Genomic DNA, 56,875 nt, shown 5'->3' with positions numbered 1-56,875 from the left:
TGAATATTCCCGTCACCGGGGGTAAAAGTAAGTCGGTACAAATCGAAGTCCGCAAAAAACGCACATACGTGAAAGGCGACGCAGAGTCTGAGCAAGCTCAGGCAGAAGCGGAAGCCGAGGCGCAGCGTGAAGCGGAAGAGCAGGCGCGTCGCGAGGCGGAAGAACAAGCCCGTCGCGAAGCTGAACAGAAAGCGCAACGTGAAGCCGAAGATAAAGCCAAGCGCGAAGCCGCTGACAAGGCCAAACGTGAAGCAGCGGAAAAAGAGAAAGTGACTAATCAACCTACCGACGTAGCAGCTAAGGCTGCGCAGTCTGATAAAGCCCGTCGTGAAGCTGAAGCTGCCGAACTGAAACGTAAAGCGGAAGAAGAAGCGCGTCGTAAGCTGGAAGAAGACGCCCGCCGCGTGGCAGAAGAAGCCCGCCGCCTGGCAGAAGAAAAATCAGCCGAATGGGAAAAACCTGAGGAAGAGGACAAAGGCGACTATCACGTCACGACCTCAACTCACGCCCGTCAGGCAGAAGATGAGAACGATCGCCAGGTTGAAGCAGGCCGCGCACGTGCTCGCACCACTAAAGCTGCACGTCCGGTGAAGAAAGGCAACAAGCATTCTGAAGCTAAAACCGATCGTGAAGAAGCGCGCGCTCAGGTTCGTGGCGGCAAAGGTGGTAAACACCGCAAGCCAAGCACCCTGCAGCAAGGCTTCAACAAACCCGCTCAGGCTGTTAACCGCGATGTTGTCATCGGTGAAACCATCACCGTTGCTGAACTGGCCAATAAAATGGCGATCAAAGGTTCACTGGTCATCAAAGCTATGATGAAAATGGGCGCAATGGCGACCATTAACCAGGTTATCGATCAGGAAACGGCTCAGTTAGTCGCGGAAGAAATGGGTCACAAAGTGATCCTGCGCCGTGAGAACGAGCTGGAAGAAGCGGTAATGGACGATCGTGATACCGATGCTGCGCAGGAAAGTCGTGCGCCGGTTGTGACCATCATGGGTCACGTTGACCACGGTAAAACCTCGCTGCTTGACTACATTCGTTCTACGAAAGTCGCGTCAGGCGAAGCGGGTGGTATTACCCAGCATATCGGTGCATATCACGTTGAAACCGATAACGGCATGATCACCTTCCTCGACACCCCTGGTCACGCCGCGTTTACCGCAATGCGTGCACGTGGTGCGCAGGCAACGGATATCGTAATCCTCGTGGTTGCGGCTGATGACGGCGTGATGCCACAGACCATCGAAGCGATCCAGCATGCGAAAGCAGCCGGTGTGCCAGTGGTTGTTGCAGTCAACAAAGTTGATAAGCCTGATTCTGATCCAGACCGCGTTAAGAACGAACTGACCCAATACGGTATTATTCCGGAAGAGTGGGGCGGCGAGAACATGTTCGTTAACGTATCAGCGAAAGCCGGTACCGGTATTGACGATCTGTTGAACGCGATTCTGCTGCAGGCCGAAGTGCTGGAACTGTCCGCTATCCGTGAAGGTATGGCGAGCGGCGTGGTGATTGAATCGTTCCTCGATAAAGGTCGTGGTCCGGTTGCAACCGTGCTGGTACGTGAAGGTACGCTGAACAAAGGCGATATCGTGCTGTGTGGCTTTGAATACGGCCGTGTACGTGCGATGCGTGATGAACTGGGTCGTGAAGTCCTGGAAGCGGGTCCATCCATTCCAGTTGAAATCCTCGGTCTGTCCGGTGTGCCGGCAGCGGGTGATGAAGCGACCGTAGTTCGTGATGAGAAGAAAGCGCGTGAAGTTGCACTGTATCGTCAGGGCAAATTCCGTGAAGTTAAGCTGGCGCGTCAGCAGAAGTCGAAGTTGGAGAACATGTTCGCCAACATGACCGAAGGCGAAGTGTCCGAGCTGAACATCGTGCTGAAATCTGACGTACAAGGTTCTGTGGAAGCGATCTCCGATTCCCTGCTGAAACTCTCTACCGACGAAGTGAAGGTGCGGATTATCGGTTCGGGTGTAGGTGGTATCACCGAAACCGACGCGACGCTGGCTGCAGCATCCAACGCGATCATCCTTGGCTTCAACGTACGTGCTGATGCTTCTGCTCGCCGCGTAATTGAAGCTGAGAGCGTCGATCTGCGTTACTACTCCGTGATCTATAATCTGATCGACGAAGTGAAAGCAGCGATGAGCGGTATGTTGGCACCAGAGTACAAACAGCAGATTATCGGTCTGGCTGCTGTACGTGACGTGTTCAAATCACCGAAATTTGGCGCTATCGCGGGCTGTATGGTCACCGAAGGCAACATCAAGCGTCACAACCCAATCCGTGTACTGCGTGACAACGTGGTTATCTATGAAGGCGAACTGGAATCACTGCGTCGTTTCAAAGATGACGTCAACGAAGTTCGTAACGGCATGGAATGTGGTATCGGTGTGAAGAACTACAACGACGTTCGCGTTGGCGATATGATCGAAGTCTTCGAAGTGATTGAAATTAAACGCACCATCGATTGATCATCATTTGATGTGTTGCAATTTGGGAGGCCTCTGGCCTCCCGAATTATTTGGGAGAAAGAATAATGGCAAAAGAATTTGGCCGCCCACAGCGCGTTTCTCAGGAGTTGCAGAAAGAGATTGCAATCATCCTGCAGCGCGAAATTAAAGATCCGCGTCTTGGAATGATGGTGACAGTTTCGGGTGTTGAAGTCTCCCGCGATCTGGCTTATGCCAAGGTGTTTGTGACCTTTTTAAATGACAAAGACGAAGAAGCGGTGCAAAACGGGCTGAAGGCGCTGAAAGAAGCCTCTGGTTATATTCGCACGCTGGTAGGCAAAGCGATGCGTTTACGTATCGTGCCGGAACTGACCTTCTTCTACGACAATTCGCTGATTGAAGGCATGCGCATGTCGAACCTGGTCAGCAATGTTATCAAGAGTGATGTTGAGCGTCGTGGCGATAGCCCGGCGGAAGATGACAAGGAGGACTAATGAGTCGTCCTCGTCGTCGCGGTCGCGACGTCCACGGTGTGTTTCTGCTGGATAAGCATCAAGGCGCATCCTCCAATGATGTACTGCAGAAAGTAAAACGCCTGTTTAATGCGAATAAAGCGGGCCACACCGGCGCGCTTGATCCGCTGGCAACCGGCATGTTGCCGGTATGCCTCGGTGAAGCCACCAAGTTTTCGCAGTATCTGCTCGATTCTGACAAGCGCTATCGTGTCATCGCTCGTCTTGGTGAACGTACCGATACGTCAGATGCCGACGGTAATATTGTTGAAACGCGTGCAATTACGTTTAATCAGGCTGAGCTGGATGCAGCGCTGGAGTATTTTCGCGGTGACACCCTGCAGGTGCCGACCATGTTTTCCGCGCTGAAGTATCAGGGACGTAAGTTGTATGAATACGCGCGCGAAGGCATTACCGTGCCGCGTGAAGCACGTCCGATCAAAGTGTTCGAACTGCAGTTTATTCGCTGGGAAGGGGATGAGCTGGAGCTAGAGATTCATGTCTCTAAAGGCACTTACATCCGTACCATCATTGACGATCTCGGTGAGAAGCTTGGTTGTGGTGCGCATGTGATCATGCTGCGTCGTTTGCAGGTGGCACGTTATCCCATTGAAAGAATGGTGACGCTGGAGCAGCTGCAGGAAGTGGCCGCCACCGTCAACATGGCGGTACCGCCGGATTACAGCGCGCTTGACGCGTTATTGCTACCAATGGATAGCCCGGCTGAAGAGTTCCCAATTGTGAATCTCTTGCCTGCTGTGGCGACCTATTTCAAGCAAGGAATGCCGGTTCAGGTGGCAGATGCGCCGGAACAAGGCTTGGTGCGCGTGACCGAAGGTGATGAGCACAAATTCATTGGTATGGCCGAAATTGCTGATGACGGGCGCGTGGCGCCGCGTCGTCTGGTGGTAGAATTTCCTGCATAATCAAGCGACTCAAATCTGACGTAACGGCGCATTTGCGTTGCTATCAGGCGAAGAGTAGAATGGCGCGGCTTTAAAAGCGGGCTGCTGAATTAGAGATCGGCACCCATACATTCATTTATTACTGGAGTTTATTATGTCTCTAAGCGTAGAAGCTAAAGCAGAGATCGTTGCTAAATACGGTCGTGGTACCAACGACAGCGGTTCAACTGAAGTTCAGGTTGCTCTGCTGACTGCTCAGATCAATCACCTGCAGGGTCACTTCTCTGAGCACAAGAAAGATCACCACAGCCGTCGCGGTCTGCTGCGCATGGTATCTCAGCGTCGTAAGCTGCTGGACTACCTGAAGCGTAAAGACGTTGCACGTTACACCGGTCTGATCGAAAGCCTGGGTCTGCGTCGCTAAGTCTGAAGAATCTGATCAAGGGTGTAGCGCATCCAGTATGCAAAAAAACGCATCTGACGATCAGATTTGTGCGAGTTTCGCGAAAAGGGGGCCTTGATGGCCCCTTTTTTCGAGCAATCCGCAGCAATCCGGACCAAACTCATGTATTGTTGCAGAGAGCGATCTTTGCTTGCAGAGGTTCGCGCGGCTAATGAGAGGCTTTACCGCAAGGGCGGTTAAGGTTGTCATTAGTCGCGAGGATGCAACTAAAGATCGGTAATCCCCGGCGCGCCATAATAGGCTGCGCCCCCGAATTTAAGGACTTAAATTTTGCTGAACCCGATCGTACGCAAATTCCAATATGGTCAGCATACCGTCACGCTGGAAACCGGCATGATGGCGCGCCAGGCTACCGCAGCAGTAATGGTGAGCATGGATGACACGGCTGTATTCGTTACCGTTGTTGGCCAGAAAAAAACGAAACCAGGTCAGGATTTCTTCCCGCTGACGGTTAACTATCAGGAGCGTACTTACGCTGCTGGTCGTATCCCGGGTAGTTTCTTCCGTCGTGAAGGCCGTCCAAGCGAAGGCGAAACCCTGATCTCACGTCTGATTGACCGCCCAGTTCGTCCGCTCTTCCCGGAAGGCTTCATCAACGAAGTGCAGGTCATTGCGACCGTTGTTTCTGTAAATCCACAAGTTAACCCGGACATCGTGGCGATGATCGGTGCTTCTGCAGCGTTAGCGCTGTCTGGGCTGCCGTTCAATGGTCCAATCGGTGCTGCTCGCGTGGGTTATATCAACGATCAGTACGTTCTGAACCCAACTGCCGATGAGATCAATGAATCTCGTTTGAACCTGGTGGTTGCCGGTACACAGAATGCGGTGCTGATGGTTGAATCTGAAGCAGACATCCTGACTGAAGAGCAGATGCTGGGTGCCGTGGTCTATGGCCACGATCAGCAGCAGATCGTAATCGAAAACATCAATGCGCTGGTTGCTGAAGCCGGTAAGCCACGTTGGGATTGGCAGCCATTGCCAACTAACGATGCATTGATCGCACGCGTTACTGCATTGGCAGAAGCAGGCATCAGCGATGCTTACCGCATCACCGACAAGCAAGAGCGTTACACGCAGGTTGGCGCAGTTAAAGACGCGACCATCGCCGCTCTGCAGGCTGAAGACGAAACCCTGGATGCAGGCGACATCGCTGACATCGTGCATGACCTCGAGAAAAGCGTTGTGCGTAGCCGTATTATCCGTGGCGAACCGCGTATCGATGGTCGTGAAAAAGATATGATTCGCGGCCTCGACGTGCGTACTGGCGTACTGCCGCGCACGCACGGTTCTTCACTGTTCACCCGTGGTGAAACGCAGGCGCTGGTTACCGCAACGCTGGGTACCGCGCGTGACGCGCAGAATCTGGATGAGTTGATGGGCGAGCGTACTGATAGCTTCCTGTTCCACTACAATTTCCCTCCGTACTGCGTGGGCGAAACCGGTATGGTTGGCTCACCGAAGCGTCGTGAGATTGGTCACGGCCGTCTGGCGAAGCGTGGCGTGCTGGCAGTAATGCCTAAGCAAGCTGATTTCCCATACACTGTACGTGTGGTGTCAGAAATCACCGAATCAAACGGTTCTTCTTCAATGGCTTCTGTGTGTGGTGCTTCTCTGGCACTGATGGACGCAGGTGTACCGATCAAAGCAGCCGTAGCCGGTATTGCTATGGGTCTGGTTAAAGAAGCTGACAACTTTGTGGTTCTGTCTGACATCCTGGGTGACGAAGATCACCTCGGCGACATGGACTTCAAAGTTGCGGGTAGCCGCGAGGGTATCACCGCGCTGCAGATGGATATCAAAATCGAAGGTATCACCCGCGAAATCATGCAGGTTGCTCTGAACCAGGCGAAGGGTGCACGTCTGCATATCCTGAGCGTGATGGAACAGGCAATCAGCACGCCGCGTCAGGAAATCTCTGAGTTCGCGCCGCGCATTTACACCATCAAAATCAGTTCAGACAAGATCAAAGATGTTATCGGTAAAGGCGGCTCGGTTATCCGTGCGCTGACCGAAGAAACCGGTACTACCATCGAAATCGAAGATGATGGCACCGTGAAGATCGCTGCAACTGATAGCCTGAAAGCCAAAGAAGCCATTCGTCGCATCGAAGAGATCACTGCTGAGATCGAAGTTGGCCGCGTTTACTCTGGCAAAGTGACACGTATCGTTGATTTCGGTGCATTCGTGGCCATCGGCGGCGGTAAAGAAGGTTTGGTTCATATTTCTCAGATCGCCGATAAGCGCGTTGAAAAAGTGACCGACTACCTGCAGATGGGCCAGGAAGTTCCAGTGAAAGTCATGGAAGTGGACCGTCAGGGCCGTGTACGGCTGAGCATCAAAGAAGCGACAGAGCAGAAACCAGCGGAAGAAGTTGCCACCGCTGCCACTGATGCATCTGACGCCGAGTAAGCGTTTACCGATTGGCCTCTCCCTGCTCTGCGGGGAGAGGTATTTAGATCATCGCGAGGGCGGGAATCCTTGTGCACAGCAGGAGGATGACAGGATGGTTGTCCCAATGTTTGTATTCGGGAGTGGGAAATGAAGCCTTTTTTGCGCTGGTGTTTTGTTGCGACAGCTATCACGCTGGCAGGATGCAGCAACTCCAATTGGCGTAAGAACGAAGTTCTGGCAGTACCTTTGCAGCCCACACTGCAGCAAGAAGTCATTCTTGCGCGCATGGAACAAATTCTTGCCAGTCGTGCCCTTACCGATGATGAACGCGCACAGCTGTTATATGAGCGCGGAGTGTTGTATGATAGTTTGGGTCTGAGGGCATTAGCGCGGAACGATTTTTCGCAAGCGCTGTCTATAAGACCAGATATGCCTGAGGTATTTAACTATCTCGGTATATACTTAACGCAGGCAGGCAATTTTGATGCTGCCTATGAAGCGTTTGATTCTGTACTTGAGCTTGATCCAACTTACAACTATGCGCATTTAAACCGTGGTATCGCCCTCTATTACGGCGGTCGATACAAGTTAGCGCAAGATGATCTGCTGGCGTTTTATCAAGACGATCCTAACGATCCTTTCCGCAGCCTTTGGCTCTATCTCGTTGAAAGCGATATGGATGCCGACAAGGCGAAAGTTACGCTGAGACAGCGTCATGACAAAGCGGTCCGGGACCAATGGGGATGGAATATTGTCGAGTTCTACCTTGGCGACATCAGTGAAAAAACATTGATGGAACGTCTCAAGGCGGACGCAACGGATAACACCTCGCTCGCTGAACATCTCAGTGAAACCAACTTCTATTTAGGTAAGTACTACCTAAGTCTGGGGGAGAAGGACGACGCGAAAGCGTTGTTCAAACTGGCGGTGGCCAACAACGTAAACAACTTTGTTGAACACCGATACGCATTGTTGGAACTGGCGCAACTCGGCCAGACACAAGACGATTTATCAGAATCTGACCAGCAATAGCTGACGAACTTTTATTGCCTGAATACCTGTAAAGTCATCATCTTCAGAGATGAGGGCTTTTCTGTTCGTCAAAACTTCTAATTTGAGCCGGTTCACACTTTTTGATGAAAATGACTGAAAGTTTTCACGACGAGTTATGTAGACTGGCCGCCGCAATCTAAGAGGCACGTGTACTACATGACTGATATTCAAACCACTTTTGCTGACCTTGGCCTGAACGCCGACATCCTCGAATCACTGAACGGAATGGGCTACGTTAAGCCTTCTCCAATCCAGGCTGAGTGTATTCCTCACCTGCTGGCTGGCCGTGATGTGTTGGGTATGGCGCAGACCGGTAGTGGTAAAACCGCGGCATTCTCATTGCCGCTGCTAAATAACATTGATCCTACTGTTAAAGCACCGCAAATTTTGGTGCTGGCACCGACCCGCGAATTAGCGGTACAGGTTGCTGAAGCCGTCACAGAATTCTCTAAACACATGCGTGGCATTAACGTTGTTGCCCTGTACGGCGGCCAACGTTATGACGTGCAGCTGCGCGCACTGCGTCAGGGACCACAAGTGGTAGTGGGTACCCCTGGTCGTTTGCTGGATCACCTGAAGCGTGGCACGTTAGATCTGTCTAACCTGCGCGGTCTGGTGCTGGACGAAGCTGATGAAATGCTGCGTATGGGCTTCATCGAAGACGTTGAAACCATCATGGCGCAGATTCCAGACGGTCATCAGACCGCGCTGTTCTCAGCAACCATGCCAGAAGCGATCCGTCGTATCACCAAACGCTTCATGAAAGATCCGCAGGAAGTGCGTATCCAGTCAAGCCTGACTACGCGCCCAGACATTTCTCAGTCTTACTGGACCGCATATGGCCGTAAAACTGACGCGCTGGTTCGCTTCCTGGAAGCTGAAGATTTCGATGCAGCCATCATCTTCGTACGTACTAAAAATGCCACGCTGGAAGTGGCCGAAGCGCTTGAGCGCAGCGGTTATAACAGCGCAGCACTGAACGGTGACATGAACCAGGCACTGCGTGAGCAGACGCTGGAGCGTCTGAAAGATGGTCGTCTCGACATTCTGATCGCTACCGACGTAGCCGCACGTGGTCTGGACGTGGAACGCATCAGCCTGGTGGTAAACTTTGACATCCCAATGGATGCTGAATCTTACGTTCACCGTATTGGTCGTACTGGCCGTGCTGGTCGTGCTGGTCGCGCACTGCTGTTCGTTGAGAACCGCGAGCGTCGTCTGCTGCGCAACATTGAACGCACCATGAAGCTGACCATTCCAGAAGTTGAGCTGCCTAACGCAGAGCTGCTGGGTGAGCGTCGTCTGGCTAAGTTCGCGGCTAAAGTACAGCAGCAGCTGGAAAGCAGCGATCTGGACATGTATCGCGCACTGCTGAGCAAAATGCAGCCGGGTGAAGATCTGGATATCGAAACACTGGCCGCAGCACTGCTGAAAATGGCTCAGGGCGAACGTCCACTGATTCTGCCACCAGAAGCACCGCGTCCAGCACGTCGTGAATTCAGCGATCGTCCTGACCGTGGTGATCGCCGCGATTCACGTGATTCTCGTGGTCCACGCGAAAGCCGTGACAGCCGCGATGGTGACCGTCCTCGTCGTGAACGTCGTGACGTTGGCGAAATGCAGCTGTACCGCATTGAAGTGGGCCGTGATGATGGTGTTGAAGTGCGTCACATTGTTGGCGCGATCGCTAACGAAGGCGACATCAGCAGCCGTTACATCGGCAACATCAAGTTGTTCGGTACCCATTCAACCATCGAGCTGCCGAAAGGTATGCCGGGCGAAGTGCTGCAGCACTTCACTCGTACGCGTATTCTGAACAAACCGATGAATATGCAGTTGATGGGTGATGCACCGGTGCATGAGCGTAGCGAACGTCGTCCTGCCGGCGGCGAACGTCGCGGTAACGGTGCTCCGCGTGATGGCGCACCACGTGGCGAAGGCGCTCCACGTCGCTTCTCCGATCGTCGTGAAGGCGGCCGCGAAGGCGGACGCTTCAGCCGTGAAGGTGGTCGTGGCCCACGTCGTGAAGAGGGTGCAGCCGCTGCACCACGTCGTCGTGACGCATAAGCGATAAACGCTTAAAGTAAAAAGGGACGCGAATGCGTCCCTTTTTTTATGCATGTGGAAAGTAAGTTTTACACGCCGCCAGCAATCAGCACGCGTTCACCACTCACGTAAGCTGATTCTTCTGAAGCCAGAAATAGCGCCACCTGTGCCACATCTTCTGGTAAACCAAAGCGCCCAAGCGGTGTGGCGGCAATTAACTGCGCCTTCAACTCCGGGTGCATCTTTTTAGCGGCCAGCAAACCTTCGGTCAAAATGATGCCGGGCGCTAACGCATTGACGCGGATATTGCGCGGCCCCAGTTCTCGAGCCAGGCCTTGTGTCAGCGTGTCAATCGCACCCTTCGTTGCCGCCCACAGCACTGAACCGGGCGTGCTGCGCTGGCTGTTGAGCGCGCTAAGGTTGATGATGGATCCGCCGCGCGCCGGAAAGTGATGTGCCGCCTGTTGGCATACCAGCAGAGTGCCAAGCAGATTCACATTGAGCTGCTGCTGCATCTCGCCAACGCTGAGATCGGCAAAATCACCATGGTGGAAAATACCGGCATTGTTCACCACAATATCTGGCGCGCCAAACTGCTCAATGCTGCTAGCAAACAAGCGCTGCACATCGGCCTGGCGTGAGATATCAGCCTGAACGGCGATGGCATCGCTTCCCAGCGCCTGGATGTCTGTCACCACATCCGCCGCGCCAACTTCGTCCTGAAGATAATTCACTACTACCCGAGCACCGGCCGCCGCGAAAGTCATGGCGATGGCGGCACCAATGCCTTTCGAAGCGCCCGTCACCAGCGCAATTTTGCCTTCAAGTGTTTTCATCGTGTCTCTCCACCTGAGATTTCGGGGAAGATAAAGCATGCGCTTTCCTTACAATCTGGCGGTAGCGCAATCCTGCAAGCTTTTTGCACGATCCTGCAAATCTACTGCTCAAGGACTAGGCGAAGCTGATGCAAAAAGCGAGAATACTCGCTCAGTGAATTCTCATGGTGGAGCGCGCATCGCATGATTCATCAGGAACAGTGGCAGCAGCTGGTAGCGAAAATTGCTCACCACGCGCCGGAAGATGGTCGACATAATAGCCCGATCGATTTTCTCTCGTTTGGCCGCAGTTCAAAACCCACCAGTCTGGCGCACATCGCCACCTGGGCAAGTTTTGCGCTGGTAGCGCAAGGGCAAAAAGCGCTGCGCATGGGCGACGATGTCATGCATTACGGACCGGGCGATTTATTACTGGTGACGCTCGATATGCCGGTGCAATCCTGCGTGGTGATGGCAACGCCAGAAAAACCCAATCTGGGCGTTGGCATTACCATCAACGAAGCGCGTCTGATGCGTTATCTGGAGCACTTTCCACACCATCATGTTGGCACCAATTCAATAAGCGAGCGCGGTATTACCGTGCATAAAGTCGCGCCGCCGTTGGTGGATGCGGTAATGCGTTTGATTGAGTTATTGGATCAGCCGCAGGACATCACCGCGCTGGCGCCATTAATTGAGCAGGAGATTTTTTATCGTCTGCTTACCGGGCCAGAAGGCCCGCGCATTCTCAATATGGCGTTGACGGAGCGACCCGGCAACAAAGTGGCCCGCGCCGCGCGCTGGCTGCGCGAGAACTTTCATCAGCCGCTGAAAATGGACCAGCTGGCAAGCAGCGTAGGGATGAGTATCTCTTCGCTGCATCATCACTTTAAGGCGGTGACGGCGATGACGCCGATGCAGTATCAAAAGCAGCTGCGTCTGAACGAGGCACGTCGCTTGATGCTGATTGAGAAGCTGGATGCCGGAACGGCGGGCTATCGGGTAGGTTATCAGAGCGCATCGCAGTTCAGTCGCGAGTACAGCCGCTTTCACGGCCAGTCGCCAGCGCGAGATGTGCGCATGATTGCGGTGGGGCCAGAAGGTTTTTACCCACCGCAATAACAGTTACAGCGTGCGTGCAGCTTCCATCGCCAGTGCGAATGAACGCAGACGCGCCTGCGTATCGAAAATCTGGCCATTGACCATGATCTCATCCGCCTGAGTTTCGCGCATCAGCGCCGCGAGGCCATTTCGTACTTTATCGCTGTCACCGACAATCGACATACTCAACGCTTGCTGCACGCCATATTGTTCAGAGGGCGACCACAGATTATCCATGTTCTCCACGGGAGCCGGTAGCGGACCCGGTTTTCCACGGCGTAAATTAATAAACTGCTGCTGCATTGACGTGAAGAGGAAGCGCGCATCACGCTCGCTATCGGCGGCGACCACGTTGACGCACACCATGGCATACGGCTTAGCTAAACGCGCGGAAGGTTTAAATTTCTCGCGATAAAGATGCAATGCCTGGAACAACAGGTCCGGCGCAAAGTGTGAAGCAAAGGCGAAAGGCAGGCCGAGCTGTGCGGCTAACTGTGCGCTGTACAAGCTAGAACCGAGCAGCCATACGGGAATTTTTAGCCCTAATCCTGGCACCGGTTGTACCGGCGGATGTTCGCCTTCTTCGGCGTCAAACCAGCGAATCAGCTCTGATACATCTTCCGGGAAACTATCGGCTTGTGCGCTGGAGAGATGGCGACGCAATGCCAACATGGTGCGCTGGTCCGATCCGGGGGCGCGGCCCAATCCGAGATCGATACGGCCAGGATAGAGAGATTCAAGGGTACCAAACTGTTCGGCAATCACCAGCGGCGCATGGTTTGGCAGCATAATACCGCCTGAGCCAAGACGAAGCGTGTTGGTATTTGCGGCTAAATAACCAATTAATACGGAGGTTGCAGCGCTGGCAATCCCGGTCATGTTGTGATGTTCAGCCAGCCAGTAGCGGTGAAAACCAAGGGCTTCAGATTGACGAGCCAGCGCCAGTGAATTGTGGAACGCGTCGCGCGCTGCGGAACCTTGCGGAATCGGAGCCAAATCCAATACGGACAGGCGAACAGTTTTTTTCTCAGACATGGGTACTCCAGATAAGGATGGCGCAGGTGTTTAATCTTACCTGCACCAGTGAGTATTACTCATCGATACCCATATTAAAACTGCTAATAACAGCACGAATATAGCCGGAATGTGCCTTTACCTGCCGCCTTCCAGTTCCATACCGGCCAGACGACGCCAATAACCGTTACTGTCACTGCCTCGCGCCATCATCAGCGGTGCCTGTCCGGCTTCATTCGCACGGAAGCGATCCACTTCACCTAGCGTACTTTCGCCCTGTGGCGACAGACGTACGATGTCGACCCAGTTATGCATGCCCGTTAAATCATTGCCGAGGTTGTAGCAGTAACCGCTCATCGTCTGAATGCCGTTCAGCACAAACACCTGCTGGCCTTCCTGCGATAGTACGCGGCGGCCGGTGGGATGGTTAATGCAGCAGGTTTGGCAATCATCTTTAGCGCGATTCTCGGCGCGCGCGGTGAAGCAGCGTGCCGACAGCGCCAGCGGCAAATGGCCGTAGCCGAGGACTTCCACCTCAAACTTATCGCGTACGCCAGCAGCGTCGCACTGTTGCAGCAGCTGAATTAGCCAGTCGCGTGACATTTCCACAGGAATACACCAGCGCGTCATCCCTTCTTTCAGTAACAGCTGCAGCGTTTGCGCGTTGTACACATTGAGCGTGGGACCGGCGACAAACGGTAATTGGCGTTCCGCCGCCATGTTCACGGTTCCCATGTCATTGGCTTCAAGCAGGAACTCACCGTTTTCGACATAGCGCCGCAGCTCTTTCACCTCTGAAGGCGACTGCAGCAGGGCCAGCGTGCTCAACACCACCTGCTTGCCGTGCTGCGCCAGCATGCGCGCCATCTCCATCCATTGGTTGAATGAGGTAGCGCGCCGCTTGCTGCAAACGGCTTCACCGAGATAAACGATTTCGGCGCTGCTTGCGGCGGCACGTTGATAAAAGGTTTCCAGGGTTGCGGTTGGCCAGTACCACAGCACCGGCCCGATAGCGTATTTCATGCGATCTCCTTATTGCCAGTCGCGGTGATAAGCACCCAGCGTGGTTTGGCTACCTTCGGACAATTCGCCGAGTGCCTGCATCCACGGCTCCTGCACCACATAGTGCTCCGGCGATGCCATACAGCGATCGATGGCCTGGCGCCATACTTTAGCCACCTGCGCCACATACGCCGGGCTGCGCTGACGGCCTTCAATTTTCACCGAGGCAATGTTGGCGCGCAGCAGTTCAGGCAGCAGCGATAGCGTGTTCAGGCTGGTAGGCTCTTCCAGCACGTGATAGCGCTGGTTATCCACTTCGTAACGGCCTTTACACAGCGTGGGATATCCCGCGCTTTCGTTGGGCGCGTAACGATCAATCAACACTTCATTAAGGCGGGATTCCATCCCCTTCGGCGTTTGCTGCCAGCGTACAAATTTCGCTGGGGAGCAAGCTCCTGCGCTATTCGGCGACTCACCGGTCAGCCAGGATGAGAGGTAGCAGCGGCCTTCAGCCATGATGCACAGGCTGCCAAAGGCGAACACTTCGAGCGGTACCGGCGTCTCGCGCGCCAGCTGTTTCACCTGATGCATCGACAGCACGCGCGGCAGCACCACGCGGCTAAGCTGAAAATGGCGATGATAAAAATGAATGGCTTGCAGATTGGTGGCGGAGGCCTGCACGGAAAGATGGCGTTCGACCTGCGGATAATGTTTTGCTGCATATTCAAGCGTAGCGATATCGGCCAAAATCAGCGCGTCTGCTCCGTTCTGGGCGGCAACGTCAATCGCCGTCTGCCAGCGATTCATGCCATCGGGATGCGCAAACGTGTTGATCGCCACGTGCAGTTTTCGGCGATGCTGGTGCAGATAGCGTGCAGCCTCGGCCAGTTTCTTATCGGTAAAATTGAGGCCAGCAAAGTGGCGGGCATTGGTATCGTCTTTCAGGCCGACATACACCGCGTCAGCACCATGCTCCACCGCCGATTTCAGCGCAGGCAAATTCCCCGCTGGACACAGCAGTTCCATACATTTTCCTCCCCGGATTCTTAAGCCGAAGAGTGTAGATAACTGCCTTCACGATAATGTTGATTTAAGGCAGTGAAAGCGCCATTGATGATCGGGAGTGAAGCATTTTCGACCAGTTGTGAAACGATTTACTTGATCTCAGTGGAGGCGAAGCCTGGCGATTGTGGCAAAATAGATGAAATTTTCTGAAGGGAATGTCGATGATGTTTGCGCGCTTACGTGGTTTGATTGTTGAAAAAGGACCAGAATTCCTAGCCTTACCGGTTTCTATCACTCCGTTCCCGTTGAAAAAAGCCATTCTGCAACAACTCTTAAACTGGCAATTTCGTCATGCTTTGTCCGAAGGTGAGTTAGACTTTCTGGAAGGGCGCTTTCTGGGAATCGAGATTGCGGATGTCAATCTACGCTGGATCACCACCCTGCAAGCAGGGCGCCTGACCGTTTCGCGCGACACCGAAGCTGATGTCTGGTTTCGCGGCGAAGCCAACGATCTGTTGCTGGTAGCAGCACGCAAAGCGGATCCCGATATGTTGTTCTTTCAACGCCGGTTGGTGATTGAAGGTGACACGGAGCTGGGTCTGGAGGTGAAGAACCTAATGGATGCCATTGAACTGGATGCCATGCCCACGCCTTTACGCACGGGGTTGCAGCAGCTGGCTGCTTTTATTGAAGCAGGAATGAAACAGGACGCGAAGGCCGCTGAGGCGCGCGCGGGGATCTCATGTTAATTCGTACTGAAATTGGCGTTGATGCCGCAGGCATCGATAGCCTGTTAAGGCGCAGTTTTGCTACCGCGGCCGAAGCGGAATTAATTCAACAACTGCGCGAAGATGGTTTGCTTACTCTCGGCGTAGTCGCCACGGATGATGAAGGTCAGGTGCTGGGTTATGCCGCTTTTAGCCCGGTGACCTTGCAAGGTGAAGACCGTAACTGGGTCGCTTTGGCCCCGCTCGCCGTGGATGAATCGGTGCGCGGGCAAGGGCTGGCTAAAAAACTGGTGTACGAAGGATTGGATTCACTCAACGAGTTCAGCTACAGCGCTGTGGTGGTGCTGGGCGATCCTGAGTTCTACAATCCGCTCGGTTTTGAGCCCGCTGCGCGTCATGGCTTGCACTGTCGTTGGTTAGGCAGCGAAGCCGCCTTTCAGGTGTACAAACTGGCAGACGACGCGTTTGTCGGCGTGGAAGGGTTGATCGAATTCGCGCTGCCGTTTAATCGTCTCGACTAAACCAGGCCATCAGGCAGGGCGGCTGCTGCGCAACCAGCTGCAGTTTCTGTGCGCGGCTTAGCTGCTTAACCTGATATTCCAGGCGCGAAGCCGCAGCCCTGTCACCCGCATCACAGTGAAAAACCAGCGTCAGCGGACCTTTGCCACGCAGCGAGCGTGCTCCGCGCCCCTGCTGATGTTGCTGCAAACGGCGATTAACGTCAGTGGTAATGCCGGTATAAAGCATGCCAGCGGCAGTTTGTAGCAGATAAAGCTGCCAGCGCTGTTCCATAATACTCATCTCAAAAAATAGCTGGCAGGCAGTGTAGCGCGCTTCAGTCCTCACTGCTATTTGCCATACGGAGTCGCACTTTGTCTGACCTTTCCCATCTGATTCGCTATGTGAAGAAGCAGCACGTGCTCTCGCTTTGTGCGACTAGCGGCGACGAGAGTTGGTGTGCTAACTGTTTTTACGTGTTTGATGAAACGAGCATGGCGTTCTGGCTGATGACTGAGCTGGAAACCCGTCATGGCCAGTTAATGCAGATGAATCCACGTATTGCGGGCACCATTAATGGCCAGCCGAAAAGTGTGCTGTTGATTAAAGGCGTGCAGTATCGTGGTCAGATTACGCAGCTGAGTGGAGAACGGGAGGCGATAGCGCGCCGTGCCTATCAAAAGCGTTTTCCGGTGGCGAAAAAAGTCACTGCACCGCTGTGGGAGATCACGCTCGACGAAGTGAAGATGACCGACAATGCGCTGGGATTCGGTAAGAAGATCATATGGACAAGGTCGTAGGGGCGCCATTTATGGCGACCCCAATGCAAAAGAAGAGTTTAAGCAGCGTTCAAAATGCGCAGCGATTCGCGATTAAACGCGGGCAGATCCTCTGGCGTGCGGCTGGTGACGAGCTTGTCGTCATCCACCACCACTTCTTTATCATAAAAATCCGCACCGGCATTGCGCAGATCAATGGCGATAGCTTTTACACAGGTCATTTTGCGGCCACGTACGCCGTTGGCACTGATCAGCAGCTGCGGGCCATGACAAATGGCAAAGATCGGTTTGCCGCTGGCCACAAACTCTTTGGTGAAGTTGACAAAACGATCGTCGCCGCGTAGGGCGTCGGGCGAGTGTCCACCTGGCAGCAGCAGTGCATCGAATTCTGCCGCGCTGACATCATCGATGTCTTTATCGATTTTGACCTCGGCTTTGCCCTGTTTACCTTTGACGATTTTACCGGCTTGCATCTCAATGGTGACCACTTCGTGTCCGGCCTTGGTGTAAGCCTCCGCCGGTGAGGTAAACTCTGAGTCTTCAAATTCATCGGTAATCAGTACCGCTATTTTCTTGCTCATCTTTTTCCTCCTTGCTGATTCCGAACGGGTGTTCGTTACATAACTCACCCACAAGCCTGGTCGCCATGGCGAAAAATGCAAGCCAGCCGGTTGAACGCAACCGAGGTAAATTTCCGAGATGGATCAAGTTTGCACCGTTTGAATATGGCAGATTCGAAAGACCTGCATAACAATGCGGTCTCTTCAGCGCGTCTCCCGGCGCGGTAATCGTTATTCAGTTGAATACGGAATCTGTTATGACTCAATGTATCCCCTCAGCATCGGCAGCACGCTTTGCCTGGTGGAAACCGCTGCTGTTTCTGGCCGTGGTGGTCATCGGCCTATGGTATGTCAAATGGCAGCCCTATTACGGTAAAGCTTTTACTGCCGCTGAAACCCACTCGATCGGTAAATCGATCCTGGCCAATGCGGCTGACTCGCCGTGGCGCGCGGCGCTCGATTACGCCATGGTCTATTTTCTTGCGGTATGGAAAGCGGCAGTGCTGGGTGTGATTCTGGGCTCGCTGGTGCAGGTGCTGGTTCCGCGCAGCTGGCTGATGCGTTTGATGGGCGACTCGCGCTTCGGCTCTACGCTGGTCGGCACCGGTCTGGGCTTGCCGGGGATGATGTGCAGCTGCTGTGCGGCACCGGTGACCGCTGGCTTGCGTCAGTCGCAGGTTTCGAGCGGCGCGGCGATGGCGTTTTGGCTGGCGAATCCGTTACTCAACCCGGCAACGCTGATTTTTATGGGCTTTGTGCTCGGCTGGAACGTTGCGGCCATTCGGCTGGTGGCGGGTCTGATCATGGTGTTGGGTATCGCCTGGCTGGTGCAACGCAGCGTGCCCGATCACGCCGTTGCTGCGCCCGTCACGGTTACTCCCGATGAACAATCGTTTCTGACACGCTGGCTGCGGGTGATGTGGCGCTTGTTCTACAACACGATTCCGCTGTATATCGTCGCGGTGTTGTTGCTCGGAGCTGCACGAGTTTGGCTGTTTCCGCATGCTAATGGTGCGGTGGGCAATACGCTGATCTGGGTGATGTTAATGGCGATTGCGGGCTGCCTGTTTGTGATTCCCACCGCCGCAGAAATCCCGATTGTGCAGACTATGATGTTGGCGGGCATGGGAATTGCGCCTGCGCTGGCGTTGTTAGTGACGCTGCCCGCCGTCAGTGTGCCGTCTTTATTGATGTTGCATCGGGCATTTCCCGCCCGTGCGTTGTGGATCGCGCTAATCGGCGTGGCCTGCAGCGGGATGCTGCTCGGCGTGCTCGGTTTGTGGCTGGCGTAGCCACCATATTTTCTGATTGCGGCTGCCGCGCCACAGCAGCCGCGCATCTTTCTCTGCCTCAATAAAACGTCCGTCGATCAGCACGTCAATCTCATCCAGCACTTCGCGCTGCGCATCGCTAAGCTCTGCCATTTCGTAACCGGTCCACAGCCAGATATCCTTATCCGGACATTCACGCCGCACGCGCTTCACCAGGCGGCGAATGTGCGGCACGTTATGCGGATGCAGCGGATCGCCACCGCTCAGTGACAATCCCTGGCGTGGAATCCGCCGATCGTTAAGATCGGCAATCAGCTGCTCTTCCAGCTCCAGCGTAAAGGTCACGCCAGAATCCACTCGCCAGGTGCTCTGGTTATAGCAGCCGCGACACTGATGCTCGCAGCCCGCCACAAACAGCGTGCAGCGGGTGCCGGGTCCATTAACAATATCGACGGGATAGTAGCGGTGGATGTGCATCATCCCAGTTGTCCTGTCTCCAGATGTTTGACGCGGCGCTGTACCTCTTCCTGCTTACCGGCATTAAATGGACGCGCGTCCGGACTGCCGAGATAGCCGCACACGCGACGCGTCACCGAAACGCGCGCCGGGTCGTGATTACCGCAGCATGGGCAGGTAAAACCTTTGCTGGTACAGCTGAACTCGCCGCTAAAGCCACATTCGTAGCACTCATCAATCGGCGTGTTGGTGCCGTAATAGGGCACGCGGTGATAGCTGTAGTCCCACACGTCTTCCAGCGCTTTGAGATTGTGCTGGATGTTGGGATATTCGCCGTAACAGATGAAACCGCCGTTGGCGATGGCCGGATAGGGTGCTTCAAAGTCGATCTTATCGTAAGGATTGACCTTTTTCTCGACGTCGAGATGGAAGCTATTGGTGTAATACCCTTTATCGGTCACGCCGGCGACTACGCCAAACTCGGCGGCATCGAGACGGCAGAAGCGATCGCACAAATTCTCGCTCGGCGTGCTGTACAAACTGAAGCCGTAACCAGTTTCGGCTTTCCAGGCATCCACCGCGTTGCGCAGATGCGTCACAATCGCCACGCCTTTTTCACGCAGATAATCCGCATCATAAGGATGTACTTCGTTACCGCTCAGCGCGTTCAGCGTTTCGTGCAGACCAATATAGCCAAGGGAAATGGATGCGCGACCGTTGCGGAAAATGGCGCCGACTTCGTCATCGGCTTTCAGCCGCACGCCGCAGGCGCCTTCCATATAGAGAATGGGCGCTACGCGCGCTTTGGTTTTTTCCAGCCGGGCAATGCGCGTCATTAATGCACGTTTCGCTAGCGCCAAACGTTCATCCAGCAGTAGCCAGAACTGCGCGTCATTACCTTTCGCCTCCAGCGCGATACGTGGCAGGTTCAGGCTGATCACCCCAATATTGTTGCGGCCTTCATGAATTTGTTCGCCGTTCTCCTCGTAAACGCCCAGGAAGCTACGGCAGCCCATCGGCGTTTTAAATGAGCCGGTGACCTCCACCACTTTCTCGTAGTTAAGGATGTCGGGGTACATGCGCTTGCTGGCGCACTCCAGCGCCAGTTGCTTGATATCATAATTAAAATCCCCCTTGCTGCGATTAACGCCTTCGCGAATAGCAAACACCAGTTTCGGGAACACGGCGGTTTTGTGATTTTTGCCCAGCCCGGCGATGCGGTTACGCAGGATCGACTGTTGAATCAGGCGTGCTGCCCAATCTGTGCCGAGACCGAAGCCGAAGGTGACAAAGGGCGTCTGGCCGTTGGCGGTGTGCAGCGTATTCACTTCGTATTCCAGCGACTGAAACGCGTCATAGCACTCTTTCTCGGTACGAGCCCGAGCGTAGGCTTCGGCATCAGCAATTTGCCACTCCTGCGCGACCGCGCGGTGTTTTTCCAGACTGAGAGTGACGAACGGTGCCAGCACTTCATCAATGCGGTTGATGGTGGTACCGCCATAAATATGGCTGGCAACCTGGGCAATAATCTGCGCGGTGACCGCCGTGGCGGTAGCGATCGATTTGGGCGGCTCGATTTCGGCATTACCCATTTTGAAACCGTTGGTCAGCATGCCGTGCAGATCGATCAGCATGCAGTTAAACATCGGGAAGAAGGGGGAGTAGTCGAGATCGTGATAGTGAATTTCCCCGCGCTCGTGCGCCAATACCACATCGCGCGGCAGTAGTTGCTGCTGCGCATAGTGTTTAGCAACGATCCCTGCCAGCAGATCGCGCTGCGTTGGGATCACTTTGCTGTCTTTGTTAGCATTTTCATTGAGCAAAGCGGCGTTAGTTTGTTCAACCAGCCCACGGATAGCGTGATGCAGTTTGCCACGCTGCTCGCGTGCCAGGTCACGATCGTGACGGTATTCGATATAAGCGCGCGCCAATTGCGGCCAGCGGCCACTCATCAACGTCTCTTCTACTGCGCACTGAATATCGCGTATATCCACTTCCGCGTACGCAGCAAGCTGCTGGCTCACCTGTTTAGCAACCTGTTCGCACCATGCCGTATCGTCGATCTGTGCTGCACGCGCGGCAGCCTGCACTGCCGCTTCAATTCGCTGCGCATCAAACGGCACTCTGCAACCGTCACGCTTAATCACCACCGTCGCCATCTTCTCTCCGTAGAACTACATATTGATGTTTTAAGGAGTTTAACCGCTATATGTGGTGCTTAAGGGAGAATTAATCACCTACTGTTTGACCTACAGCAAAGAAGCCACAACGAAGATTGAAAGCCGCGCAATCGTTAACCCCGCTAAAATGAAAAAGTTTTAACCCGTCCAGATTTCAGCCTGCTATCACTTGCTTTGCAACGCGAAACAGGTTTAATGAGCCTTTTGCCCATTTTGGTCCGTCGTTTCATTTACAAGGATGCCTACATGCTGTTGCAAAGAACGTTGCTTGCCTGTTGTTTATCCATGACTTTTTCAACTTTCGCCGCCCCCGCAGGCGATCTCCCCTTAATGCCATGGCCGCAGAGCGTTGAGCAGCCCAGCACTGGCGGCGCCTATGCGTTGACACCGCAATTTACGCTACATATTACGGGCGATCATCTGGAGGGAACCGAAGCGCGCTGGCGCGCGCGCATTGCACGGCAAACTGGCTGGCCGCTGTTGCCCGACAGCGCCTCCAGCGATCACCCCAGCATCCAGGTGCAAATTGCCCAGGCGGTTGATCCCCTTCCACAGCCGGACAGCGACGAAAGCTATCATCTCGTGGTCAACAGCGCAGGCGTATTATTAAAAGCCAATACGCGGTTTGGTGCGATGCGCGGCATGGAAACGGTGCTGCAGCTGATCGAAAACACCGAAAGCGGGACGCAAATTCCTTACGTTACCATTGACGACAAACCGCGTTTTCCATGGCGCGGTGTACTGATTGATTCGGCACGTCACTTCCTGCCGATTGAAACCGTGAAGCGGCAAATCGATGGCATCGCGGCCGCGCGCATGAATGTGTTTCACTGGCACTTAACCGACGATCAAGGTTGGCGCTTTGCCTCCAGCCACTATCCACAGCTGCAGGAGAAAGCCAGCGACGGCTTGTACTATACGCAGCAGCAGATGCGCGATGTGGTGCGCTATGCCACGCAGCGCGGCGTGCGCGTGGTGCCGGAAATCGATCTGCCCGGCCATGCGTCGGCGATTGCGGTGGCGATGCCTGAACTGATGAGCGCGCCGGGGCCGTATCAAATGGAGCGTGGTTGGGGCGTGTTTAAGCCGCTGCTCGATCCCAGCAACGAAGCGGTGTTCCGCTTTATCGACACCTTGATGGGCGAAGTGACGGCGATCTTCCCGGATCCCTATGTGCACATTGGCGGCGATGAGGTTGATCCCACACAGTGGAATGATTCGACGCGCATTCAGCAATTTATGCGCGATCGCGGCCTGAAGGATACGCATGCGCTGCAGGCCTGGTTTAACCAGCGCGTCGAGAAAATCCTCGAAGCGCACCAGCGCCGCATGATTGGGTGGGATGAGGTTTACCATCCGGATCTGCCGAAAAGCATTCTGATTCAATCGTGGCAAGGCCAGGACGCACTTGGCACCGTGGCGCAAAATGACTTCCGCGGCATTCTCTCCACCGGCTTCTATCTCGACCAGCCGCAAACCGCCGCCTATCACTATCGCAACGAGCCCTGGCCACAAGGCCTCAACGGTGCGGATCAGCTGCAATCCGGCGAGCAGGCTCAGAGCTGGCAGTTCACCATGCCACGCCTGAAAGGCAGTGCGCTGAAAGGCAGTTTTACCCTGATTGAAAGTAAAAACGGCTGGCGCGGCTTTATTGATTTCAGCGGCAAAGCGCGTCGTATGGTCAGCGATATCCGCTGGCTCTCACCAACGCAGCTGACGTTCAGTGTTGATACGTGGATGGGACCTTTCCAGCCGATGGTGACGCTGACGCAAGACAAGCTGACCGGCTATATGCTGGTGGGCAACGTACGTTACCCAGCAGAAGGCAGCAAGTTGACGCAGCTACCAAAAGGTATTGCGCCATCGCTGCCTACGCCTGAACAGATGCAAAATAATCTGATTGGCGGTGAAGCGGCGCTGTGGGCGGAGAACGTCAATAGCCGGGTGATCGATACGCGCCTGTGGCCGCGTGCCTTTGTGGTGGCCGAGCGATTGTGGTCTGCAAAAGATGTCACCGACAGCGATAACATGTATCGGCGTTTGAGCGCCGTGGATCGCTGGGGCACGATTTCGGTGGGCTTGCAGCAGCATCAGCAAGCGGAAGTGCAGATGATGCGGCTGGCAAACAGCAGCGACATCACGCCGCTGCGCGTGCTGGCCGAAGTGCTTGAACCGGCGCAATACTACACGCGGCAACATCTGAAATTCCAGGCGGGGCATTACGACTACTTTGAACCCTTGAACCGGTTGGCAGATGTGCTGCCCGCCGAGAGCAACGCGGTGCGCTTGCTGGATAAACAGGTCGATCGTCTGATTGCTAACCGCACGGATCACGCGGCGGCACATGCGATCCGCCAGCAACTGCAGCGCTGGCAGAACAACAGTGATGCGGTGATGCCGTTGGTTTTGGGCAATTATCAACTCAAGCCGCTACAGCAGCAGGTGCAGCAGGTTGCTCAGCTGAGCCGAATGGGGCTGGATTTGGTGAACGCGCTGGAGCGTAATCAGGCGTACGGTGCGGGTGAGGTCGCGCAGATGCATGCGCAGCTGGACGCCGCAGCGCAGGTGCAGGATGAAACTGTGCTGGCGTTAGTCAGGCCGCTGGAGAAGCTGCTGCGATCGTTTAAATAGCGGAGGTCGCCATGAAGGGCGACCCTCTGAAAGGCACGAAGAGTTGTAGGGTGCGCATTGATGCGCACCCTTAACAATCAACGGCGTACCGCGATTGCCTCAATCTCAATCTTCACATCTTTCGGCAGACGCGCCACTTCCACGCAGGAACGTGCTGGGAAGCTGGCGTTGTGCTCGGTGAAGAACGCTTCATACGTCGCGTTCACCGTGGCGAAGTCATTCAGGTCTTTCACAAACACGGTGGTTTTCACAATGTCGCCCACTTTCAGGCCAGCGGCTTCAACAATCGCCTTCACATTTTCCAGCGACTGACGCGCCTGTGCAGACACGTCATCTGCCACGGCGCCGGTGGCCGGATCAACCGGAATCTGGCCAGAAGTGATGATCATACTGCCGAGATCCACGCCCTGCACGTAAGGGCCAATCGCTGCCGGTGCGTTTGAGGTACTGATTTCGCGAGACATTGTTTCTCCTTAATAAGTGCGCGGCCGACCGATGTCCGCCGCGAAATTGCTCGCCCCATTATAGGGACGACGTGGGCGATTACCAGTGACCGAGCACCACGTGGCGCGCAAACTCTTTCTCACAATATTTGCACTTCAGGTGCACATCATCCGCACGCTTTTTCACCGCAAAGCTGGTAAACACCGGCTCGTTACGGCTGATACAGTTGCTGTTTGGGCAAGTCAGCACGCGATCGATACGATCCGGCAAGGTTGGGGCAATCTTCGCCACCACTTCGTATTCATCAATGCGGTTAACCGTAGCGAGCGGAGCATATACCGCCAGCTGGTTAATCTGATCGTCCGTCAGGAAAGTATTCTCAATTTTGATCAGATCCTTGCGGCCCATTTCGCCCGACGGCAAATTGAGGCCGATGGTGATGCGCTGATCGGTTTCAGTCAGGCGGAACAGCGAGAGTAACTTAAAGCCAACCTGCGCGGGAATATGGTCAATCACCGTGCCGCGTTTGATAGCTTCAACCTGCAATTTATTATCGTGAGTCATCGGTTTACTCCTTACAGTGCCAGTTCGCTATTGAGTACCAACGCCAGCAGTGCCTGGCGGGCGAAGATGCCGTTACCGGCCTGCTGAAAATACCAGGCATGCGGCGTGCTATCGACATCGGTGGTGATCTCATCGATACGTGGCAGCGGATGCAGCACTTTCATGTTATCGCGCGCACCGGCCAAATCGGCGGTGCGCAGGATGAACTGCGCTTTGACGTTGGCATATTCCGACGGATCGAGGCGCTCTTTTTGCACGCGCGTCATGTAGAGAATATCGAGTTGTGGCATCACTTCTTCGATGGTGTCGTGGCGCGACCAGGCAATGTTCTGCTCATCCAGCATATCGGTGATGTACGACGGCATCGCCAGCGCATCGGGGGCGATAAAGAAGAAGCGGTTGCCGTCAAACTTCGCCAGCGCCTGCGTCAGTGAATGCACGGTGCGGCCATATTTGAGATCGCCAACCATCGCCACATTCAGGTTATCCAGGCGGCTTTGCGTTTCGCGGATGGTGAAGAGATCGAGCAGCGTTTGCGTCGGATGCTGGTTGGCACCGTCACCGGCATTAAGTATCGGAATGCCGCCGGAAAATTCGGTCGCCAGACGCGCCGCGCCTTCCTGCGGATGTCGCATCACAATGGCATCTACGTAAGTACCAATCACCGAAATGGTATCGGCGAGGGTTTCGCCTTTCTTACCGAGCGAGGTGTTGCTGCCATCCGCAAAGCCGACCACCGACGCACCGAGGCGATGCATCGCAGTTTCAAACGACAGGCGCGTACGCGTTGAAGCCTCAAAGAAGCAGCTGGCGATAACGTTGTGTTTCAGCAGCTCCGGCTGAGGATGCGCTTTGAGCTGGGCGGCAGTATGCAGCACCAGCTCCAGCTCGTCGCGGTTGAGATCGTTAATGGAAATGATGTGCTTGCGATATAGCGGGTTGGCCATAGCGTTCTCCTCTGCGTTGCCGGATTGCGGACAAAAAAAAGCCCCTGCTTAAGGGGCTTTTTTGACGATCGATTGATGACGGAAAGAAACAGCTGCGCCGCCCGCTGTCAGGCGTCGTGGAGCGTCAAGTTGTGCGCTGCGCTGTTGCATGTTTCCTCCGGCAAATTGGGCCGCATTATACGCATTCACTGATTTGCAGCAAGCAAATATCGCGCGCGAGGTAAACGTTTGCTTCGGTGTATTTATCGCTTACCCAACGTTGCAACCATCACCGCTTTGATGGTGTGCATGCGGTTTTCTGCCTGATCGAACACGATGCTGTGCGCCGATTCAAACACCGCATTACTCACTTCCATGCCATCCTGCAAACCGTACTGTTCCGCCATCTGGCGGCCCAAGGTGGTTTTGTCATCATGGAAAGCCGGTAAGCAGTGCAGGAACTTCACCTGCGGATTACCGGTCAGTGCCAGCATGGCGCTGTTCACCTGATACGGACGCAGCAGGGCGATGCGATCTTCCCACACCGATTTGGCTTCGCCCATCGACACCCATACATCCGTGTAGATGAAGTCGGCACCTTGCACGCCTTCGGCGATATCTTCGGTCAGCGTGATTTTCCCGCCGGTTTGCTGGGCGGCCACGCGGCATTGTTCTACTAATTCCGCTTCCGGCCAGCAACCTTTTGGCGCCACCAGACGCAGATCAAGACCCACCAGCGCCGCGGCTTCCAGCATGCTGTTGCCCATGTTGTTGCGCGCATCGCCAACGTACACCAGCGTCATTTCATTCAGCGATTTGCCGGGCAGATGTTCCTGCATGGTTAGCAGATCGGCCAGCAGCTGCGTCGGGTGAAACTCGGTGGTGAGGCCGTTCCACACCGGCACGCCAGCGAACTCTGCTAAGGTTTCTACCAGTTCCTGGCCGTAGCCGCGATACTGGATGCCGTCATACATACGGCCCAGCACGCGCGCGGTGTCTTTCATCGACTCTTTGTGGCCGATTTGGCTACCGCTCGGACCAAGATAGGTGACGTTAGCGCCCTGATCGTAAGCGGCAACTTCGAAAGAGCATCGGGTACGAGTCGAGTCTTTTTCGAAGATGAGCGCGATGTTTTTGCCTTTCAGGTACTGCGTTTCGCTGGCATTTTTCTTGGCGTGTTTTAATTCACCTGCCAGACTCAGCAGAGAATCGATTTCGACTGGGGTAAAATCCAGCAATCTCAGGAAATGTCTTTGATGTAGCTGACTCATACAGCGCTCCGGATACTCGCATTAAAATGAATTAAAATTCAATCTAACCGTATGAATATGCATTTTCAACCCCGCCGTTAAGAAACTTGTTGTTTTGTGTAGTGGCGCGCGAGGCAGTGTGGGAAAATAATTGTATTCAGCCGAATATTTTGAGGACACATCCATGGCATATGAAGCATTGCTGGAAGAACAGCGCGAAGAGACGCGACTGATCATCGAAGAGTTGCTGGAAGACGGCAGCGATCCCGATGCGCTTTACACTATCGAGCATCATCTCTCCTGCAACAATTTCGACTCGCTGGAAAAAGTCGCCGTTGATGCCTTCAAACTGGGCTATGAAGTCAGCGAGCCGGAAGAGCTGGAGCTGGAAGATGGCACTACCGTAATGTGCGTGGATATCCTGAGCGAAGGCGCTCTGAAGCCTGAGTTGATTGATGCGCAGGTTGAGCAACTGGTCAATCTGGCGGGCAGCTACAACGTCGATTACGACGGCTGGGGCACCTACTTTGAAGATCCGGATGCCGAAGATGAAGACGACGATGGCGAGTTCATCGACGACGAAGAAGACAACGGTGTCCGTCACTAAGCCTTCATGGGCGGCGCTCGCCGCCCTGATACTTTCTCCTCGCCAGAAAAAGATTGCCGATGAATTACGCTCCACTGTTAGAACCAATCTATCAATTCCTGCATTGCCGCACGCCACAAGCGTGGATTGATGAGGCTCGCAAGCCGGAAAATCTGACGCTGCTGCTTACCGATCACATGGTATGCGAGTTGAAGGCCGCGCAAACCGCGGTGTTTATCATCCGTAAATACGTGGCGGATAAGCCGAGTGGTGATGCCATTCTGGCGTGGCTTAAGCCTTATGAAGATTTTATTTACCGCGATGAGCCGGACAACAACTTCATCAATGCGCACAAGAATTTGACCAAAAGCATCATTGTACGCAACGAGCTACCGTGGGCGGATGATTTGGTGGAGATGATGGTGCTGCTGATCAAAGAGGAACTGCATCACTTCTATCAGGTGTGGGAAATCATGCAGTCGCGCGGTTTGCCCTATCGCAAAATCACCGCCAGCCGTTATGCCAAAGGGTTGATCCGTGAAATTGCCACGTATGAGCCAGATGCGCTGGTGGATAAGTTGATTTGCGGAGCGTATATCGAAGCGCGATCCTGTGAGCGTTTTGCCAGCCTGGCGCCGTATCTGGATGAGCAGCTGGAGAAGTTCTACATTTCGCTGTTGCGATCGGAAGCGCGTCACTATCAGGATTACCTGAAGCTGGCGCAGCAGATTTCGCCGAAGGATATTGCGCCACGGGTGCAGGCGTTTGGTGCCGCAGAAGCGCGCTTAATCAGCGAGCCGGATGGCGAGTTGCGTTTTCATAGCGGTGTGCCGGCGGTTTAAGACATTGATTTCTTAGCGGTTACGCGGTGCGCATGAATGCGCACCCTATGTTACACCGTAGGGTCGCCATTTATGGCGACCCCATTCATTACAACACCTTCAACATCCGCACTTCGCAATCCACATGCCCGGTGCAGCCCATCGCGCTATCAATCAGCTCAAACCCCAACGACTCATACAGCTTAATCGCACGCGTCAGGCTACCGGTGGTTTCCAGGTAGCAGCGCTGAAAACCTTGCTGACGGGCATACTCCATGGCGCGCAGCGCCAGATCGCGCGCCAACCCCAAGCCGCGTACCTGCGGCAGGAAATACATCTTCTGCAGCTCGCAAATATCCGGTGCGCTACAGGCCAGCGGTGCAACGCCGCCACCGCCCACCACCACGCCTTCATGCTCGACAATCCAATAAGCGCTGTTGGCTTCGCTATACAACTCGAACAGGCGATCCAGATTGGGATCGGACACGGTGTAGCCTTTGTCCGCCGTTAGACCAAATTCGGCTGATACGTCGCGGATCACCTGCGCGATCAGCGGATTATCGGCGGCTGTAATCGGGCGCACCTTTAAATTGATGGGGGCGTCGGTGGTCATCATTATCTTCCGGTATAAAAAAGCCGGGCAGTGCCCGGCTTCGATTAAGCAATTGGACTGAAGCGCTTACAATGCCGCAATCACGCCCTGCTGTTCAAACAGTTTTGCTTTAGATTGTTCAAGCTCAGCCACGCGCTCACGCTCTTTGGCGACGACCGCTTCCGGCGCACGTGACACAAAGCCTTCATTCGCCAGCTTGGTCTGGATCTTCTCGATTTCGACATCAAGTTTCACCAGCTCTTTCGCCAGGCGCTCCAGCTCGGCTTCTTTGTTCACCAGATCCGCCATTGGGATCAGCAACTCAGCGCCTTCAACAATCTTGGTCACCGCAACCGGGCCTTTCTCGCCGGCAGGCAGAATGGTCAGGCTCTCCAGACGCGCCAGGCGTGACAGGAAGGTGCGGTTCTCTTCCACGCGACGCTGCGCCGCAGCGGAGCAATCACGCAGCAGCACATCAAGCGGCTTGCTTGGTGCAATATTCATCTCGGCACGAATATTACGCACCGCGACGATCGCCTGCTTCATCCACTCGATATCGGCTTGCGCCTCGGCATCTTCTTTTGCCGCCTCATACTGCGGGAACGGCTGCAGCATGATGGTATCGTGATCGATGTTTTTCAGGCCTTTCACACGCTGCCAGATGGTTTCGGTGATGTAAGGAATGATCGGATGTGCCAAACGCAGCAGCGCTTCCAGCACGGTAACCAGCGTATTACGCGTGCCGCGCAGTTCCGCTTCGCTACCGCTGGTCATCACCGGCTTCGTCAGCTCCAGATACCAGTCACAGAACTGGTTCCAGGTGAAGTCGTAGAGAATATTGGCGGCGATATCAAAGCGATAGCTATCCAGCGCTTCACGATACGCCTTCACGCTGCGGTTGAATTCGCTCAAAATCCAGCGATCCGCCAGCGACAGCTTCATTTCGCCGCCGTTTTGTCCGCAATCCTGCTCTTCGGTGTTCATCAGCACGAAGCGGCTGGCGTTCCACAGCTTGTTACAGAAGTTGCGGTAACCTTCCAGGCGTTTCATGTCCCAGTTGATGTCACGGCCGGTAGAAGCCAGCGCGGCGAGGGTAAAGCGCAGCGCATCGGTACCTGAAGGCACGATGCCGTCCGGGAACTGCTTCTCGGTACGTTTGCGGATCTTCTCAGCCAGCTGCGGCTGCATCATGTTGCCGGTACGCTTCTCCAGCAGATCTTCCAGCGAAATACCGTCAATCATATCCAGCGGATCGATGACGTTGCCTTTCGACTTGGACATCTTCTGGCCTTCTTCATCGCGGATCAAACCGGTCATATAGACGGTTTTAAACGGTACCTGCGGCTTGCCGTTTTCATCTTTGATGAAGTGCATGGTCAGCATGATCATGCGCGCAATCCAGAAGAAGATAATGTCGAAGCCGCTCACCAGTACGCTGGTTGGGTGGAAGGTACGCAGCGCTTCAGTGTTCTCTGGCCAGCCGAGAGTAGAGAATGTCCACAGGCCGGATGAGAACCAGGTATCCAGCACGTCGTCATCCTGGCGCAGCGCGACGTCGGCGGCCAGATGGTTTTCCTGACGCACTTCATCTTCGGTGCGGCCAACGTAGACGTTGCCGTCGTTGTCGTACCACGCCGGAATGCGGTGTCCCCACCACAGCTGACGCGAAATACACCAATCCTGAATGTCACGCATCCACGAGAAGTACATGTTTTCGTACTGTTTTGGCACGAACTGGATGTCGCCATTCTCAACCGCTTCCACCGCAACTTTCGCCAGCGGCGCGGTGCGCACATACCATTGGTCGGTGAGCATCGGTTCAATCACCACGCCGCCGCGATCGCCGTAAGGAACGGTCAGGTCGTGCGGTTTGATCTCTTCCAGCAGGCCGATTTCGTCAACGGCAGCGACAATCGCTTTACGCGCAGCAAAACGCTCCATTTTCTGGAACGGTGCTGGGATATCGTCGGCACACTCGTCGCTCACTTCACCATTGGTGTCGAACACTTCCGCGCGCTCGCGGATATCGCCATCAAAGGTAAGAATGTTGATCATTGGCAGCTTGTGACGACGACCGACTTCGTAGTCGTTGAAGTCATGCGCTGGCGTGATCTTCACGCAGCCGGTGCCTTTTTCCATATCGGCGTGTTCATCGCCAACGATCGGAATGCGGCGGTTCACCAGCGGCAGGATCACTTCTTTGCCGATCAGATCTTTGTAGCGCGGATCTTCCGGGTTAACCGCGACGCCGGTATCGCCCAACAGGGTTTCCGGACGGGTGGTGGCCACCACCAGATAATCTTTGCCTTCCGCGGTTTTCACACCGTCGGCCAGCGGATAGCGGATATGCCACATCGAGCCTTTGCTCTCGCGGTTTTCCACTTCCAGATCGGAGATGGCGGTACGCAGTTTTGGATCCCAGTTTACCAGGCGCTTGCCGCGGTAAATCAGGTTCTCTTTATACAGGCGGACAAACACTTCACGCACCGCGTTGGACAAACCGTCGTCCATGGTGAAGCGCTCGCGCTCCCAGTCAACCGAGTTACCGAGACGGCGCATCTGGCGGGTGATGGTGCCGCCGGATTCCGCTTTCCACTGCCAGATTTTGTCGATGAACGCATCGCGGCCGTAATCCTGGCGCGTTTTGTCCTCTTCAGCGGCGATCTTACGTTCAACCACCATCTGCGTGGCGATACCGGCGTGATCGGTACCGGCCTGCCACAGGGTATTTTTGCCCTGCATGCGCTGGTAACGCACCATGGTATCCATGATGGTTTGCTGGAAAGCGTGACCCATATGCAAGCTGCCGGTAACGTTCGGCGGCGGGATCATGATGCAAAAGCTTTCCTGGCTGGTGTCGCCATTCGGTTTAAAGTAGCCCTGCTGTTCCCAGTGCTCGTAGAGCGGCTGCTCGATATCTTGCGGGTTATATGTCTTTTCCATTTCTACACTGTCGTTTGCGGCGAGGGTGGCGTCGCCGTATTCAATTGGAAACCAACGCTGCGATAGGCTTTATAGCGATCGCGCGCCAGTTGTTTTAGGGATTCTTCATAAGGTACGAAGTCTATCACTTCATGGAAAGCAGTAGCAAAATCTGCGAACTGCGGCAAAAGGCTGATCAGCAGATCGCGCGGCGAACTGCCGCGGCGCTGCGGCCAGGCCAGTTCAACTGGTGCGCCATAGCGCGGGCCTTCGCCAGCCAGATTGTGTGGCACAAAGGCGTTGGCCGGGAGCTGCCAGAGTGCTTCATCCAGCCGATTGGCCTGTTCTTCATTTTCGCAGGCGATCAGGATGCGTTTGCCGTCACGCCAGCGTGTTTCGGCAAGAGAGCACACCAGGGCTTCAATGGCGGTTAAGCCGTCGCCTGCGCTCTCAGACTCCATCACATAGAAAGTGGCGTTTTTCATGGCGGACTCATTTCCATAAATGACAGTGGGGCGCATTGTGCGCCCCGCGGGTTCGTGCGTCTATCTTTTCGGTCGCCATTAATGGCAACCCAACTTCGTAGGGTGCGCATTGATGCGCACCGTTTCAATGACCGCACAGCGACAACTTAATCGTCGCCGTTCAATCCCGCACGATTCAGCAGGAACTGCGACAGCAGCGGCACCGGACGGCCGGTGGCGCCTTTCGCTTTACCAGAACGCCATGCTGTGCCGGCGATATCCAGGTGCGCCCAGTTAAACTTACGCGCAAAGCGCGCAAGGAAGCAGGCTGCGGTGATCGCGCCGCCAGGACGGCCGCCAATGTTCGCCATATCGGCAAAATTGGATTCCAGCTGCTCCTGATACTCATCGGCCATCGGCAAGCGCCAGGCGCGATCGCCAGATTGCTCAGATGCACTGATCAGCTCGTGTGCCAGCGGGTTGTGGTTAGACATCAATCCGCTAACGTGATGGCCTAATGCAATGACGCAGGCACCGGTCAGCGTTGCCACGTCAATCACCACCTCTGGCTCGAAGCGTTCAACGTAGGTCAGCGCATCACACAGCACCAGACGCCCTTCGGCATCGGTATTGAGCACTTCAACGGTTTGGCCAGACATGGTGGTTAACACGTCGCCCGGTCGCATCGCTTTGCCATCGGCCATATTTTCACAGCCTACCAGCACACCCACCACATTCAGCGGCAGATTCAGTTCTGCCACCATGCGCATCACGCCATACACCGAGGCCGCGCCGCACATGTCGTACTTCATCTCATCCATCGCTTCGGCCGGTTTGATGGAGATACCGCCGGAATCGAAGGTTAAGCCTTTACCCACCAGAACAATCGGCCGAGCTTCAGGATCGTTGCTGCCTTTGTACTCAATGACCGACATCAGCGATTCGTTATGGGAACCCGCGCCGACCGCCAGATAAGCGTTCATCCCCAGCTCTTTCATCTGCTGCTCGCCAATGACGCGCGTGGTGACATTTTTGCTATACGCATCCGCCAGCTGTCGCGCCTGTGAAGCCAGATACGCGGCGTTACAAATATTTGGCGGCATATTGCTGAGATCTTTGGCCGCTTTCACACCGGCAGCCACGGCTAACCCGTGCTGAATGGCACGTTCGCCGCTGGTCAGTTCACGGCGGGTTGGCACGTTGAACACCAGTTTGCGCAGCGGGCGACGCGGCTCCACTTTATTGCTTTTCAGCTGATCGAAGTTGTAGAGCGCCTCTTTCGAGGTTTCAACCGCCTGACGCACTTTCCAGTAAGTATTACGGCCTTTTACGTGCAGTTCGGTCAGGAAGCACACCGCTTCCATCGAACCGGTGTCATTCAGCGTATTAATTGTTTTCTGAATCACCTGCTTGTACTGGCGCTCATCCAGCTCGCGCTCTTTACCGCAGCCAATCAGCAGGATGCGTTCGGAGAGGATATTCGGCACATGGTGCAGCAGCAGCGTTTGGCCCACTTTCCCTTCCAGTTCACCGCGGCGCAGCAGGGCGCTGATATAGCCATCGCTAATCTTATCCAATTGCTCAGCAATGGGCGACAAACGGCGCGGTTCGAAAACGCCAACGACAATGCAGGCGCTACGCTGTTTTTCCGGGCTACCGCTTTTTACACTGAACTCCATGCACTCTCCTGAATCTTAAAGACAACGGCCTTAGCTGTCGTTAGAATGTAGCGCGCTCGTAACTCATTACTTCGTTGCGACGCCATGACAATTCAACGCCGGTAGTCATAATGAGTTGTGGTGACAATACGTTGTTTTTTCACCACGCTAACGCGTTCGTCATACTATTTTAGCTACGATGACGGCCATTGATGAAGAAAAATGGCTGATAAGCGTTGAAACTAGCGATTTTCCTGCAAAAAGACAAGTTATCACAGGCGTACTAAGCGTGATCATCATTAGATATCTGGTTCGGGAAACGCTCAAAAGCCAGCTGGCTATCCTCTTCATCCTGCTACTGATCTTCTTTTGTCAGAAGTTAGTGCGGATTTTGGGTGCTGCGGTGGATGGCGAGATCCCAACAAACTTAGTTCTGACATTGTTAGGACTTGGCGTGCCTGAAATGGCACAACTTATCCTGCCCCTAAGCCTGTTTCTGGCGATTTTAATGACCCTGGGACGGCTGTACACCGAAAGTGAAATCACGGTGATGCATGCCTGCGGCCTCGGCAAAAGCGTGCTCATCAAAGCGGCGATGATCCTGATGTTGCTGACTTCAGCGGTCGCAGCCGTTAACGTCATCTGGTTAGGTCCCTGGTCGTCGCGTTATCAGGAAGAGGTGACACAAAATGCTAAAGCTAACCCAGGCGCGGCAGCGCTAGCGGCTGGGCAGTTCCAAACCTCCAGCGACGGGAATGCGGTGCTGTTTGTTGAGAATGTGAAAGGCAATACCTTTGGCAACGTGTTCCTGGCGCAGCTGCGTCCGAAAGGGAATGCGCGTCCTTCGGTAGTGCTGGCCGACAGCGGGCATATGGAGCAGCGTAAAGATGGCTCACAGGTGGTCACGCTGGATAAAGGCACGCGCTTTGAAGGCACGGCGATGCTCCGCGACTTCCGTATCACCGACTTCGTGAATTATCAGGCGCTGGTAGGCTACAAAGAAGCCACGCTCGATCCGAACGATGCCGATCAAGCCGATATCAGCACTCTGGTGAAAACCAAGACGCCTCAGTTCCAGGCAGAGCTACACTGGCGCTTAACGCTGATCTTTGCGGTGCTGGTGATGGCATTAATGGTGGTGCCGCTTAGCGTGGTGAACCCGCGTCAGGGCCGCGTGCTCTCAATGCTGCCCGCTATGCTGCTGTATCTGATCTTCTTCCTGCTGCAGAGCTCGCTGCGCTCCAATGCGGCAAAAGGCAAATTCGATCCTGCCATCTGGATGTGGGTGGTGAACTTATCCTATCTGGCGTTGGCGGTATTGCTAAACATGTGGGATACCGTGCCGATGCGTCGCATCCGTGCCCGTTTTAGCCGTGGAGGATCGGTCTGATGTTTAAGGTTCTTGACCGCTATATCGGCAAAACTATCTTCAACACCATCATGCTGACGCTGTTCATGCTGGTATCGCTGTCGGGCATTATTAAGTTCGTCGATCAGCTGCGTAAAACCGGGCAGGGCGCCTACACCGCGTTGGATGCGGGTTATTACACGCTGCTCAGCGTACCGAAAGATATCGAAATCTTCTTCCCGATGGCGGCGCTGTTGGGTGCGCTACTCGGTTTAGGCACGCTGGCGCAGCGTAGTGAGCTGGTGGTGATGCAGGCATCGGGCTTTACCCGCATGCAGGTGGCGCTGGCGGTGATGAAAACGGCGATTCCGCTGGTGTTACTGACCATGGCAGTCGGCGAATTTGTGGCGCCGCAGGGCGAGCAGATGGCGCGTAACTACCGGGCGCAGCAGCTGTACGGCGGCTCGCTGGTTTCGACGCAAAACGGGTTATGGGCGAAGGATGGCAATGATTTCATCTACATCGAGCGCATTAAAGGCGATAACGAGATTGATGGCGTCAGCATCTATAAATTCACCGACCAGCGTCGCTTACTGAGCGTGCGCTACGCGGCGAGCGCGACCTGGAATGCGGAGAGAAAGCTGTGGGTGCTGTCGCAGGTGGATGAATCCGATCTGCAGGATGCCAAACAAATTACCGGTTCGCAGAGCCTGAGCGGCGAGTGGAAAACCAACCTCACGCCCGATAAGCTCGGCGTGGTGGCGCTGGACCCAGACGCGCTGTCGATCAGCGGCCTGTATAACTACAGTAAATACCTCAAGCAGAGTGGCCAGGTTTCAGGACGCTACCAGCTGAATATGTGGAGCAAAATCTTCCAGCCGCTGTCGGTGGCGGTGATGATGCTGATGGCGCTGTCATTTATCTTTGGTCCGCTGCGTAGCGTCTCCATGGGCGTGCGCGTGGTGACGGGGATTAGCTTTGGCTTCTTATTCTACGTGCTGGACCAGATCTTTGGCCCGTTAAGCCTCGTGTACGGTTTACCGCCGATATTGGGCGCGATTCTGCCGAGCGGCGCCTTCTTCGCGATCAGTTTGTTCCTGCTAATGAAGCGCCGGTAACGGGTTGCGGTCAGCATTAATGCTGACCCTACGTGGATATAGCCGGGTTTTCGTAGGGTGCGCATTCATGCGCACCTGCATAAAAAGGCATTTTTGCTTAAGTGAGCGGCATCACGCCATTTATGGCGGCCTTTTTCATAAAACGGTTAAAACTTTCAGCTTTCCAGCGTCACCAATGCAATTCCCGCCTGCTGCCAGGCATCGGCATCTTCTGGCAAATTATCCATCACCAACATATCAACCTGATCGCTGCGCGCGAACTGTGCCAGTGAGGTGTTTCCCAGCTTGCTGCTGTCACACACAACAATCACCTGGCTGGCATGTTCGATGATGGTGCGCTTACTCTCTGCCAGCATAATGTCGGCAACGCACGCGCCTTGTTTGAGTGAAATACCGTTCACCGCCATAAAGGCTTTATCGACGTTAAGATGATCCATCATCTGCCCACCTGCGGCAGGAATCACGCAGTGATAGCCTTTCTTCACGATGCCGCCCAGCAAGACCACCTGCACGCTGCTGGCTTCTTCCAGCACGCGAGCAATGGCGAAATCGTTGGTAATTACGGTGAGATTTTTACGTTCGCGCAGGTGGTGCGCAATATGCAGCGTCGTGGTACCGGTATCGAGCACGATAATATCGCCGTCTTCGATGAGCTGTGCCGCACGCTCACCAACGCGGGCTTTCGCATCAATATTCAGGCTCTCGCGCAGGTCTGAGCCCATCTCAAAACTGGCGCGGGTGCGCAGAATGGCGCCGCCGTGGGTGCGCGTCAGCTGGCCAGATTCTTCCATCAAACGCAGATCGGTGCGAATGGTGGCACCGGAAACGTTGAAACGTTCACTCATTTCGCCTACGGAGATTTTGCGTTTCTCTTTCAGGATGGCGAGGATTTTTTCTTGTCTTTCCTCTAAGTACATATCGGCCTCAAACGGGGGGAAACCGCAACACTCTATCTCAGGTTCCGGGCGGCGTGAACTCCGCCCGGACAATTCACTTAGCGATTGAGCGGTTGCAGAAACTCCACGCGCTCACCATCTGGGCCGGCAATCATAAAGTAGCGGCAGCCCGCCGGATGATCGCAAGGTCCTTCTACCAAAGGATAGCCAAGCGAGATAATCCAGCGCTCGGCAGCAGACAAATCTGCTACCTGCCAGGCCAGATGATCGATACCGCTATCCTGCGGCGCACGGGCATCGGTTTGCCAGGGCAGCTGATAGAGCTCCAACACCGTGCCCTGTATCTGCATAAACTGAACGACGATGGTACCGCGTGCTTCTTCGATCTCGATCTGGCGCTGAGGCTCAAACCCCAGTGAGCGATAGAATTCACGCGCCGCGGCGATGTTTTGTGTGCGTAATCCAATGTGCGCTAACGATGTAATCATTACTACACTCCTCTGCGCTGGCACCAGAAGCCGAAAAAGGCAACATAGACAAAGCATGCCAGCGGGATGATAAAGGCGAACTGCATGTCGCCGCCGTTAAGGTCAGACATAATCCCCATCACCAGCGGGATTACCGCGCCACCAATAATCGACATCACGACAATGGAGCCTGCCAGCTGAGTTTCTGCACCCATACCTTTGATGGTTAAGCCAAAATTGGTTGGCCAGCATAGCGCCATACAGAAGTTCACCCCCATGATTGCCACCACTGCCGCCATGCTTTTCTGACTCACCGCAAACAGCAATAGCACTACACATATCGAGCAGAACACGCCTAGCAGCAGCGCCGGGCTATAGCGTTTCATCAGTGCGGTCGTCACAACTTTACCGGCGGAATAGCACAGCAGCGTGGCAATCAGCCACCAGGTGGCGGAATGCTCGCTGGTGCCATGTTCAATTAATTGAACAAAGCGGATGGTAAAGCTCCACAGGCCCACCTGCGCGCCGACGTAAAGGAATTGCGACAGCACGCCCATACGAAAACGCGGTACTGACCACAGTTTTTTCAGCGATTGGGCAAGGGGTTCCGCAGCGGTATTGGCTTTCGTCGCCGGTTTGCAGGCGGGAAATTTTACCGCCACAAACACCAGCGCCAGCACCACCAAAATCGAACCGATGATCAGGTAAGGCGTGACGACCTGCGACACCATTTGCTGGCGAATGCCGTCCGCTACTTCGACGGGAAGGGCAGCAAGCTGCTCATGCGTAAGATCGTCTTTGTTGAACACCAGCTGTTGCCCAATGACCACACCCATGATTACGCCGACGGAATTGAAGATTTGTGAAAAGTTGATGCGTTGGGTAGAGGTTTCGGCGGTGCCAAGCAGGCTCGAATAGGTGTTGGCCGAGGTTTCGAGGAATGATAAACCGCTGGCAATCACCCCAAGGCAGCCAAGGAACGCCGCGTAGGTCATAGCATGTGCGGCCGGGATAAACAGGAAACAGCCGGCAGCATAGAGACACAGCCCAATGATGATCGCCACTTTGTACGAGTAGCGCTTAATCACCGCGGCGGCGGGTAAGGCCACCAGAAAATAGCCGAGGAAGAAGATCGACTGCACCAGCGCCGTTTGTGTATCGCTAAGGTTAAACCCCTTTTTGAACTGGGCGATCAGGATATCGTTGAGGTTGCCCGCCATGCCCCACAGGGCAAACAGGCAGCATACCATCAGCAATTGCAGCCACGGCGTAGCGGGCAAATAGGCGCTGCGGTCCAGCGTTTCCCCATGTGCACCGGCGACCTCATCTTGTTTTTTAATCACTATTTCGCTCATGATCCCTGCTCCTCAAAACAGGCGGAGGCAGCATCGAGACGATCCCAAAGCGGCTGTGCCTGCAAATAAAGTTGGTCGAAGATGTCGAACTGACGTTGATAAGCATCGTGCAGGCGCGCATCGGGCTGAATCTCACCGGCAATGTGCACCATACGCTGCACGCCTTGTGCGAGGTCACTGAAGTAACCGATGCCGGTGGCGGCGAGAATAGCGCAGCCCAGCGTGCCGTTTTCCTGATTAACGGTGTGCTGAATCGGCCGGTTGTACACTGAGGCTTTAATGCTGAGCCACAGTTCGCTGCGTGAGCCGCCGCCGGAGGCAATGATGCTGTCGGGCATGGTGCAACAGGCGCTTAACTGGCGCAGATTGCGCCACGAGGCAAATGCCACGCCTTCCAGCACCGCGCGGTAAAGGTGCCCTGCCGCATGCCGCCGCTGTAATCCAAATAGCTGGCCACGCGAGTTGCATTTATCCGCCAGGCGTTCGCCGGTGAGATAGGGCAGAAACAGCAGACCTTCTGCGCCGGCCCTCGTCTCTGCGGCAAGGCGCAGCATTTCAGGGTGCGAATGCTGCCCGCCCCCAAAGGCCTCCCGCGCCCAGCGCATCGCATCACCGCCAGCATCCAGCAGCGTAAAACCGCCCCAGGCAGCATTGCTGAGATGCAGATTATTAACCTGCGGATGCAGCAGCGGCGCGTCGCTGACGACGGTGATTAACGTTGACGTGCCGGTGCTATCCGAGGCCTGTCCGGGCTGATACACACCCGAACCCAGCAGGCTGGCGGCCATATCGGCGGTACCTGCCACCACCGGAATACCGGGCCTTAAGCCGGTTTCTCGCGCCGCCTTGGGCGTGATGCTGCCGATCACATCGCTGGCTGCATGAATGTCAGGCAGCAGATCGGCGGATAGCTGGAAGCGATCGAGCGCAGCGTGCGACCATTGGCGCGTGGCGCTGTCCATCAGGTAATAACAGGAGGCTTCGCTATAGTCGGTCGCACGCGCGCCGGTAAGACGAAAATTAATAAAGTCTTTCGGCATCAATACGCTAGCCACGCGCGCCCAAACGTCGGGATGATGTTCGCGTATCCACTGCAGTTTAAAAGCGGGCCAGGCCGGCGTTGGTGGGTTATTAAGATGTGTGAGCCAGAAAGGCATCTCCTCCCGTTCCCGGAAAGCAGCCACCTGCGGCCAGGCGCGTTTGTCATTCCAGAGTAAAGCGCGGTCTTCTACCAGATGACCTGCGCTATCGAGTAGGACCGTGCCGTGCATCTGGCCACATACCGCAATCGCAGCGATGTGCGCCATTTCCTGGGCAAAGCGTGAGTAGAGTTCCCGGATGCCGTCGCAAGCAGAGTGCCACCACAGCGACGGGGATTGTTCCACCCAGCCAGGCTGCGGAGACGTCTGCGAATATTCACGTTGGGCAAAACCGACGATGGTGCCGTCGGGCGTGACAAGAGCAGCGCGCGTGCTGCCCGTGCCGATGTCGAGGGTAAGAAGGTTTTTTTTCATTATTCACTCCATATCACGCCGGAGAGTTGCAGCGTTTACACCGTATGATTCAGTTCCGGGAACAGCGACGGATCCTGTTCTAATTGGCTCAGGACTTTCTCGGTAGCGCTGGCGCTCATGCCAAAGCGGCGGACGCCCAAACGATACAGCGTGCGGATGGTGTCGAGATCGCGAATGCCGCCCGATCCTTTGATGCGTAAACGCCCTTGCAGCTGATCGGCGATGATCGCCACTTTCTCTTCGGTCGCCCCGCTGGCTGCCCAGCCGGTTGAGGTTTTGATCCATTTCATGCCAGCTTCTACGGCGATGTCACACACGCGACGGATCTGCTGTTCGTCGAGATAATGGGTTTCGAGGATCACTTTGGCTTCAACCGGCGCTGCGGCCTCAACCACGCGCTGAAGGTCCTGCTTCACTTCATCAAAGCGACCCGACAGCACGTTGCCGATATTCACCACCATGTCGACTTCACGCGCGCCGTCGCAGATCAGCTGACGCACTTCCTGCACTTTGGTATCGGTGGCGTGTCCGCCGCTTGGGAAACCGACCGGACCGCCGATCATGATGTCACCGCGACCTTGCTCTGGCAGCAGCGTGCTGAGAAAGCGCGTCCAGCAGGGTAAAACGTGAATAGCGATGATGTTGTAGCGGATGGCCAACTCCGCGCATTGGCGAATATCAGCTTCGGTATTGGTTGCCTGAACGGCGCTCAAATCAATCATGCGCGCCATCTGCTGGGTAATGCGGTTCATTTTCTCTTCCTTTCATTTCTAATGACGAAATGACAATAAATGAAAGTTTAAATGAAGGTAATCGCGAGCTGCAGATTTTGTGATCTGCAAAGTGAAAATAAATGAAAGAACATGGAAGGAGAGGTTTTGGGATCGCCATTCATGGCGTAATGCCGCTTAGTTAAGCTGATCTATGCAGGTGCGCATGAATGCGCAGCCTACAAAAACCCAGCGACAAAAACGTAGGGTCGCCATTCATGGCGACCTGCTTATGGCAACTGCTGGATGAAACCCGGCAGCTGCGATAGCAAATACAAAATCAGGCCAATCGTGCCGCCCACCAGGGTGCCGTTAATGCGGATAAACTGTAAATCACGGCCAATATTTAGCTCAATTTGCTGTGACATGTCGCGCGCGTCCCAGCTTTTTACGGTATCGCTAATATGGCGTGTCAGGAACGCCGCAAACTCCGGTGCGACACTGCGTGCGGCATCTTCCAGATGTTGATTCATTGAGGCGCGCAGCGCTTCATCGGCGGCAAGCGTCTCGCCCAACCACAGCGCCGCCAGCCGCACGCGCTCCTGCACCTGCGAATCCTCGCTGTTCAAATCGTCTTTCAGCCAGCCGCGTAAATCCTGCCATAGCTCGCCGATATAACGATTAAAGGACTCATCTTCCTTCAGCCAGTTCTTAATGCCTTCGGCGCGTTCGGCCATTTCAGGATCGGTTTTCAGCCGTTCAATCAAACGCTGTACGGCGCGATCAAATCCCAGACGTAGCTCATGGCCCTGATCAAGCGCCACCTGATCGAGAATGGAATCCACGGCATTTGCCACTAAATCAGCGCTGTGCTCGCCAAGCCATTCGGTCGGCAACATTTTGGCTTTAATCGGGTGTTCGCGTTTCAGCCAACGCACAATTTGCGCGGCGATAAACTCGCGCGTGCCGGGCTTATGCAGCAAGCGCAGCAGCTGTTGCACCGCCGCATCCAGCAACTCCTGATGGCGATTGTTTTTGGTCAGGCTATCCAGCAGCAGCGCGCTGGATTGGGTGAGATCGACTTTATCCAGCGCACGATGCACCGCGCGACGCAAAAAGCGCTGAATGCGTTGATCGTCGGTAAGATCGAGAAAGCCGCGCATCACCTGTAGCAGATGGCGACCAATACGATCGGCATTGCCTGGCGTGTTAAGCCACGTTGCCAACATTTGCGACGGATCGTGGCGGCGGATCAGCGCCAGTAGCGAATCAGTATCGAGGAATTTCTCCTGCACGAAACGGCCAAGATTCTCCCCAATCCGATCTTTATTACGTGGAATAATCGCCGTATGGCGCGAGATAAACGGTACCGGGACACGCCGGAATAACGCCACCACTGCGAACCAGTCGGCTAACGCGCCGACCATGGCTGCCTCGGCAATGGCCTTCACGCCAAGCACCCAAAAGTTGGGCGGCAGAAACAGCGTCACGACGAAAATCGTGGCGGCAATCAGCAGCAGCGACAGCGCCAGACGTTTGCTGCGTTTGAGTTGTTGATATTTATCCATAATCCCTTTTAACGACGACGGCCGCCCAATAAACTCCCGAGTACGCCGCGAATGATTTGATTGGTTACCTGACGCGCGGCGCTCTTGGCCACGCTCTGCACGACGCCATCGCGCTTGCCGCCGCGTGGTCCGGTAGTGCCAAAGAGAATATCTTTCAGGCCGCCAAGAATACCGTTATCGACATCGACGCTGTTCCCTTTGGCTTCCGGGGCATTGGCTTGCTGCGTCGCCGTCTGCACGCCTTTTTGCAGCATTTCGAATGCCGATTCACGATCTACTTCGGTGTCGTATTTACCGTACAGCGGCGAGTTGTTGATCAGGCCATTACGCTCATCCTGGTTTACCGGCCCCATGCGTGAGCCGGGCGCAATCACCATTGCGCGTTGCACCATGGCGGGGCTGCCTTTTTCATCGAGGAAGGAGATCAGCGCTTCGCCGGTGCCGAGCGCCTGAATCGCCTCCGCGGTATCAAAGTCTGGATTAGCGCGCATGGTTTCGGCGGCGCTTTTCACCGCTTTCTGATCCTTCGGCGTAAAGGCGCGCAGCGCATGCTGCACGCGGTTGCCGAGTTGCCCCAGCACGTTGTCGGGAATATCGCCAGGATTCTGCGTGACGAAATAGACGCCAACCCCTTTGGAGCGAATCAGGCGAATAACCTGTTCAACCTTCTCCAGCAGCACCGGCGGCGCATCGCTAAACAGCAGATGCGCTTCGTCGAAGAAGAACACCATTTTGGGCTTATCGAGGTCGCCCGCTTCTGGCAGCTGCTCATACAGTTCGGCCAGCAGCCATAGCAGGCTGGTAGCGTAAAGCTTCGGCATCTGATACAGCTTTTCCGCCGAGAGGATGTTGATGAAGCCTTTGCCGTTGCTGTCGCAGCGCATCCAGTCGCGGATATCCAGCATCGGTTCGCCAAAGAAGTGCTCGGCGCCTTGCTGCTCCAGCGCCAGCAAACCGCGCTGAATCGCCCCTACCGACGCGCCGTTGATATTGCCGTATTGCGTCTGAAACGCTTTGGCGTTGTCGCCGATGTACTGCGTCATGGCGCGCAGATCTTTGAAATCCAGCAGTAATAAACCCTGATCGTCGGCGATGCGAAAGATGATCTGCAGCACGCCGGATTGCACATCGTTGAGGTTAAGCAGGCGCGCCAGTAGCAGCGGACCGAGATCGGACACCGTTGCGCGCACCGGATGGCCCTGCTGGCCGAAGATATCCCACACCATCACCGGATTTTTCTGCGCCTGCCAGTCGCTGACGCCAATTTTTGCCAGGCGCGCCAGCAGCTTCTCTGAACCTTCGCCCGCCGCAGAGATGCCGGTGAGATCGCCTTTCACATCCGCCATAAATACCGGCACGCCGATGTCAGAGAAAGATTCCGCCAGCTTTTGCAGCGTCACGGTTTTGCCGGTGCCGGTGGCGCCAGTGATCAAACCGTGGCGGTTTGCCATGTTGGAGAGAAGATGCAATTGGACGTCAGGCGTTTGGGCAATCAGCAACGGAGTGGTCATGATTATTTCGCTCTCAGGCAATAGGTTATGCCAGAAAGGATAGCAAGCGACGCGCAAGGAGGGAGGAGGATTGTGCCGAAAAAGTCGGGTGGGTGCGCGCTGTCCCTCATCCCAACCTTCTCCCGCCAGCGGGAGAAGGAGCCGATCCAGCGGATTTATGGCTTAGCTATAAACTGCAGCGGACTGTCCCCTCTCCCGCGTGCGGGAGAGGGCTAGGGTGAGGGTAATTACTTCTGCACCGTATCAAAAAACAGCAAACTCACGCCGATTCCCTGCTGCACATGACTCACGTTATTGCGCACCGCGACCTGCTGCGCACCCTGCAGCGTCACCACAAAGGGTGAGTTCTGCTGCACGGTTTTTTGCAAATCGGTGTACAACGCGCGTCGCTTGGCGGCATCGCTTTCTCCGGCAGCGGCGCGGGTTTTGGCGCTTAAATCCGGGATATCCCAACCGACGCGCCATGCCAGGGTTTTAGATCCGCCCGGTACGTTATAGGCAAAGGCGCTGGCGTTGGTGTTCGGATCGACATAGTCCGCACCCCAATAGATGAAGATCGATTGGAAATCACGGCCGCGCATCTTGCTCCACAATTCTGATTCTGCCACCGGCTGCAGCTCGATCTGCACATCCGCCTTGGCGAAGCTGGCCTGCAGCGCCTGCGCCACATCAATATAAGGCGGCTGATTGATCACCGTCAGCGCAAATTTAGTCCCTGGCTTGATGCCGCCTTTGGCTAAAATCTCTTTGGCTTTCGCGACATCGTAATGGAACGGTTGATCTTCCAGCGCGCCGTCAAAACCCTGCGGCAGAAAGCTCTGATGAATGCGGTACTGGCCTTTCAGCAGGTCCTGCGATAGAGATTGATAATCCACCAGCCAACGTGCGGCTTGCCACAGCGCCGGATTGCCCAGCGCCGGTTGCGCTTTATCCTTGGTGTTAAACCCGAGGTAATACACCAGGCTGGAGGGGAAGGCTTCAATACGCAGATTTTTGTCACGCTTCAGCGCATCAATTTGATCCGGGCCGAGTTGATAAGCGACATCGACATCGCCTTGCTGAATCAGCAGGCGACGCGCACCGGCATCTGCTACGCCTTTGAGCAGAATACGTTTCAGCTTCGGCTGCGGATTGGCCTGTTGATTCGCGCTTAACACCAGCGCCTGCTGCGGCACATATTGTTGAATGGTGAAGGCGCCGCTGCCGGCAGAATGCGTATGTAGCCAGCCGTTACCGGAATCGTTATTCACTGCATTCTGCTGCACGGTTTTGCTATCGACTACCGAAGCAACCGGCGCCGTGAGCAGACGCAGTGCCAGGTTCTGACCAATCTGCGCTGGCCACTGCATCTCCAGCTGATGGTCATTCAGCACTTTAAATTGGCTGGCGATATTTTCATTGGTCCAGCCAAATTCAGCGAGGATAAAAGAGGGCGCTTTGTTCAGCTGCACCGCGCGCGTCAGCGAGAAGATCACATCCTGCGCCGTGACCGGATTGCCGCTGGAGAAGCGGGCGTCGGGCTTGAGGGTAAATATCAGGCTATGCGGCGTGCTGCCTTGCTGCCAGCGAGTCGCCAGCAGCGGCGACAATTTTTGCGGCGAGTTACGATCGGCTTCCACCAGCGTTTGATAGATATTGCGCTGCACGCTATTGCTGACGGTTTCAAAGCTTTCAGCCGGGTCAAAGCTAATGATGCCGTCGAGCGGTACGGCAACGACAAGGGTATCTTTCGGTGTGGCAGCATGCAGGGCAAAGCTGCTGCCCCATAAAGCGACGAGCAAAATCAATGAGCGCATTATTGTTTTCCTGGAGAGAAGATGAAGAGACTTTATCTCTGCCATCGTCCAGGCAAAATGCCGGTTTGTTCTGAGCTGTGCCGGAAAATAACAATTGATTACATTGAGGTATTATTGCGTTTATTTTTTGCGCTGCCTTTCATATTCTGAAAATAAAGCGCTTACCCCTTCGCCAATTAAGTAAATAAGATGTTATAAATGAGAATAGTTCTCTGGTATGGAAGTATGATTTATTTTCATTGATTCATTTTGGCGATTATTTCCTTGCGCGATAATCCCTGGTCAATTGCCCACTAAATATTACCAAAATCACCGCATTTGTACGGTTAAATCCGCTATTTCCACCTCGAAAGCCCTTTACCAAGCCTTAACCTAAATTCAACATGATGATTGAATTTCATCAAAACACATTTTTAATTTAATTTTTACATTCAGAAATACCTATATCCCTAAGATTGCCAGGTTATTTACCGATTTATAAAGCTATTAACAAAAATAATTATCTTTCTTAGCAAGTGAGAGTCGTCACGTCATGCTTCTAAATAAACCGACCACCAGACGTAAGTTTTTACTTGGGTCGCTGTTGGCTTTGCCATTAAGTGACCTGGTATTTAAGGGATTAACTGCCGCGCAAGCTGCGGAAATGGCCGCACCTGAGCTCGCCGACTATAAACCGATCTTTTTCACTAGCGATGAGTGGCAATTTATTCTGGCCGCAGCCGATCGTCTTATTCCTGCTGGCGGTAATGGTAAAGCGCCAGGCGCGCTGGAAACCAACGTGCCGATCTTTATCGATCAGCAGCTGCACAGCCCGGAGTTCGGCGCAGAGATCTACATGCAGGGCCCATTCGACGTGCATGCACCTGCCACCATGGGATATCAAATTCCGTTCACGCCACAGCAGATTTACCAGGCCGGCATCAAACTGGTGAATCAGTGGACGCAAAGCCACTTTCAGAAGCCGTTCCATGCGCTGTCGCTGGAAGAGAAAGATGCGGTCCTCACCAAAGTGAACAAAAACGACGGCATCGATTTCGCCGCGTTAGGCGAACCGAACCTGAAGGCTTCACAGTTCTTCAGCCAGCTGCTTTCAGATACCAAACATGGCTACCTCGCTGACCCGATGTACGGCGGCAACAAAGGCATGAAAGCCTGGATTGCCATCGGCTTCCCGGGCGCACGCGCCAGCTTTACCGAATGGGTGAAGCAGCACAACGTGCCGTACCCGCTAGGGCCGGTCAGCCTCCTGGGTGAAAGCGCGTAAGCACACCCCCGTTTTTGGTATGTGAGACAGGATTAACATGGCACAGATTACAAAGAAAGAAGTCGACGTTGTCGTATGCGGCCTCGGCTGGGCCGGCTCGCTAATGAGTATCGAACTGGCAATGGCCGGACTGGAAGTGCGCGCGTTAGAGCGCGGCGGCGAGCGCGATTACCCGGATTTCGCCTATCCGAAACCGGCTGATGAATACGCTTACAACGTGCGTAACAAAGTGTTCGCGACGCCCAAAGAAGTGGCGGTCACCGTGCGTTACAACAGCAGCCAGACGGCGTTACCGACCCGCAAGTGGGGCGCGTTTGCGCCAGGCACCGGTGTGGGCGGCGCGGGTATGCACTGGACGGCGGTGCTGATTCGTCCAACGCCAACCGATCTGAAGCTGAAAACCTACGTGGATGAGGCCTACAAGCCGGGCATCCTGCAGGAAGATATGCGTGTGATGGACTTCCCGTTCACCTGGGAGGAGATTGAGCCGTATTACTACAAGTTTGAGCTGATCTGCGGACAATCCGGTAATACCGGCAACCTGCGCGGTCAGATTCTGGAAGGTGGCGATCCGTTTGAAGGCCCGCGTTCAGAACCTTATCCGCTGCCCGCGCTGGAAGACACGCTGAACAATGTGATGTTCAAAGAAGCGGCGACCAAGCTTGGTTATCACCCGTTCCCGAACCCTTCTGCGTGCGTATCGCGCGCGTGGAAAAACCCGTACGGCAACCAGATCGCCCCGTGCAACTACTGCGGTTACTGCTCGAAATATCCGTGCCTGAACTACTCCAAAGCCTCACCGCAAACGGCAGTGATGGATGCGCTAAAACGCATGCCGAACTTCTCTTATGAAGTGCACGCGGAAGTGGTGAAAGTGGTGCTGCATGACGATCAGAAAACCGCGAAGGGCGTAATTTACTACGATGTGGATGGCAATGAAGTGTTCCAGCCGGCCAAAATCGTGGTGCTCTCCAGCTTCCAGCTCTACAACGTGCGTCTGATGCTGCTGTCCGGTATCGGCAAGCCGTATAACCCGATCACCGAAGAGGGTGTGGTGGGGCGTAACTATGCCTTCCTGTCAAACGGCGGCGCAACGCTGTTCTTCAAGGATAAAAACTTCAACTCTTTCGCCACCGCGGGTGCCACCGGGCAGATGTTCAATGACATCTCACCAGGCAATTTCGACGGCCCAGGACTGGGTTTCCTCGGCGGCGCGAAGATCCACAGTTCGCAGGCTACCGGCACGCCAATCGCCACCTCACTGCCGAAAGGTACGCCGAGCTGGGGCATGGGTTACAAGGAAGGTCTCGAGCAGTGGTACAACCATTCCATGAAGATCAGCATTACCACCACCTGTCAGTCGTATCGCGATATCTATCTGGATCTCGATCCGCACTACACCGACCATCGCGGTCAGCCGCTGCTGCGTATGACCTTTAACTGGAAAGAGAACGAACTTAAGCTGCAACAGCACTTGAAAGGTATCGTCGGCAACATCGCCAAAGAGCTGAATCCGGACAGCATGAGCATGAGCTTCCTGCCGATGGGCGCTGACTTTGACCTCACCAAATATGTCTCGACCCACAACGTGGGCGGCGCGGTGATGGGCGATAACCCGAAAACCTCTGCACTGAACAAATACCTGCAGAGCTGGGATGTTCATAACGTGTTTGTGCCGGGCGGCAACGCCTTCCCGCAAAACTTCCAGGCGAACCCGACCGATACCATCGGCGCGATCACCCTGATGGCGGCACAAGCCATCAAAGAACATTATCTGAAAAATCCCGGCCCACTGGTACAGGCATAAGCGCATGAAATTAAAATCATTGTTAATCGCCAACGCCGTGCTGCTGGGCAGCTTTGTCCTGCAGGCTCACGCGGAAGATGACGCTCAATTGATCAAGCAGGGTGAATACCTGTCGCGCCTCGGCGACTGTATGGCGTGCCATACCGTGGCGGGCAAAGCGGATTACGCCGGCGGTTTGGCGATTGAGTCGAATCTCGGCACCATTTACTCCACCAACATCACACCGGACACAGCGCACGGTATCGGCAACTATAGCGAGCAGCAGTTCTCGGACGCGGTGCGCAAAGGCGTGCTGCCGAACGGTTCACGCCTTTATCCCGCGATGCCGTATCCGGATTACGCCAAAATCTCGGATGCCGATATGCACGCGCTTTACGTCTACTTTATGAAGGGCGTGAAGCCGAGCAGCGAGCAGCCGCCGGAAACCGATCTCAGCTTCCCGTTCAGCCAGCGCTGGGGCATGCGCTTCTGGAACTGGGCGTTCACCTCTGATAAACCGTTCCAGCCGATTGGCGGCGCTTCGGAAGAGGTGAATCGCGGGGCTTATATCGTCGAAAGCCTTGGCCACTGCGGCAGCTGCCACACGCCGCGCGGTCTCGGCATGAACGAGAAAGCGCTGGATAGCGGCGACGATCGGTTCCTTGCCGGTGGCAGCCTGAACAACTGGGATGTGCCGTCGCTGCGCGGTGTGCCGCGCTGGAGTGAACAGGAGATCGTCGATTACCTGCAAACCGGACGTAACGACAAGGCCGCGGTAGGCGGTGAGATGAAGTCGGTGATTGAGCACTCCAGCTCGCACATGACGGATGCGGATCTGAAAGCGATTGCCGCCTATCTGAAGTTCCTCGGTGGTAATCCGCCGCTGCAGGCGTACAACGTGCAGCAGCAGCAGGCGACGGAAGCGAAACTAACGGCGGCGAAAGGCTTGTCGGAAGGGGAGCGTTTGTACATCGACAACTGCGGTGCGTGTCACTTTGTCACCGGTAAAGGCGCGCCGGGAATCTTCCCGGAGCTGGATCAGGCGACGATCGTTAATGCTAAAGATCCAAGCGGTTTGATCCACACCATTTTGGCCGGTGCGCAGCAGCCATCGACCGCGAAGGCGCCATCGACCCTGGCGATGCCGGGTTTTGCTAAGCGTCTGGATGATGACCAAGTGGCGAAACTGGCGACCTTCATTCGTCAGGGCTGGAGCAACCATGCGCCGGCAGTGACCAAAGATCAGGTAACGGAAGTACGTAAGACGTTGAAGTAATATTGTAATTCCAGGTGCGCATGAATGCGCACCCTACAACCGCGTAGGGTCGCCATTCATGGCGACCTGGTTTTATAAGACGGTTTAATGGAAAGTGTGAATCACTTCTAACACGCCGTTAATGATGAACTGCACGCCCATACACACCAGCAAAAAGCCCATCAAACGTGAAATCGCCTCGATCCCACCTTTACCAACCAGCTTCATAATGGCGCCAGAACTGCGCAGTGAAATCCACAGAATCACAGACACAGCCAGAAACGTCAGCACCGGCGCGACCGCCACCACCCACGCAGGAAAATCGACGCCGGCTTTTACCGTGGAAGCCGAGCTGATGATCATCGCAATGGTGCCTGGCCCCGCAGTGCTCGGCATCGCCAGCGGCACAAAGGCGATATTCACGGTTTCGCGTGTGTTATCGGTGGAGTCCAGCTCATCCTGCTTGTGTTTGGCCTCAACCGAATGCCCAACAGGTTTCGCCGGAAACAGCATGCGAAAACCGATAAATGCCACAATGAGCCCGCCCGCCATACGCAGGCCGGGAATCGAGATACCAAACGTGTGCAACACCGCGCTGCCGGCGTACCACGCCACCATCATGATCAGGAATACGTAGATCGAGGCCTGCATCGCCTGACGATTACGCTCCTGAAAATTCATATCGCCTGCAAGGCCAAGAAACAGCGCAACGGTGGTGAGCGGATTGGCCAGCGGCAAAATCACCACCAATCCCAGCCCGATGGCTTTAAAAAGCTCCAGCATGAAAATTCCTCAAATTTCCAGGTCGCCATAAATGGCGACCCTACAATAACGGCGATCCAATTATGCACGGCCGCTCTAAACGGCAATCCAACAACGTAGGGGCGCCATTTATGGCGACCAGGGAGGGATCTGCAGAGAAATCTCTGCGTACCGAAATACCGAATATCAGTGCTTCGGCGTATCCAGCGCTTCGATCAGCTCGGGGAAGAAATCCTCCAGCAGTTCGGGCGTCATCAGTTCGGGATAGTTGATTAAGTGCTCGCGAATACGCTCATTCACATCCGGCAGCAATCGCTGCGCCGCGTCTTGCGCAGTGATCTTCTTCTGCTTCATCAGGCGCAGTACATCATCCGGCAGATTGTCTTCATCTTCGACTTCATCGACACCTTCAAGATCGTCCAACTCATCCAGCAAATCCATCAGCGCTTCAATCTGCGGCGTGCGGGACTGATATTCAGACGGCTGCTCGTTTTGCAGATAGCGCAGCAGCGCGCGTACCGGGGATCCGTCGGGCTCGGCGGGTGGCTCGTTGGCGAACCAGGTGAGGAGATCGTGTTGCGTCACCTGATGGACGTGATAACCGTTATCCACCAGTTCATCGGCAAGGACATCAGCGGTATCGTGCTCAATCAGGCAAATGTGGGTGCGATTCGGTGTGAACTGCTCCAGCCATTGATAAATCTCTTCAATTACGCTGTCGTCGTAAATGAAAGTTTGGCTGAGATAGCTGTCATCCTGCTGGTGAACGCAGATGTGAATCTGGTCGGGATCGAAGTAAATCGCAATGTTGATGCCTTTCATGTGCGCTGTCCTATGTGGTGCAAAAACCCACTATAGCCTCCGACAGCGCAGATGAACATGGTGCCACCCGCAGCTTGCACTGCGGGTGGTAAAAATTAACGCAAATCAGCGCGATCCAGGCCATACGCGCTATCAAATGCGCCGGGAGTCATGCGTGAAAGCACCATCAGGCGATTCCAGGTATTGATGGTGGCGATGCAGAATGTTAGTTCACTGGTTTCGACTTCAGAGAAGTGCTCGCGCACTTCGCTATATAACGCATCCTCAATGCCGTGGTCGCCCGGACGCGTAAGCGCTTCGGTCAGCGCCAGCGCCGCTTTCTCTTTGGCGGTAAATAGCGGAGATTCGCGCCAGATAGCCACATGATGCAAACGCAGTTCGCGCTCGCCGTGCAGTTTGGCCTCTTTTACATGCATATCCACACAAAAGGCGCACTGGTTGAGCTGCGAAGCGCGCAGATCGACCAGATGTTTCAGTGAGGCTTCCAGCGATGTGTTGCCGACAGCCGTTGAGAGTTCGGACATGGCTTTAACTAAAGCAGGTACGGTTTTGAAGTGATTAACGCGCGATGTCATGTTGCTTTCCTCTTGCAGAATAAACGTTTAATGGCTCGCCACGCATTGCGTGGTTGATAGGGGACATCATAAACTTCTATGTCTGAGCTAAAAGGGCCAAAAACTGTTAAAATAGGTAGGACATGGCGTGGGATACAAAGAAATTTATACGCGGTATCGTCAGCACATTCTTGAAGGGCGGTTAAAGCCAGGAGATCGTGTGCCAGCCATTCGTACGCTGGCGAGTGAACTGCAGGTAGCGCGCAAAACGGTAGAAGCCGCCTATGAAATCCTCATCGGCGAAGGATATTTCGTCAGCCAGGGTGCGAAGGGCACATGCGTCAATCCACAGCTGCTTCTGGCTACGGCGTCGGAAAAAGCAGCCGTTTCCGCGCCACCGGCCAGCGAAAATTCTCCGCGTGAGAGCAAAGGTGAACTGCGACTTGGCATTCCTGCTCTGGATGAATTTCCGCACAAGAAGTGGCTGCTTATTTCCGGCAAGGCTGCACGTACGCTGCGACCAGAGGAGATGATCTTGCCGCCGGTCATGGGTTATCAGCCGCTGCGCGAGGCGATCGCCAGCTATCTGAGTATTTCTCGTGGGCTCAACTGCCAGCCGGAACAGATCTTTATCACCAGCGGCTATCGCGCCAACCTGCGACTGATTCTGGCTGTGCTGGCGCAGCCGAGCGATAAAGTGCTGTTTGAAGATCCTGGCTACTTCTTTGGCCAAAAATTACTGAAGCGCATCGCCCCAAATCTGCATTATGTGCCAGTCGATCGCCAGGGGATGGATGTTGATTATCTGCTGCGCTATCACCCGGATGCACGTTTCGCCATCGTGACGCCTACGCATCACAGTCCGCTGGCGGTCACTTTATCGCTGCCCCGCAAACATCAGCTGCTGGAGTGGGCACAGCAGAACGACAGCTGGATTATTGAAGATGATTACGATGGCGAGTTTCATTACACGCGCAAAGTGATTCCGGCGATGAAAAGCCTGGATGTACACGATCGTGTGATTTACACCGGCACCTTCAGCAAAACCATGATGCCAGCGATGCGCGTTGGCTATCTGGTGATGCCGAAAGAGACCATTGCGCGTTTCAACGAGTTAGGTGAAATCCTTGAAACCGGCATGTCGCTGCTGCCGCAAAAGATTCTGGCGCAGTTCCTCAGCGAAGGTCACTTTTATCGTCATATTAAGAAGATGCGCATTCTGTATCAGCAGCGACGCCGCATGATGCTGGATGCACTACAGCAATGCTTTCCGGAAATGTTTGATTTCGAACTCACGGATGGCGGCATGCACATTGTCGCCTTTTTGCGTCGCGGTACGCAGGACAAAGCGTTGGCAGAAATCTGGCAGCGGCATCAACTCCGCGTACTGCCGCTTTCCGGCTGGTATATGCAGACGCAGAAGCGCTATGGATTAGTGATTGGTTACACCAATATTCGCTCGCCAGAGCAGGCATTCGCGCTGTTGCAAAGAACGGCACGCGAAACGCGAGAAGCGTTTAAATAAAGAAAAGGCGCGAGGGACAGCTCGCGCCTTGATACCGGCGCGTCCTTACATGCCGATATATTTTTTACCCTGCTTCAGCACCACATCGCAGGCTTTGGTTTTCAGCTTCTCGCCCATCGGTGAGCTGCTCAGACTTTGCAGATTCAGCTGCTGGCCGTTGCCGGTATTCAGCAAACCTTGTACACCCTGCTGATAATCGGTTTTCTGCGCTTGCGCGTCAGGGCTGCTTAAGCCGAGCTTGCTCAGCACCTGATCCTTCACCGACGTCACGTTGTTATCCACCACGTTATGCTGCACGCAATAGGACATCACGCCCGCAGCGTTGGTCATGCTATTGGCGCTCACTGCTTTATCGCCGCCGTTCAGCAGGCCCGTAACAGAAGAGAGCGACAGCCCACCGTTCTGCGCGTTAGCGCTACCCGCGGTGCTGCTATTCTGCTGCGAAAGCTGTGATGCCGCGCTGCTTAGCTGATCCTGCCAACTCGCCGCCGATGCGCTCCCCGCAACCAGTGCTGCCGCGATGCCACATCCCCAAATCATGCGTTGTAATTTCATCTCAACCTCGTTGTCTTTTATGTTCTGACTGCGTCAGTTTTGGTTAAGAGAGGTTTGCTTTAAGAAAGTTCCTGAGAGCACGACGGATAACAGGAGAATGAGACAGTTCTTGGTTTTATCGGGCATTGAAACGGGTAGGAGTGGAAAAGCGAGGTAAAACTCATGCTCGATTGATGATTTTACAGGCAGTTGAGCGCGGAATGCTGATTTTTTCAACGCTTAGCGCACATCCGCAACGATTCCAGTTGCGCACTTTGCGCGTAACGGTATAATCCCCAACGTTTTCCGCATCCCTTCAGTGCCGAAGTGGCGAAATCGGTAGACGCAGTTGATTCAAAATCAACCGTAGAGATACATGTCGGTTCGAGTCCGACCTTCGGCACCATTTAAAGATACGAGAACTTCCGTAACAGTCCGCAAGTTACTAAAATTAAAGCCGAAAGGCTTTTTTTTTGGTCCAAATCCGTCCGAGCACATCCGTTGCAATCCGGGGATCGGTGGGGGCATAATAAGGGGCACTTACTCTTCGATTGAAAATGTGCCCCCAAAATGAAGCTCAACGCCCGCCAAGTCGAAACCGCCAAGCCTAAAGACAAAACTTATAAAATCGCTGATGGCGGCGGGCTGTATCTCGAGATCACGCCTAAGGGCGCCAAATACTGGCGCATGAAATATCGCCGTCCTGCTGACAAAAAAGAAGATCGCCTGGCTTTTGGCGTCTGGCCTGCGGTCAAACTGGCTGAAGCCAGAGCTAAGCGCGACGAAGCGAAAAAGTTGTTAGGGCAGGGGATTGATCCAAAGGCAGAGCATAAGGAAGCGCAGGCAGTAATGTCCGGTGCCTACTCCTTTGAAACTGTCGCCCGCGAATGGCACAGCAGCAACAAACGTTGGGGTGATGATCATCGTTCACGCGTTATGCGCTATCTTGAGCTCTACATCTTTCCACACATCGGAACGGCTGATATTCGTCAGCTCAAAACCAGCCACCTTCTAGCTCCGATCAAGAAAATAGATGCCGCTGGCAAACACGACGTAGCCCAGCGCCTGCAGCAGCGGGTAACGGCAATCATGCGCTATGCCGTCCAGAATGATTACATCGAATCTAATCCGGCCATGGATATGGCAGGGGCTCTCTCTACGACTAAAGCACGTCACTATCCTGCTTTACCATTTAGTCGCTTCCCTGAGTTCCTAGAGCGACTGAAGGCTTATCGCGGGCGGGCTATTACTCGCATCGCTGTAGAGCTTTCATTACTTACCTTTGTGCGTTCAAGCGAGCTCCGTTTTGCACGGTGGGATGAATTCGATTTCGATAAAGCTTGCTGGCGAATCCCGGCGAAGCGTGAAGAGATTGAGGGTGTGCGATACTCGCATCGCGGTATGAAAATGAAAGAAGATCATATTGTACCATTGAGCCGTCAATCATTGAATTTGCTACATGAGTTGAAGCAGCTTAGCGGCGATAACTTGCGCTTATTTCCGGGTGATCACGATCCTAAAAAGGTAATGAGTGAAAACACGGTTAACAATGCTTTGCGTGCAATGGGGTATGATACAAAGACTGAGGTTTGTGGGCATGGCTTTAGAACTATGGCTCGCGGTGCTTTGGGGGAATCGGGATTATGGAGTGATGATGCTATTGAAAGACAAATGAGCCACACTGAACGGAATAATGTACGCGCTGCTTACATTCATACATCTCAACACCTTGAAGAAAGAAGACTGATGATTCAATGGTGGGCCGATTTTTTGAAAGCCAATTGTAAGACGGTTGTTTCTCCTTTTGACTTTGCCAAGCAATCAAAATGATGGTGTTTTTTTTAATTCTTAAAATGAGGGATGGCAATGTCTATAAAAAGTATAAGGATTGAAAATCTGCTTTCTTACGATTGTTTGATAGTCAATAAAATAGCAGATCTAAATTGTGTGCTTGGAAAAAATAATGTCGGCAAAAGCAATCTTTTAAAATTGTT

General features: G+C 54.6%; 52 protein-coding genes and 1 tRNA gene (2 of these 53 running past the window's edge). 25 read left to right on the top strand and 28 right to left on the bottom strand.

Translation table 11 applies throughout. The features are described 5' to 3' along the window. The 8 genes from infB to ACIP6T_RS16050 form a co-directional block, all read left to right on the top strand. A protein-coding gene (gene infB / locus ACIP6T_RS16085) for a translation initiation factor IF-2 (protein WP_097095084.1) crosses the window boundary here: on the top strand, positions 1 to 2,480 show its 3' portion. It extends 211 nt beyond the left edge of the window; only the last 2,480 of its 2,691 coding nucleotides appear in the window; its start codon lies beyond the left edge, outside the window; its stop codon occupies positions 2,478 to 2,480. A gap of 65 nt (positions 2,481 to 2,545) precedes the next feature. Continuing rightward, on the top strand, positions 2,546 to 2,953 hold the full coding sequence (rbfA, locus tag ACIP6T_RS16080; RefSeq protein WP_007886693.1) for a 30S ribosome-binding factor RbfA: 408 nt from the start codon (positions 2,546 to 2,548) through the stop codon (positions 2,951 to 2,953). Beyond that, entirely contained in the window at positions 2,953 to 3,897 is a 945-nt protein-coding gene (gene truB, locus ACIP6T_RS16075) for a tRNA pseudouridine(55) synthase TruB (protein WP_400458098.1), read from the top strand. Before rbfA ends, truB begins: the two co-directional genes overlap by 1 nt. Positions 3,898 to 4,030: 133 nt before the next feature. After that, positions 4,031 to 4,300 carry a 30S ribosomal protein S15 gene (gene rpsO, locus ACIP6T_RS16070; RefSeq protein WP_036620269.1) on the top strand — a complete coding sequence of 90 codons (270 nt, stop codon included), beginning with the start codon at positions 4,031 to 4,033 and terminating at the stop codon, positions 4,298 to 4,300. 309 nt (positions 4,301 to 4,609) lie between these two features. Next, positions 4,610 to 6,748 (top strand): polyribonucleotide nucleotidyltransferase, encoded by a 2,139-nt coding sequence (gene pnp, locus ACIP6T_RS16065; RefSeq protein WP_097095082.1) that lies wholly within the window; start codon positions 4,610 to 4,612, stop codon positions 6,746 to 6,748. Between the two features lie 129 nt (positions 6,749 to 6,877). Then, positions 6,878 to 7,762, top strand: coding sequence for a lipoprotein NlpI (nlpI, locus tag ACIP6T_RS16060; protein ID WP_008104288.1), 885 nt, complete (start codon positions 6,878 to 6,880; stop codon positions 7,760 to 7,762). A gap of 104 nt (positions 7,763 to 7,866) precedes the next feature. After that, entirely contained in the window at positions 7,867 to 7,923 is a 57-nt protein-coding gene (yrbN, locus tag ACIP6T_RS16055) for a protein YrbN (protein ID WP_098053093.1), read from the top strand. Positions 7,924 to 7,939: 16 nt separating this feature from the next. Continuing rightward, on the top strand, positions 7,940 to 9,850 hold the full coding sequence (locus ACIP6T_RS16050; RefSeq protein WP_097095081.1) for a DEAD/DEAH family ATP-dependent RNA helicase: 1,911 nt from the start codon (positions 7,940 to 7,942) through the stop codon (positions 9,848 to 9,850). A 68-nt stretch (positions 9,851 to 9,918) separates the two neighbouring features. Here ACIP6T_RS16050 and ACIP6T_RS16045 read toward each other — a convergent pair whose 3' ends face one another. Then, positions 9,919 to 10,665 carry an SDR family NAD(P)-dependent oxidoreductase gene (locus tag ACIP6T_RS16045; protein ID WP_097095080.1) on the bottom strand — a complete coding sequence of 249 codons (747 nt, stop codon included), beginning with the start codon at positions 10,663 to 10,665 and terminating at the stop codon, positions 9,919 to 9,921. A 183-nt stretch (positions 10,666 to 10,848) separates the two neighbouring features. On the opposite strand from ACIP6T_RS16045, the gene ACIP6T_RS16040 reads away from it, so the two are divergent. Continuing rightward, positions 10,849 to 11,766 (top strand): AraC family transcriptional regulator, encoded by a 918-nt coding sequence (locus ACIP6T_RS16040; RefSeq protein WP_097095079.1) that lies wholly within the window; start codon positions 10,849 to 10,851, stop codon positions 11,764 to 11,766. Between the two features lie 3 nt (positions 11,767 to 11,769). Here the strand turns inward: ACIP6T_RS16040 and ACIP6T_RS16035 are convergent, their stop codons facing one another. The 3 genes from ACIP6T_RS16035 to ACIP6T_RS16025 all read right to left on the bottom strand — a co-directional run bounded on the left by ACIP6T_RS16035 (position 11,770) and on the right by ACIP6T_RS16025 (position 14,787). Continuing rightward, a complete protein-coding gene (locus ACIP6T_RS16035) occupies positions 11,770 to 12,780 on the bottom strand; it encodes a luciferase-like monooxygenase (RefSeq protein WP_097095078.1) in 1,011 nt (336 codons plus the stop codon). A 117-nt stretch (positions 12,781 to 12,897) separates the two neighbouring features. Continuing rightward, entirely contained in the window at positions 12,898 to 13,782 is an 885-nt protein-coding gene (locus ACIP6T_RS16030; RefSeq protein ID WP_345827358.1) for a U32 family peptidase, read from the bottom strand. Between the two features lie 9 nt (positions 13,783 to 13,791). Next, complete coding sequence (locus ACIP6T_RS16025) at positions 13,792 to 14,787, bottom strand: peptidase U32 family protein (RefSeq protein ID WP_097095076.1); 996 nt, start codon at positions 14,785 to 14,787, stop codon at positions 13,792 to 13,794. A 203-nt stretch (positions 14,788 to 14,990) separates the two neighbouring features. Between ACIP6T_RS16025 and ACIP6T_RS16020 the strand changes: the two genes are divergently transcribed. Together ACIP6T_RS16020 and ACIP6T_RS16015 are read left to right on the top strand one after the other, a co-directional pair. After that, complete coding sequence (locus ACIP6T_RS16020) at positions 14,991 to 15,515, top strand: SCP2 domain-containing protein (protein WP_097097601.1); 525 nt, start codon at positions 14,991 to 14,993, stop codon at positions 15,513 to 15,515. Continuing rightward, the gene (locus ACIP6T_RS16015; RefSeq protein WP_097095075.1) at positions 15,509 to 16,015 is read left to right on the top strand and encodes a GNAT family N-acetyltransferase; all 507 of its coding nucleotides are present in this window, start codon (positions 15,509 to 15,511) and stop codon (positions 16,013 to 16,015) included. The genes ACIP6T_RS16020 and ACIP6T_RS16015 overlap by 7 nt, the downstream gene beginning before the upstream one ends. Here ACIP6T_RS16015 and ACIP6T_RS16010 read toward each other — a convergent pair. Continuing rightward, positions 15,999 to 16,286: a GIY-YIG nuclease family protein gene (locus ACIP6T_RS16010; protein WP_400458097.1), complete on the bottom strand. Its 288-nt coding sequence runs from the start codon at positions 16,284 to 16,286 to the stop codon at positions 15,999 to 16,001. The genes ACIP6T_RS16015 and ACIP6T_RS16010 overlap by 17 nt on opposite strands. 80 nt (positions 16,287 to 16,366) lie before the next feature. Between ACIP6T_RS16010 and ACIP6T_RS16005 the strand changes: the two genes are divergently transcribed. Further along, positions 16,367 to 16,792 (top strand): YhbP family protein, encoded by a 426-nt coding sequence (locus ACIP6T_RS16005; protein ID WP_400458096.1) that lies wholly within the window; start codon positions 16,367 to 16,369, stop codon positions 16,790 to 16,792. Positions 16,793 to 16,830: 38 nt separating this feature from the next. On the opposite strand, the gene ACIP6T_RS16000 is transcribed toward ACIP6T_RS16005, so the two are convergent. Next, positions 16,831 to 17,352, bottom strand: coding sequence for a type 1 glutamine amidotransferase domain-containing protein (locus tag ACIP6T_RS16000; RefSeq protein ID WP_345827355.1), 522 nt, complete (start codon positions 17,350 to 17,352; stop codon positions 16,831 to 16,833). A 236-nt stretch (positions 17,353 to 17,588) separates the two neighbouring features. Between ACIP6T_RS16000 and ACIP6T_RS15995 the strand changes: the two genes are divergently transcribed. Then, a complete protein-coding gene (locus ACIP6T_RS15995; RefSeq protein ID WP_400458095.1) occupies positions 17,589 to 18,623 on the top strand; it encodes a permease in 1,035 nt (344 codons plus the stop codon). On the opposite strand, the gene nrdG is transcribed toward ACIP6T_RS15995, so the two are convergent. After that, positions 18,564 to 19,082 (bottom strand): anaerobic ribonucleoside-triphosphate reductase-activating protein, encoded by a 519-nt coding sequence (gene nrdG, locus ACIP6T_RS15990; protein ID WP_400458094.1) that lies wholly within the window; start codon positions 19,080 to 19,082, stop codon positions 18,564 to 18,566. The two genes, ACIP6T_RS15995 and nrdG, sit on opposite strands and share 60 nt — an antisense overlap. Then, positions 19,079 to 21,217: an anaerobic ribonucleoside-triphosphate reductase gene (gene nrdD, locus ACIP6T_RS15985; protein ID WP_400458093.1), complete on the bottom strand. Its 2,139-nt coding sequence runs from the start codon at positions 21,215 to 21,217 to the stop codon at positions 19,079 to 19,081. The genes nrdG and nrdD overlap by 4 nt, the downstream gene beginning before the upstream one ends. 267 nt (positions 21,218 to 21,484) lie before the next feature. Here nrdD and ACIP6T_RS15980 point away from each other — a divergent pair, with 267 nt between their 5' ends. Beyond that, on the top strand, positions 21,485 to 23,869 hold the full coding sequence (locus ACIP6T_RS15980) for a beta-N-acetylhexosaminidase (protein WP_400458092.1): 2,385 nt from the start codon (positions 21,485 to 21,487) through the stop codon (positions 23,867 to 23,869). Between the two features lie 77 nt (positions 23,870 to 23,946). On the opposite strand, the gene ridA is transcribed toward ACIP6T_RS15980, so the two are convergent. From ridA to argF, 4 genes are all read right to left on the bottom strand, one after another. After that, positions 23,947 to 24,333 carry a 2-iminobutanoate/2-iminopropanoate deaminase gene (ridA, locus tag ACIP6T_RS15975; RefSeq protein ID WP_061718232.1) on the bottom strand — a complete coding sequence of 129 codons (387 nt, stop codon included), beginning with the start codon at positions 24,331 to 24,333 and terminating at the stop codon, positions 23,947 to 23,949. A 79-nt stretch (positions 24,334 to 24,412) separates the two neighbouring features. Beyond that, complete coding sequence (gene pyrI, locus ACIP6T_RS15970) at positions 24,413 to 24,877, bottom strand: aspartate carbamoyltransferase regulatory subunit (RefSeq protein ID WP_097095067.1); 465 nt, start codon at positions 24,875 to 24,877, stop codon at positions 24,413 to 24,415. Between the two features lie 11 nt (positions 24,878 to 24,888). Beyond that, complete coding sequence (gene pyrB / locus ACIP6T_RS15965; protein WP_400458091.1) at positions 24,889 to 25,824, bottom strand: aspartate carbamoyltransferase; 936 nt, start codon at positions 25,822 to 25,824, stop codon at positions 24,889 to 24,891. A gap of 242 nt (positions 25,825 to 26,066) precedes the next feature. Further along, positions 26,067 to 27,074: an ornithine carbamoyltransferase gene (argF, locus tag ACIP6T_RS15960; protein ID WP_097095065.1), complete on the bottom strand. Its 1,008-nt coding sequence runs from the start codon at positions 27,072 to 27,074 to the stop codon at positions 26,067 to 26,069. 163 nt (positions 27,075 to 27,237) lie between these two features. Between argF and rraB the strand changes: the two genes are divergently transcribed. Beyond that, positions 27,238 to 27,660, top strand: coding sequence for a ribonuclease E inhibitor RraB (gene rraB / locus ACIP6T_RS15955; RefSeq protein ID WP_008104254.1), 423 nt, complete (start codon positions 27,238 to 27,240; stop codon positions 27,658 to 27,660). 59 nt (positions 27,661 to 27,719) lie between these two features. Then, the gene (locus ACIP6T_RS15950; protein WP_345827350.1) at positions 27,720 to 28,481 is read left to right on the top strand and encodes a tRNA isopentenyl-2-thiomethyl-A-37 hydroxylase MiaE; all 762 of its coding nucleotides are present in this window, start codon (positions 27,720 to 27,722) and stop codon (positions 28,479 to 28,481) included. Positions 28,482 to 28,569: 88 nt separating this feature from the next. Here ACIP6T_RS15950 and ACIP6T_RS15945 read toward each other — a convergent pair whose 3' ends face one another. The 4 genes from ACIP6T_RS15945 to pepA all read right to left on the bottom strand — a co-directional run bounded on the left by ACIP6T_RS15945 (position 28,570) and on the right by pepA (position 34,117). Next, positions 28,570 to 29,073 (bottom strand): GNAT family N-acetyltransferase, encoded by a 504-nt coding sequence (locus ACIP6T_RS15945; protein WP_097095063.1) that lies wholly within the window; start codon positions 29,071 to 29,073, stop codon positions 28,570 to 28,572. Between the two features lie 66 nt (positions 29,074 to 29,139). Next, positions 29,140 to 31,995: a valine--tRNA ligase gene (locus ACIP6T_RS15940; RefSeq protein WP_400458090.1), complete on the bottom strand. Its 2,856-nt coding sequence runs from the start codon at positions 31,993 to 31,995 to the stop codon at positions 29,140 to 29,142. Positions 31,996 to 31,997: 2 nt separating this feature from the next. After that, positions 31,998 to 32,459 (bottom strand): DNA polymerase III subunit chi, encoded by a 462-nt coding sequence (locus tag ACIP6T_RS15935; protein WP_036620276.1) that lies wholly within the window; start codon positions 32,457 to 32,459, stop codon positions 31,998 to 32,000. Between the two features lie 146 nt (positions 32,460 to 32,605). Continuing rightward, positions 32,606 to 34,117, bottom strand: coding sequence for a leucyl aminopeptidase (gene pepA / locus ACIP6T_RS15930; protein ID WP_097095061.1), 1,512 nt, complete (start codon positions 34,115 to 34,117; stop codon positions 32,606 to 32,608). 268 nt (positions 34,118 to 34,385) lie between these two features. Here pepA and lptF point away from each other — a divergent pair, with 268 nt between their 5' ends. After that, a complete protein-coding gene (lptF, locus tag ACIP6T_RS15925; protein ID WP_097097600.1) occupies positions 34,386 to 35,486 on the top strand; it encodes an LPS export ABC transporter permease LptF in 1,101 nt (366 codons plus the stop codon). Next, positions 35,486 to 36,562, top strand: a complete 1,077-nt coding sequence (gene lptG, locus ACIP6T_RS15920; RefSeq protein WP_097095060.1) for an LPS export ABC transporter permease LptG — start codon at positions 35,486 to 35,488, stop codon at positions 36,560 to 36,562. The genes lptF and lptG overlap by 1 nt, the downstream gene beginning before the upstream one ends. Before the next feature lie 155 nt (positions 36,563 to 36,717). Here the strand turns inward: lptG and ACIP6T_RS15915 are convergent, their stop codons facing one another. The 8 genes from ACIP6T_RS15915 to ACIP6T_RS15880 all read right to left on the bottom strand — a co-directional run bounded on the left by ACIP6T_RS15915 (position 36,718) and on the right by ACIP6T_RS15880 (position 46,379). Next, positions 36,718 to 37,479: a DeoR/GlpR family DNA-binding transcription regulator gene (locus ACIP6T_RS15915; protein WP_400458088.1), complete on the bottom strand. Its 762-nt coding sequence runs from the start codon at positions 37,477 to 37,479 to the stop codon at positions 36,718 to 36,720. 77 nt (positions 37,480 to 37,556) lie between these two features. Then, entirely contained in the window at positions 37,557 to 37,946 is a 390-nt protein-coding gene (locus ACIP6T_RS15910) for a VOC family protein (RefSeq protein ID WP_400458087.1), read from the bottom strand. 2 nt (positions 37,947 to 37,948) lie between these two features. Beyond that, a complete protein-coding gene (fucP, locus tag ACIP6T_RS15905; RefSeq protein WP_400458086.1) occupies positions 37,949 to 39,280 on the bottom strand; it encodes an L-fucose:H+ symporter permease in 1,332 nt (443 codons plus the stop codon). Beyond that, positions 39,277 to 40,794 carry an FGGY-family carbohydrate kinase gene (locus ACIP6T_RS15900; RefSeq protein WP_400458085.1) on the bottom strand — a complete coding sequence of 506 codons (1,518 nt, stop codon included), beginning with the start codon at positions 40,792 to 40,794 and terminating at the stop codon, positions 39,277 to 39,279. Before ACIP6T_RS15900 ends, fucP begins: the two co-directional genes overlap by 4 nt. Positions 40,795 to 40,829: 35 nt before the next feature. Then, the gene (deoC, locus tag ACIP6T_RS15895) at positions 40,830 to 41,546 is read right to left on the bottom strand and encodes a deoxyribose-phosphate aldolase (RefSeq protein ID WP_345827346.1); all 717 of its coding nucleotides are present in this window, start codon (positions 41,544 to 41,546) and stop codon (positions 40,830 to 40,832) included. A 248-nt stretch (positions 41,547 to 41,794) separates the two neighbouring features. Further along, on the bottom strand, positions 41,795 to 43,072 hold the full coding sequence (locus ACIP6T_RS15890) for a DUF445 domain-containing protein (protein WP_097095054.1): 1,278 nt from the start codon (positions 43,070 to 43,072) through the stop codon (positions 41,795 to 41,797). A gap of 8 nt (positions 43,073 to 43,080) precedes the next feature. Further along, entirely contained in the window at positions 43,081 to 44,583 is a 1,503-nt protein-coding gene (locus tag ACIP6T_RS15885) for a helicase HerA-like C-terminal domain-containing protein (protein ID WP_400458083.1), read from the bottom strand. Positions 44,584 to 44,810: 227 nt separating this feature from the next. Next, positions 44,811 to 46,379: an ABC transporter substrate-binding protein gene (locus ACIP6T_RS15880; protein WP_400458082.1), complete on the bottom strand. Its 1,569-nt coding sequence runs from the start codon at positions 46,377 to 46,379 to the stop codon at positions 44,811 to 44,813. 532 nt (positions 46,380 to 46,911) lie between these two features. Here ACIP6T_RS15880 and ACIP6T_RS15875 point away from each other — a divergent pair. The 3 genes from ACIP6T_RS15875 to ACIP6T_RS15865 are packed head-to-tail and all read left to right on the top strand — an operon-like array spanning position 46,912 to position 50,705. Then, a complete protein-coding gene (locus ACIP6T_RS15875; protein WP_400458081.1) occupies positions 46,912 to 47,643 on the top strand; it encodes a gluconate 2-dehydrogenase subunit 3 family protein in 732 nt (243 codons plus the stop codon). 37 nt (positions 47,644 to 47,680) lie between these two features. Then, positions 47,681 to 49,450, top strand: a complete 1,770-nt coding sequence (locus ACIP6T_RS15870; protein WP_097095049.1) for a GMC family oxidoreductase — start codon at positions 47,681 to 47,683, stop codon at positions 49,448 to 49,450. A gap of 4 nt (positions 49,451 to 49,454) precedes the next feature. Further along, the gene (locus tag ACIP6T_RS15865) at positions 49,455 to 50,705 is read left to right on the top strand and encodes a c-type cytochrome (RefSeq protein ID WP_400458080.1); all 1,251 of its coding nucleotides are present in this window, start codon (positions 49,455 to 49,457) and stop codon (positions 50,703 to 50,705) included. Positions 50,706 to 50,789: 84 nt separating this feature from the next. Here ACIP6T_RS15865 and ACIP6T_RS15860 read toward each other — a convergent pair whose 3' ends face one another. The 3 genes from ACIP6T_RS15860 to ACIP6T_RS15850 all read right to left on the bottom strand — a co-directional run bounded on the left by ACIP6T_RS15860 (position 50,790) and on the right by ACIP6T_RS15850 (position 52,843). Continuing rightward, complete coding sequence (locus ACIP6T_RS15860; RefSeq protein WP_400458079.1) at positions 50,790 to 51,467, bottom strand: MarC family NAAT transporter; 678 nt, start codon at positions 51,465 to 51,467, stop codon at positions 50,790 to 50,792. A gap of 165 nt (positions 51,468 to 51,632) precedes the next feature. Then, on the bottom strand, positions 51,633 to 52,268 hold the full coding sequence (locus ACIP6T_RS15855; protein WP_097095046.1) for a hypothetical protein: 636 nt from the start codon (positions 52,266 to 52,268) through the stop codon (positions 51,633 to 51,635). Between the two features lie 95 nt (positions 52,269 to 52,363). Then, on the bottom strand, positions 52,364 to 52,843 hold the full coding sequence (locus ACIP6T_RS15850; RefSeq protein WP_097095045.1) for a carboxymuconolactone decarboxylase family protein: 480 nt from the start codon (positions 52,841 to 52,843) through the stop codon (positions 52,364 to 52,366). A 127-nt stretch (positions 52,844 to 52,970) separates the two neighbouring features. On the opposite strand from ACIP6T_RS15850, the gene ACIP6T_RS15845 reads away from it, so the two are divergent. Continuing rightward, the gene (locus ACIP6T_RS15845) at positions 52,971 to 54,347 is read left to right on the top strand and encodes a PLP-dependent aminotransferase family protein (protein ID WP_400458078.1); all 1,377 of its coding nucleotides are present in this window, start codon (positions 52,971 to 52,973) and stop codon (positions 54,345 to 54,347) included. Positions 54,348 to 54,392: 45 nt separating this feature from the next. Here the strand turns inward: ACIP6T_RS15845 and ACIP6T_RS15840 are convergent, their stop codons facing one another. Beyond that, positions 54,393 to 54,902, bottom strand: a complete 510-nt coding sequence (locus ACIP6T_RS15840) for a DUF2501 domain-containing protein (RefSeq protein WP_400458077.1) — start codon at positions 54,900 to 54,902, stop codon at positions 54,393 to 54,395. Between the two features lie 300 nt (positions 54,903 to 55,202). Between ACIP6T_RS15840 and ACIP6T_RS15835 the strand changes: the two genes are divergently transcribed. From ACIP6T_RS15835 to ACIP6T_RS15825, 3 genes are all read left to right on the top strand, one after another. Next, positions 55,203 to 55,287, top strand: a tRNA-Leu gene (locus ACIP6T_RS15835). A 164-nt stretch (positions 55,288 to 55,451) separates the two neighbouring features. Beyond that, positions 55,452 to 56,711: a tyrosine-type recombinase/integrase gene (locus ACIP6T_RS15830; RefSeq protein WP_400458076.1), complete on the top strand. Its 1,260-nt coding sequence runs from the start codon at positions 55,452 to 55,454 to the stop codon at positions 56,709 to 56,711. A 36-nt stretch (positions 56,712 to 56,747) separates the two neighbouring features. Beyond that, on the top strand, positions 56,748 to 56,875 hold the start of the coding sequence (locus ACIP6T_RS15825; RefSeq protein WP_400458075.1) for a retron Eco8 family effector endonuclease. Its footprint extends 1,981 nt past the window's final position; 128 of the gene's 2,109 nt are visible here — the first part of the coding sequence; the start codon lies at positions 56,748 to 56,750; the stop codon falls past the right edge of the window.

The sequence above is a fragment of the Pantoea sp. NPDC088449 genome, from assembly GCF_044753225.1.
In the GTDB taxonomy this organism is placed as follows: domain Bacteria; phylum Pseudomonadota; class Gammaproteobacteria; order Enterobacterales; family Enterobacteriaceae; genus Pantoea; species Pantoea floridensis.
The sequence above is the reverse complement of the archived record's forward strand: the minus strand, read 5'-3'. Positions and strand labels throughout refer to the sequence as shown.

Excerpts from the sequence above, each read along its gene's own strand:
- rbfA (WP_007886693.1), top strand. The coding sequence starts at position 2,546 with ATGGCAAAAGAATTTGGCCGCCCACAGCGCGTTTCTCAGGAGTTGCAG.
- truB (WP_400458098.1), top strand. The coding sequence starts at position 2,953 with ATGAGTCGTCCTCGTCGTCGCGGTCGCGACGTCCACGGTGTGTTTCTG.
- rpsO (WP_036620269.1), top strand. The coding sequence starts at position 4,031 with ATGTCTCTAAGCGTAGAAGCTAAAGCAGAGATCGTTGCTAAATACGGT.
- nlpI (WP_008104288.1), top strand. The coding sequence starts at position 6,878 with ATGAAGCCTTTTTTGCGCTGGTGTTTTGTTGCGACAGCTATCACGCTG.
- ACIP6T_RS16050 (WP_097095081.1), top strand. The coding sequence starts at position 7,940 with ATGACTGATATTCAAACCACTTTTGCTGACCTTGGCCTGAACGCCGAC.
- ACIP6T_RS16045 (WP_097095080.1), bottom strand. The coding sequence starts at position 10,665 with ATGAAAACACTTGAAGGCAAAATTGCGCTGGTGACGGGCGCTTCGAAA.
- ACIP6T_RS16040 (WP_097095079.1), top strand. The coding sequence starts at position 10,849 with ATGATTCATCAGGAACAGTGGCAGCAGCTGGTAGCGAAAATTGCTCAC.
- ACIP6T_RS16035 (WP_097095078.1), bottom strand. The coding sequence starts at position 12,780 with ATGTCTGAGAAAAAAACTGTTCGCCTGTCCGTATTGGATTTGGCTCCG.
- ACIP6T_RS16030 (WP_345827358.1), bottom strand. The coding sequence starts at position 13,782 with ATGAAATACGCTATCGGGCCGGTGCTGTGGTACTGGCCAACCGCAACC.
- ACIP6T_RS16025 (WP_097095076.1), bottom strand. The coding sequence starts at position 14,787 with ATGGAACTGCTGTGTCCAGCGGGGAATTTGCCTGCGCTGAAATCGGCG.
- ACIP6T_RS16020 (WP_097097601.1), top strand. The coding sequence starts at position 14,991 with ATGTTTGCGCGCTTACGTGGTTTGATTGTTGAAAAAGGACCAGAATTC.
- ACIP6T_RS16015 (WP_097095075.1), top strand. The coding sequence starts at position 15,509 with ATGTTAATTCGTACTGAAATTGGCGTTGATGCCGCAGGCATCGATAGC.
- ACIP6T_RS16010 (WP_400458097.1), bottom strand. The coding sequence starts at position 16,286 with ATGGAACAGCGCTGGCAGCTTTATCTGCTACAAACTGCCGCTGGCATG.
- ACIP6T_RS16000 (WP_345827355.1), bottom strand. The coding sequence starts at position 17,352 with ATGAGCAAGAAAATAGCGGTACTGATTACCGATGAATTTGAAGACTCA.
- ACIP6T_RS15995 (WP_400458095.1), top strand. The coding sequence starts at position 17,589 with ATGACTCAATGTATCCCCTCAGCATCGGCAGCACGCTTTGCCTGGTGG.
- nrdG (WP_400458094.1), bottom strand. The coding sequence starts at position 19,082 with ATGATGCACATCCACCGCTACTATCCCGTCGATATTGTTAATGGACCC.
- nrdD (WP_400458093.1), bottom strand. The coding sequence starts at position 21,217 with ATGGCGACGGTGGTGATTAAGCGTGACGGTTGCAGAGTGCCGTTTGAT.
- ACIP6T_RS15980 (WP_400458092.1), top strand. The coding sequence starts at position 21,485 with ATGCTGTTGCAAAGAACGTTGCTTGCCTGTTGTTTATCCATGACTTTT.
- ridA (WP_061718232.1), bottom strand. The coding sequence starts at position 24,333 with ATGTCTCGCGAAATCAGTACCTCAAACGCACCGGCAGCGATTGGCCCT.
- pyrI (WP_097095067.1), bottom strand. The coding sequence starts at position 24,877 with ATGACTCACGATAATAAATTGCAGGTTGAAGCTATCAAACGCGGCACG.
- pyrB (WP_400458091.1), bottom strand. The coding sequence starts at position 25,824 with ATGGCCAACCCGCTATATCGCAAGCACATCATTTCCATTAACGATCTC.
- argF (WP_097095065.1), bottom strand. The coding sequence starts at position 27,074 with ATGAGTCAGCTACATCAAAGACATTTCCTGAGATTGCTGGATTTTACC.
- rraB (WP_008104254.1), top strand. The coding sequence starts at position 27,238 with ATGGCATATGAAGCATTGCTGGAAGAACAGCGCGAAGAGACGCGACTG.
- ACIP6T_RS15950 (WP_345827350.1), top strand. The coding sequence starts at position 27,720 with ATGAATTACGCTCCACTGTTAGAACCAATCTATCAATTCCTGCATTGC.
- ACIP6T_RS15945 (WP_097095063.1), bottom strand. The coding sequence starts at position 29,073 with ATGACCACCGACGCCCCCATCAATTTAAAGGTGCGCCCGATTACAGCC.
- ACIP6T_RS15940 (WP_400458090.1), bottom strand. The coding sequence starts at position 31,995 with ATGGAAAAGACATATAACCCGCAAGATATCGAGCAGCCGCTCTACGAG.
- ACIP6T_RS15935 (WP_036620276.1), bottom strand. The coding sequence starts at position 32,459 with ATGAAAAACGCCACTTTCTATGTGATGGAGTCTGAGAGCGCAGGCGAC.
- pepA (WP_097095061.1), bottom strand. The coding sequence starts at position 34,117 with ATGGAGTTCAGTGTAAAAAGCGGTAGCCCGGAAAAACAGCGTAGCGCC.
- lptG (WP_097095060.1), top strand. The coding sequence starts at position 35,486 with ATGTTTAAGGTTCTTGACCGCTATATCGGCAAAACTATCTTCAACACC.
- ACIP6T_RS15915 (WP_400458088.1), bottom strand. The coding sequence starts at position 37,479 with ATGTACTTAGAGGAAAGACAAGAAAAAATCCTCGCCATCCTGAAAGAG.
- ACIP6T_RS15910 (WP_400458087.1), bottom strand. The coding sequence starts at position 37,946 with ATGATTACATCGTTAGCGCACATTGGATTACGCACACAAAACATCGCC.
- fucP (WP_400458086.1), bottom strand. The coding sequence starts at position 39,280 with ATGAGCGAAATAGTGATTAAAAAACAAGATGAGGTCGCCGGTGCACAT.
- ACIP6T_RS15900 (WP_400458085.1), bottom strand. The coding sequence starts at position 40,794 with ATGAAAAAAAACCTTCTTACCCTCGACATCGGCACGGGCAGCACGCGC.
- deoC (WP_345827346.1), bottom strand. The coding sequence starts at position 41,546 with ATGAACCGCATTACCCAGCAGATGGCGCGCATGATTGATTTGAGCGCC.
- ACIP6T_RS15890 (WP_097095054.1), bottom strand. The coding sequence starts at position 43,072 with ATGGATAAATATCAACAACTCAAACGCAGCAAACGTCTGGCGCTGTCG.
- ACIP6T_RS15885 (WP_400458083.1), bottom strand. The coding sequence starts at position 44,583 with ATGACCACTCCGTTGCTGATTGCCCAAACGCCTGACGTCCAATTGCAT.
- ACIP6T_RS15880 (WP_400458082.1), bottom strand. The coding sequence starts at position 46,379 with ATGCGCTCATTGATTTTGCTCGTCGCTTTATGGGGCAGCAGCTTTGCC.
- ACIP6T_RS15875 (WP_400458081.1), top strand. The coding sequence starts at position 46,912 with ATGCTTCTAAATAAACCGACCACCAGACGTAAGTTTTTACTTGGGTCG.
- ACIP6T_RS15870 (WP_097095049.1), top strand. The coding sequence starts at position 47,681 with ATGGCACAGATTACAAAGAAAGAAGTCGACGTTGTCGTATGCGGCCTC.
- ACIP6T_RS15865 (WP_400458080.1), top strand. The coding sequence starts at position 49,455 with ATGAAATTAAAATCATTGTTAATCGCCAACGCCGTGCTGCTGGGCAGC.
- ACIP6T_RS15860 (WP_400458079.1), bottom strand. The coding sequence starts at position 51,467 with ATGCTGGAGCTTTTTAAAGCCATCGGGCTGGGATTGGTGGTGATTTTG.
- ACIP6T_RS15855 (WP_097095046.1), bottom strand. The coding sequence starts at position 52,268 with ATGAAAGGCATCAACATTGCGATTTACTTCGATCCCGACCAGATTCAC.
- ACIP6T_RS15850 (WP_097095045.1), bottom strand. The coding sequence starts at position 52,843 with ATGACATCGCGCGTTAATCACTTCAAAACCGTACCTGCTTTAGTTAAA.
- ACIP6T_RS15840 (WP_400458077.1), bottom strand. The coding sequence starts at position 54,902 with ATGAAATTACAACGCATGATTTGGGGATGTGGCATCGCGGCAGCACTG.
- ACIP6T_RS15830 (WP_400458076.1), top strand. The coding sequence starts at position 55,452 with ATGAAGCTCAACGCCCGCCAAGTCGAAACCGCCAAGCCTAAAGACAAA.